The sequence below is a fragment of the Enterococcus sp. DIV1316a genome (genome assembly GCF_050536915.1).
Taxonomy (GTDB): Bacteria; Bacillota; Bacilli; order Lactobacillales; family Enterococcaceae; genus Enterococcus; species Enterococcus faecalis.
The window spans coordinates 1-57,671 of the sequence record NZ_CP172913.1 but is presented as its reverse complement, the minus strand read 5'-3'; the positions used below and the strand labels follow the sequence as shown (position 1 = coordinate 57,671).

50 protein-coding genes and 1 other annotated feature (1 of these 51 running past the window's edge) are annotated in these 57,671 nt (G+C 38.2%); of the genes, 7 read left to right on the top strand and 43 right to left on the bottom strand.

The genetic code is table 11. The annotated features are described in order from the left end of the window. The 16 genes from IGL56_RS00250 to IGL56_RS00175 form a co-directional block, all read right to left on the bottom strand. A protein-coding gene (locus IGL56_RS00250) for a metal ABC transporter permease (RefSeq protein ID WP_002383493.1) crosses the window boundary here: on the bottom strand, nucleotides 1-590 show its 5' portion. The gene continues 250 nt to the left of window position 1, outside the view; the window shows 590 of its 840 coding nt (coding positions 1-590); the start codon lies at nucleotides 588-590; its stop codon lies beyond the left edge, outside the window. 161 nt (nucleotides 591-751) lie between these two features. Continuing rightward, nucleotides 752-1,444 (bottom strand): metal ABC transporter ATP-binding protein, encoded by a 693-nt coding sequence (locus IGL56_RS00245; protein WP_002356064.1) that lies wholly within the window; start codon nucleotides 1,442-1,444, stop codon nucleotides 752-754. 25 nt (nucleotides 1,445-1,469) lie between these two features. Further along, the gene (locus IGL56_RS00240) at nucleotides 1,470-2,423 is read right to left on the bottom strand and encodes a metal ABC transporter substrate-binding protein (protein WP_002385462.1); all 954 of its coding nucleotides are present in this window, start codon (nucleotides 2,421-2,423) and stop codon (nucleotides 1,470-1,472) included. Between the two features lie 166 nt (nucleotides 2,424-2,589). After that, a complete protein-coding gene (gene ispE, locus IGL56_RS00235; RefSeq protein WP_002356061.1) occupies nucleotides 2,590-3,441 on the bottom strand; it encodes a 4-(cytidine 5'-diphospho)-2-C-methyl-D-erythritol kinase in 852 nt (283 codons plus the stop codon). 180 nt (nucleotides 3,442-3,621) lie between these two features. Further along, the gene (locus tag IGL56_RS00230; RefSeq protein ID WP_002383497.1) at nucleotides 3,622-3,924 is read right to left on the bottom strand and encodes a Veg family protein; all 303 of its coding nucleotides are present in this window, start codon (nucleotides 3,922-3,924) and stop codon (nucleotides 3,622-3,624) included. Nucleotides 3,925-3,981: 57 nt separating this feature from the next. Beyond that, nucleotides 3,982-4,548 (bottom strand): sigma-70 family RNA polymerase sigma factor, encoded by a 567-nt coding sequence (locus IGL56_RS00225; RefSeq protein WP_002356059.1) that lies wholly within the window; start codon nucleotides 4,546-4,548, stop codon nucleotides 3,982-3,984. An 85-nt stretch (nucleotides 4,549-4,633) separates the two neighbouring features. After that, on the bottom strand, nucleotides 4,634-5,164 hold the full coding sequence (locus tag IGL56_RS00220; protein WP_002356058.1) for an NYN domain-containing protein: 531 nt from the start codon (nucleotides 5,162-5,164) through the stop codon (nucleotides 4,634-4,636). 14 nt (nucleotides 5,165-5,178) lie between these two features. Continuing rightward, on the bottom strand, nucleotides 5,179-6,036 hold the full coding sequence (rlmB, locus tag IGL56_RS00215) for a 23S rRNA (guanosine(2251)-2'-O)-methyltransferase RlmB (RefSeq protein ID WP_002356057.1): 858 nt from the start codon (nucleotides 6,034-6,036) through the stop codon (nucleotides 5,179-5,181). Then, nucleotides 6,026-6,424 carry a Mini-ribonuclease 3 gene (locus IGL56_RS00210; RefSeq protein WP_002356056.1) on the bottom strand — a complete coding sequence of 133 codons (399 nt, stop codon included), beginning with the start codon at nucleotides 6,422-6,424 and terminating at the stop codon, nucleotides 6,026-6,028. Before IGL56_RS00210 ends, rlmB begins: the two co-directional genes overlap by 11 nt. Then, on the bottom strand, nucleotides 6,421-7,833 hold the full coding sequence (gene cysS / locus IGL56_RS00205) for a cysteine--tRNA ligase (protein WP_065813932.1): 1,413 nt from the start codon (nucleotides 7,831-7,833) through the stop codon (nucleotides 6,421-6,423). Before cysS ends, IGL56_RS00210 begins: the two co-directional genes overlap by 4 nt. Continuing rightward, complete coding sequence (gene epsC, locus IGL56_RS00200) at nucleotides 7,826-8,365, bottom strand: serine O-acetyltransferase EpsC (protein ID WP_002356054.1); 540 nt, start codon at nucleotides 8,363-8,365, stop codon at nucleotides 7,826-7,828. Before epsC ends, cysS begins: the two co-directional genes overlap by 8 nt. Nucleotides 8,366-8,429: 64 nt before the next feature. Next, nucleotides 8,430-8,636, bottom strand: a binding site (T-box leader). Further along, entirely contained in the window at nucleotides 8,635-10,092 is a 1,458-nt protein-coding gene (gene gltX, locus IGL56_RS00195; RefSeq protein WP_002381335.1) for a glutamate--tRNA ligase, read from the bottom strand. (Overlaps the previous feature by 2 nt.) Nucleotides 10,093-10,144: 52 nt before the next feature. Beyond that, the gene (gene ispF / locus IGL56_RS00190; RefSeq protein ID WP_002356052.1) at nucleotides 10,145-10,618 is read right to left on the bottom strand and encodes a 2-C-methyl-D-erythritol 2,4-cyclodiphosphate synthase; all 474 of its coding nucleotides are present in this window, start codon (nucleotides 10,616-10,618) and stop codon (nucleotides 10,145-10,147) included. A gap of 18 nt (nucleotides 10,619-10,636) precedes the next feature. Next, entirely contained in the window at nucleotides 10,637-11,782 is a 1,146-nt protein-coding gene (locus tag IGL56_RS00185) for a PIN/TRAM domain-containing protein (protein ID WP_002368622.1), read from the bottom strand. Between the two features lie 100 nt (nucleotides 11,783-11,882). Further along, nucleotides 11,883-13,253 carry a DNA repair protein RadA gene (gene radA, locus IGL56_RS00180; protein ID WP_002356050.1) on the bottom strand — a complete coding sequence of 457 codons (1,371 nt, stop codon included), beginning with the start codon at nucleotides 13,251-13,253 and terminating at the stop codon, nucleotides 11,883-11,885. A gap of 78 nt (nucleotides 13,254-13,331) precedes the next feature. Beyond that, nucleotides 13,332-13,817 carry a dUTP diphosphatase gene (locus IGL56_RS00175; RefSeq protein ID WP_002356049.1) on the bottom strand — a complete coding sequence of 162 codons (486 nt, stop codon included), beginning with the start codon at nucleotides 13,815-13,817 and terminating at the stop codon, nucleotides 13,332-13,334. A 319-nt stretch (nucleotides 13,818-14,136) separates the two neighbouring features. On the opposite strand from IGL56_RS00175, the gene proB reads away from it, so the two are divergent. Then, nucleotides 14,137-14,952 carry a glutamate 5-kinase gene (gene proB, locus IGL56_RS00170; RefSeq protein ID WP_002389550.1) on the top strand — a complete coding sequence of 272 codons (816 nt, stop codon included), beginning with the start codon at nucleotides 14,137-14,139 and terminating at the stop codon, nucleotides 14,950-14,952. Further along, entirely contained in the window at nucleotides 14,939-16,192 is a 1,254-nt protein-coding gene (locus tag IGL56_RS00165) for a glutamate-5-semialdehyde dehydrogenase (RefSeq protein WP_002385467.1), read from the top strand. Before proB ends, IGL56_RS00165 begins: the two co-directional genes overlap by 14 nt. 91 nt (nucleotides 16,193-16,283) lie before the next feature. Here the strand turns inward: IGL56_RS00165 and IGL56_RS00160 are convergent, their stop codons facing one another. Beyond that, nucleotides 16,284-17,231 carry a helix-turn-helix transcriptional regulator gene (locus IGL56_RS00160; protein WP_002385468.1) on the bottom strand — a complete coding sequence of 316 codons (948 nt, stop codon included), beginning with the start codon at nucleotides 17,229-17,231 and terminating at the stop codon, nucleotides 16,284-16,286. Between the two features lie 64 nt (nucleotides 17,232-17,295). Here IGL56_RS00160 and IGL56_RS00155 point away from each other — a divergent pair, with 64 nt between their 5' ends. The 3 genes from IGL56_RS00155 (at nucleotide 17,296) to IGL56_RS00145 (ending at nucleotide 21,439) form a co-directional block, all read left to right on the top strand. Next, on the top strand, nucleotides 17,296-17,763 hold the full coding sequence (locus tag IGL56_RS00155; RefSeq protein ID WP_002381334.1) for a VOC family protein: 468 nt from the start codon (nucleotides 17,296-17,298) through the stop codon (nucleotides 17,761-17,763). A gap of 7 nt (nucleotides 17,764-17,770) precedes the next feature. Further along, the gene (locus IGL56_RS00150) at nucleotides 17,771-18,280 is read left to right on the top strand and encodes a ClbS/DfsB family four-helix bundle protein (RefSeq protein ID WP_002356044.1); all 510 of its coding nucleotides are present in this window, start codon (nucleotides 17,771-17,773) and stop codon (nucleotides 18,278-18,280) included. 543 nt (nucleotides 18,281-18,823) lie between these two features. Beyond that, complete coding sequence (locus IGL56_RS00145) at nucleotides 18,824-21,439, top strand: YfhO family protein (RefSeq protein WP_002356042.1); 2,616 nt, start codon at nucleotides 18,824-18,826, stop codon at nucleotides 21,437-21,439. A 1,337-nt stretch (nucleotides 21,440-22,776) separates the two neighbouring features. Here IGL56_RS00145 and mprF read toward each other — a convergent pair. The 5 genes from mprF to IGL56_RS00120 form a co-directional block, all read right to left on the bottom strand. After that, on the bottom strand, nucleotides 22,777-25,368 hold the full coding sequence (gene mprF / locus IGL56_RS00140; RefSeq protein ID WP_002356040.1) for a bifunctional lysylphosphatidylglycerol flippase/synthetase MprF: 2,592 nt from the start codon (nucleotides 25,366-25,368) through the stop codon (nucleotides 22,777-22,779). Between the two features lie 192 nt (nucleotides 25,369-25,560). Beyond that, a complete protein-coding gene (locus IGL56_RS00135; RefSeq protein ID WP_002356039.1) occupies nucleotides 25,561-25,941 on the bottom strand; it encodes a RidA family protein in 381 nt (126 codons plus the stop codon). A gap of 99 nt (nucleotides 25,942-26,040) precedes the next feature. Further along, nucleotides 26,041-27,255: a MalY/PatB family protein gene (locus IGL56_RS00130; protein WP_002385471.1), complete on the bottom strand. Its 1,215-nt coding sequence runs from the start codon at nucleotides 27,253-27,255 to the stop codon at nucleotides 26,041-26,043. Between the two features lie 14 nt (nucleotides 27,256-27,269). Next, on the bottom strand, nucleotides 27,270-28,838 hold the full coding sequence (gene malX, locus IGL56_RS00125; RefSeq protein WP_002356037.1) for a maltose/glucose-specific PTS transporter subunit IIBC: 1,569 nt from the start codon (nucleotides 28,836-28,838) through the stop codon (nucleotides 27,270-27,272). Between the two features lie 148 nt (nucleotides 28,839-28,986). Continuing rightward, nucleotides 28,987-29,757, bottom strand: coding sequence for a MurR/RpiR family transcriptional regulator (locus IGL56_RS00120; protein WP_010773878.1), 771 nt, complete (start codon nucleotides 29,755-29,757; stop codon nucleotides 28,987-28,989). Nucleotides 29,758-29,954: 197 nt separating this feature from the next. On the opposite strand from IGL56_RS00120, the gene IGL56_RS00115 reads away from it, so the two are divergent. Then, the gene (locus IGL56_RS00115) at nucleotides 29,955-30,158 is read left to right on the top strand and encodes a hypothetical protein (protein WP_002381332.1); all 204 of its coding nucleotides are present in this window, start codon (nucleotides 29,955-29,957) and stop codon (nucleotides 30,156-30,158) included. A 46-nt stretch (nucleotides 30,159-30,204) separates the two neighbouring features. Here the strand turns inward: IGL56_RS00115 and IGL56_RS00110 are convergent, their stop codons facing one another. From IGL56_RS00110 to IGL56_RS00080, 7 genes are all read right to left on the bottom strand, one after another. Next, a complete protein-coding gene (locus IGL56_RS00110; protein WP_002356034.1) occupies nucleotides 30,205-30,732 on the bottom strand; it encodes an HdeD family acid-resistance protein in 528 nt (175 codons plus the stop codon). A gap of 247 nt (nucleotides 30,733-30,979) precedes the next feature. Further along, complete coding sequence (locus IGL56_RS00105) at nucleotides 30,980-31,357, bottom strand: DUF956 family protein (protein ID WP_002356033.1); 378 nt, start codon at nucleotides 31,355-31,357, stop codon at nucleotides 30,980-30,982. Nucleotides 31,358-31,518: 161 nt separating this feature from the next. Then, complete coding sequence (locus IGL56_RS00100; protein WP_002356032.1) at nucleotides 31,519-32,430, bottom strand: PTS system mannose/fructose/sorbose family transporter subunit IID; 912 nt, start codon at nucleotides 32,428-32,430, stop codon at nucleotides 31,519-31,521. Nucleotides 32,431-32,452: 22 nt separating this feature from the next. Further along, on the bottom strand, nucleotides 32,453-33,256 hold the full coding sequence (locus IGL56_RS00095) for a PTS mannose/fructose/sorbose transporter subunit IIC (RefSeq protein WP_002356031.1): 804 nt from the start codon (nucleotides 33,254-33,256) through the stop codon (nucleotides 32,453-32,455). A 34-nt stretch (nucleotides 33,257-33,290) separates the two neighbouring features. Further along, complete coding sequence (locus tag IGL56_RS00090; protein WP_002356030.1) at nucleotides 33,291-34,283, bottom strand: mannose/fructose/sorbose PTS transporter subunit IIA; 993 nt, start codon at nucleotides 34,281-34,283, stop codon at nucleotides 33,291-33,293. 234 nt (nucleotides 34,284-34,517) lie between these two features. Further along, nucleotides 34,518-35,030, bottom strand: coding sequence for a mannose/fructose/sorbose PTS transporter subunit IIB (locus IGL56_RS00085; protein ID WP_002385473.1), 513 nt, complete (start codon nucleotides 35,028-35,030; stop codon nucleotides 34,518-34,520). A gap of 202 nt (nucleotides 35,031-35,232) precedes the next feature. Next, nucleotides 35,233-38,118, bottom strand: a complete 2,886-nt coding sequence (locus IGL56_RS00080; RefSeq protein WP_002356028.1) for a sigma 54-interacting transcriptional regulator — start codon at nucleotides 38,116-38,118, stop codon at nucleotides 35,233-35,235. A 252-nt stretch (nucleotides 38,119-38,370) separates the two neighbouring features. Here IGL56_RS00080 and IGL56_RS00075 point away from each other — a divergent pair, with 252 nt between their 5' ends. After that, the gene (locus IGL56_RS00075; protein WP_002356027.1) at nucleotides 38,371-40,002 is read left to right on the top strand and encodes an ABC-F family ATP-binding cassette domain-containing protein; all 1,632 of its coding nucleotides are present in this window, start codon (nucleotides 38,371-38,373) and stop codon (nucleotides 40,000-40,002) included. Nucleotides 40,003-40,397: 395 nt separating this feature from the next. Here IGL56_RS00075 and IGL56_RS00070 read toward each other — a convergent pair whose 3' ends face one another. The 14 genes from IGL56_RS00070 to dnaA all read right to left on the bottom strand — a co-directional run bounded on the left by IGL56_RS00070 (nucleotide 40,398) and on the right by dnaA (nucleotide 57,671). After that, a complete protein-coding gene (locus IGL56_RS00070) occupies nucleotides 40,398-41,267 on the bottom strand; it encodes a DegV family protein (RefSeq protein WP_010815891.1) in 870 nt (289 codons plus the stop codon). A gap of 124 nt (nucleotides 41,268-41,391) precedes the next feature. Continuing rightward, nucleotides 41,392-42,684: an adenylosuccinate synthase gene (locus tag IGL56_RS00065; protein ID WP_002359213.1), complete on the bottom strand. Its 1,293-nt coding sequence runs from the start codon at nucleotides 42,682-42,684 to the stop codon at nucleotides 41,392-41,394. 236 nt (nucleotides 42,685-42,920) lie between these two features. Then, nucleotides 42,921-44,288 carry a replicative DNA helicase gene (gene dnaB, locus IGL56_RS00060; RefSeq protein WP_002381331.1) on the bottom strand — a complete coding sequence of 456 codons (1,368 nt, stop codon included), beginning with the start codon at nucleotides 44,286-44,288 and terminating at the stop codon, nucleotides 42,921-42,923. Nucleotides 44,289-44,560: 272 nt separating this feature from the next. After that, on the bottom strand, nucleotides 44,561-45,013 hold the full coding sequence (gene rplI / locus IGL56_RS00055) for a 50S ribosomal protein L9 (protein ID WP_002356023.1): 453 nt from the start codon (nucleotides 45,011-45,013) through the stop codon (nucleotides 44,561-44,563). 5 nt (nucleotides 45,014-45,018) lie between these two features. After that, nucleotides 45,019-47,043, bottom strand: coding sequence for a DHH family phosphoesterase (locus IGL56_RS00050; protein ID WP_002363542.1), 2,025 nt, complete (start codon nucleotides 47,041-47,043; stop codon nucleotides 45,019-45,021). Between the two features lie 156 nt (nucleotides 47,044-47,199). Beyond that, a complete protein-coding gene (gene rpsR / locus IGL56_RS00045) occupies nucleotides 47,200-47,439 on the bottom strand; it encodes a 30S ribosomal protein S18 (RefSeq protein ID WP_002356021.1) in 240 nt (79 codons plus the stop codon). Nucleotides 47,440-47,464: 25 nt separating this feature from the next. Next, the gene (gene ssb / locus IGL56_RS00040) at nucleotides 47,465-48,031 is read right to left on the bottom strand and encodes a single-stranded DNA-binding protein (RefSeq protein WP_002364599.1); all 567 of its coding nucleotides are present in this window, start codon (nucleotides 48,029-48,031) and stop codon (nucleotides 47,465-47,467) included. A gap of 44 nt (nucleotides 48,032-48,075) precedes the next feature. Beyond that, on the bottom strand, nucleotides 48,076-48,378 hold the full coding sequence (rpsF, locus tag IGL56_RS00035) for a 30S ribosomal protein S6 (protein ID WP_002356019.1): 303 nt from the start codon (nucleotides 48,376-48,378) through the stop codon (nucleotides 48,076-48,078). A gap of 174 nt (nucleotides 48,379-48,552) precedes the next feature. Next, entirely contained in the window at nucleotides 48,553-51,054 is a 2,502-nt protein-coding gene (gene gyrA / locus IGL56_RS00030; protein ID WP_002361457.1) for a DNA gyrase subunit A, read from the bottom strand. Nucleotides 51,055-51,109: 55 nt separating this feature from the next. Beyond that, nucleotides 51,110-53,059: a DNA topoisomerase (ATP-hydrolyzing) subunit B gene (gene gyrB / locus IGL56_RS00025; protein ID WP_002359210.1), complete on the bottom strand. Its 1,950-nt coding sequence runs from the start codon at nucleotides 53,057-53,059 to the stop codon at nucleotides 51,110-51,112. Beyond that, nucleotides 53,056-54,183 (bottom strand): DNA replication/repair protein RecF, encoded by a 1,128-nt coding sequence (gene recF / locus IGL56_RS00020; RefSeq protein ID WP_002356016.1) that lies wholly within the window; start codon nucleotides 54,181-54,183, stop codon nucleotides 53,056-53,058. Before recF ends, gyrB begins: the two co-directional genes overlap by 4 nt. Next, entirely contained in the window at nucleotides 54,170-54,415 is a 246-nt protein-coding gene (gene yaaA / locus IGL56_RS00015; protein WP_002356015.1) for a S4 domain-containing protein YaaA, read from the bottom strand. The genes recF and yaaA overlap by 14 nt, the downstream gene beginning before the upstream one ends. 580 nt (nucleotides 54,416-54,995) lie before the next feature. Next, the gene (gene dnaN, locus IGL56_RS00010; protein WP_002356014.1) at nucleotides 54,996-56,126 is read right to left on the bottom strand and encodes a DNA polymerase III subunit beta; all 1,131 of its coding nucleotides are present in this window, start codon (nucleotides 56,124-56,126) and stop codon (nucleotides 54,996-54,998) included. 201 nt (nucleotides 56,127-56,327) lie between these two features. Next, nucleotides 56,328-57,671, bottom strand: coding sequence for a chromosomal replication initiator protein DnaA (gene dnaA, locus IGL56_RS00005; protein ID WP_002356013.1), 1,344 nt, complete (start codon nucleotides 57,669-57,671; stop codon nucleotides 56,328-56,330).

The following is a 57,671-nucleotide window of genomic DNA, read 5'->3' as shown; positions in this document are numbered from 1 at the left end:
AACAAGGCTCCCGCGATCGGAATCATCACAGCAATCGCCACACCAGTAATTACATTAAAAAGCATCGACATCCAATGAATAGGTAGCCCATCAACATGAGCAGTATCTTCATCAAATGTTAAAACATACATTGGACGTTTAAATAACATAAACAATAGAACTAAAACTACGAATAAAATTGCCAACATAACCACTTGATCCCACGTAATCGTGACGATGGAACCAAATAAATACGATTGAATACTAGCAGCTGAATTGCCTCCTGTTAAATTCATCAAAACTAACGCCAAAGCCAAACCGCCTGACATTAAAATAGCAATCGAAATTTCTGAATAGGTGCTATAAATCATTCGTAAATATTCTAGAATGATTGCAGCCACAATCACGACAATTAAGGTCATTAAATTAGGATTCCAATTAAAAAAGAAGCCTAGTGCCACACCGGCTAATGACACATGTGAAAGGGTATCTGCCATTAAAGATTGTCGGCGAATAACTAGAAAGACGCCGAGCATTGGGGCAATCACTGAGATAAACAGTGCTGCTAAAAAGGCCTTTTGCATAAATGCATAAGAAAGCATTTCTGCCATACGATTCACTCCTTACCGCTAAAATGAACACTACCATTGTAGCGACGTTTAAGCGAATTATTTTTTTAATTCCTGCTTATTTTTTAAATTTTTCCCACATTTCTTTAAGCCGTTCCTAGGCTTTCGTTATGATCGAGCCAGATAACGTTTTATTGGAAAATTTACGTATACGATTCTTCACTCATATGGAAACAACGCCATTTCGAATCTTCTTTGCGGACAAGACGAATTTGACGATCCACATAGGTTTTGATATCTTCATGATCATGCGTAATCATCAAAATAGCTTTTCCATGTTCATGCGCACTGTGTTGCAACAATTGATAAAATTCGTTTCGCGATTGTTCATCCATACCTGTTGTTGGCTCATCTAAAATAAATAAATCTGGATCGGTCGCAAACACTCGTGCTAAACTAATTCGTTGCTTTTGCCCTCCAGAAAGCTCGCCAATTCGTTTGTGGCGCATTTCCCACATGTCCACTGATTTCAAAGCTTTTTCCACATGAAGATGATCTTTTTTCGTCAACGGTTTGAACCAACGATTTCTGGGAAAGCGACCTGAACGTACTAATTCAATGACGGTGCTAGGAAAGCCCGCATTGAAAGAAGCGACTTGTTGTGGAATGTAGCCAATACTGATTTTTTCACCAGCACTATTTTTTTTAGCGACCGTAATTTTGCCACTTGTTGGTTTTAATAACCCTAAGGTACTTTTGATCAGCGTTGACTTGGCAGCGCCATTTTCTCCTGTTAAAATAACGAATTCCCCTGGATCAACATAATAAGAAACATCTTCTAAAACAGGTTCATCATCATAATAGAAGGTTAAATTTTCGACTTCAATATAATGCATAAGTTGGCTCCTTTCTGTTGCCAGATTAATGAATGCTTTTTTGTAAAGCAGCGAGGTTTTCTTTCATGACAGACACGTAGTTCTCGCCTGCTTCTTGTTCTTTTTGAGTTAAACTCTCTAAAGGATTCAATACGGCTAATTCGACGCCTGTCTCGTCTGCCAATGTTTTGGCTACTTTTGTAGAAGCCGATGCTTCAAAATAGATCACAGAAACATTGTTTGTTTTAATATATTTTTTTAATTCGGCTAAACGACTTGGCGAAGGTTCTTGGTCTGGAGAAATCCCAGCAATCGGTTCTTGGGTCAAGCCATATTGTTTCGCCAAATAGCCAAATGCAGCATGTTGCGTCACAAAGGTCCGATTTTTAGCGCCTGCAAACGCAGCTTGGTATTCCTTATCTAACGCAGTCAATTTTTCCAAATAAGCAACGGTATTTTTTTCAAATACGGCTTTTTTCTCAGGATATTTTTTGATAAGCGCATCCCGAATCGCTGTTACTTCTTTTTGCGCTAACACGGGATCTAACCAGACATGCGGATCCAGTTCGTGGGAATGGTTATGGCCTTCATGACCTTCTTCGCCAGATTCTTCCTCTTCTGTTCCTTGCATCAATTGAATGGATTGACTGGCTTCCACGATTGAAACTTTTTTCGTGTCCAAGTTTTCAATAACATTCGGAACCCAAGTTTCTAGCTCTTTACTATTATAAACAAAGACATCCGCATCAGTAATTTTCGCTAAGTCTTTTGCGCTTGGTTCATAATCGTGTGGTTCCGTTCCAGCTGGAATCAACAGCTCAACCTCTCCCTCATCACCAACGACTTGTTTTGTGAAGTCGTACATCGGATAAAAAGTAGTCATTACCGTGAGCTCTTTCTTCTCTTTTGGCGATTGTGTGGTTTGCCCACAGCTAGCTAAAAGAAAAGCACTGATTGCTAAAGTAACGCCGATTATCAAACGGCGGTAGATTTTCGTCATGTTCTGTCCTCTTTTCGATTTACCTATTATAAACCGTAATATTTACGATTTGCCAGGAATAATGTACCAAATGGATCACGGGACGTCAAGGAATAAATTTAAAAAAACAACAGAGCGTGGGACAAAAATCACTTTGGGTTTTTGCTCCACGCTCTGTTGTTTTTATTTATTTCAATGTCCGAACCAAATAAACTTCTTCGCAAAAGCCTTTAAGTCCATTATAAATCCGTTGTGCTCGTGTTTTCTTTTCACATAAAGCAAAGACTGTCGGTCCACTGCCGCTCATCAACGCTGCATCAGCGCCGTACTTCAGCATGCGATCCTTGATTTGTTGCACGATTGGATGTCTGGCAATCGTGACACTTTCCAACGCATTGCCAACCGTTTGGGTCATCCCAGTATAATCACCATTTTCAATAGCTATTCTTAGTCCAGCAATATCTGGATGGTGCAATTCATCTACCGCTAAATCATTAAAAACGGTACTAGTGGATACACTAATTCTTGGTTTAACTAACACAATCCAACATTGAGGCATGGTCGGTAATGCTTCAATTTTCTCCCCACGTCCGTTTGCAAAGGCTGTTCCACCCCTTAAACAATAAGGAACATCCATACCAATTTGGCTACCAATTTCACAGAGTTCGTCCATCGTCAACCCCAGATTCCACAGTTTGTTCAAGCCTCGTAATGCTGCGGCACAGTCACTGCTACCCCCTGCTAAACCAGCTGCCACGGGGATACGTTTTTCAATATATATTTTAATTCCTTTATGAATATTATAGGTACGCTTTAATAAGTCAACTGCTTGATAGACATGATTCCGTCGATCCACGGGTAAAAAAGAGCTGTCCGTTTCAATACGAATGATGTCTTCTTCTAGATTTTCAAAAGTTAAATGATCGGCTAAATCTACACTTGCAAAAATAGATTCAACTTCATGATAGCCATCCACACGTTTATGCAGAACATCTAACCCAAGATTAATTTTCGCAGGAGCTCGTTCGATTATTTCCATCGGTTCCCTGATTCACCTTCCTTAATCTTTTGTCTACCAACATTTTAATCTTTTAGATTCTATCATATGTCCATGAAGAAGTACACCGAAGATTGCTCTTTCTCTGACGACAGATGGCTGAAATTAAAAAGAGCTTAGGAACGAAGGGCTCTTCCTTCACTCCTAAGCGGACTTTCTAAATTATACGGCTTGACCGATGAATTCGATTTCAACGGTGCGTGTTAAAACATCTGAATAGCTATAAGATACACGTTCAAATGAGTTCTCGTCTGGATCCAAGTCAACAACAAAAACAGATGGATAAGTCTCCGTTAAGATTCCTTTACGTTCTGTTTGGCGCTTTCTTCCAGTCTGAGCAACTAACATAATTTCACTGCCGATACGGCCTTCCAAATCTTTCTTAATTGACGATAACGTTGTTGGCATTGCATTCACCTCGAGAAACATTATATCACTTTTTTTAAAAAATTTCAAGTTTATCATACTAGAAGTCTGTTTGCAACTACTTTTGCTCGACAAACCGGCTGTTTTGTCGAATTTTTATTCATTTTCTAATGTATATTTCATTTTTGCTTTGGCACGATCATAGGCACTTCGGACAGCTGAAAAAGTTCCCCCACGCACTTTAGCGATTTCTTCTAACGTGTAGCCTTTTAAGTATGCGTTTAAAATTTGTTGTTCCAACGAGGAAAGACGTGTCGGAAAAGCTGCCAATTTTTCTTGAATCATTAATTGACCTAATGGGTCGGTAGCCGCTGTCCCTAAATAGTCCACTAACTCTTCACCAGCGCTTTCTAATCGTTGTTCCAGAGAAATAGACAAGGTATCTGTTCGCCGCTTATAGGCGCATTGATGGCGAATTAAGCTATGTACGTGATTTTCAAAATTTCGTTTAAAAAACTTTCCTAATGATGCTTGTTTTTCTGAATCAAATCGTTCTAACGTCCGAAAGAAGACAATTCGTCCTTCTTGAAGCCAGTCTTCAGTATCATAATCTTTTAAATAGTATTTTTTCATGCACTTATAAATCACTGGCTGATATTGCCCATATAAGGCTTGAAATTGTTCTTGGTCTCCTGCTAATGCTTGTTGAATCTGTTCTAACATAAAAAGCCCTCCTTTTCGATAAACGTATCGAATGATTTAGGAGAGCATAGCATGTTAGAAATTTATGACTTAAGCGAACATTTGTTTAATCTTTTTTTTGAGACAATTCTTCTAGCTTCTCAGAAAGTTTTGATAACTGCTCCACGTTCCATGGAGAATTTCGACGAAATTGCTGGAAATGGATATCCGTTGCATGAATGGCAATCGTCTTTTCTGTTTTCTGGACAGCTTTGTAAAGTTCATTGGCCGAAGTCCGCAATGCACCTTGTGAAAAGACCACCCATTGTTCAGCCAAATCACTCGTTGCGACTGTTACTTGCGTTAAACGATCATTTTTTTCACCAGCTAGACGTTCAATATAACTATCTGCTGTTTCATCTTCTTTGGTGAAAACCACGGTCAAAAGGTACTTTTTGTACGTTTGCTGAATACCTGGGACTAATTGGGCATCAAAGACCACAATGATTTCCAACCCTTCATATTTGGCATAATTGGACAGACGACTAAGAAGCAGTTCACGCGCATCCTCTAAACGCTCTTGCTTTTTCAACTGGACCAATTCTGGCCAAGCACCAATCATATTATAGCCATCAACGATTAACAATTGTTTTTTCATACAATCGCCTGCTTCTATAATGGGTTGCGGCCACGATAGACTTCATACATTAGCAAGCCTGCAGCCACACCAGCGTTTAAGCTTTGAACGTGTCCAGTCATTGGAATCGTTAATAATTCATCCACTTCTTTATGAAGACCTTGACTCATGCCACGGCCTTCATTTCCGATGATTAAGGCAATTGCGCCTTGTGTATTCCAGCGACGATAATCCGTCCCAGACATATCTGTACCAAAAATCCAAAATTGATTCTCTTTTAGCGTTGCAATACTTTGCGCTAGATTCGTTACACGAGCCACTGGAATATGTTCCACGGCCCCTGTTGATGCTTTGGTTACGGTTGGTGTAATTCCCACTGCACGATGTTTCGGAATGATAATACCGTCCACGCCTGTCGCATCAGCAGTTCGCAAAATTGAGCCAAAGTTATGTGGGTCCTCTAGACTGTCTAAAATTAGGAAGAATGGTGTTTCTGTCTTTTCTTTTGTTTGTTCCAATAATTCTTCTAAAGTTAAATATTGATACGCCGTGATTGCTAAAACCATGCCTTGATGCACGCCGTGATCACTCATCGTATCTAATTTTGCTTTAGGCACCCATTTGACTGGAACAGCCTGTTCTTTCGCTGCTTGTTTTAATTGCTCAATTTTCTCGCCACGAGCATCTTCTTGTAAAAACAATTTATTCCCGCGTCCTTGCTGCAACGCCTCAACAGTGGCATGGAAACCAAAGACAAAGTTATCTGCTAGCTCTTCTGAGGTTCCATCAGCACCTGCTGTCGCTGGTCGTGGGTTCCGTTCTTTTGAACGCTTATCTGAACGTTCTGGACGTTTCTTACCTTTTTTAAAAGGACGAGATTTTTCATTTTTCATTGGTTTCACCTACTTTCTTGATACACCAGTTAATTAATTCTTCTAAACGTTCTTTTTGTTGTGTCAAATGTAAATAACCCATCAAGGATTCGAAACCGGTCGCTACCCGATAGGTCGTCACATCAGCATTTTTGGCAAAGGTGTGACTTTTAGCATTCCGACCGCGTTTGTACATCACTTCTTCTTCCTCCGTTAGCATTTCTCCCGCTAACATCGCTTGCATTAAGCTTGCTTGGGCTTTTGCTGACACGTAATGTGTCGCCATGCGATGCAAAACATTCGGTTTCGTTTGTCCCAAGGAAACTAAATAATCACGAATGTAAATTTCATAAATCGCATCGCCAACATAGGCCAAAGCTAAACCGTTTAATTGTTTGTAATCTCTCATTCACTTCTTCTCCATCTCGTTCCTTGCGGAGTATCTTCTAAAACAATGCCTTGTTCTTTTAATAAATCGCGGATTTCATCACTTCGGGCAAAATCACGGTCTTTCCGTGCTTGGTTCCGTTCTTCAATTAACGCATCGACTTGTGCGTCCACTAATTCTTCGTTTTTAAAGAATAAACCAAAAATAGCTAACCAGCCACTGAAAAGCTTATCCATCGCCACTAGAACTGGTTCCGAAACTGTCGCGTGTTCACTGTACTGATTCATCATCTTCGCTAATTCATAAACGACCGTAATCCCGTTAGCTGCATTGAAATCATCGTCCATTTCCGTAATAAAACGTTGTTCTAATTCGTTTAATTGAGCCAAATAGTGTTCATCCTCTGGCAAACTTGCGACCGCATCTGCTTGTCTAAAACGTAAATTTTCAAACGCATTTTTCAATTTTTGATAATTGGCTGCTGCCTCTTTTAGAGTGCTTTCGCTATAACGAATCGGGCGACGGTACTGGGTGGTGGACATAAAGAAACGTAAAATTTGCGGATCCACTTTTTGAATCATTTCATGAACAGTAATGAAGTTACCTAGGGATTTGCTCATTTTTTCATCGTCTTCACCAATTGTGACATAGCCGTTATGCATCCAGTAATTGGCAAAGGTATGGCCTGTTTTGGCTTCGCTCTGTGCAATTTCATTCTCATGATGTGGAAATTCTAAATCTTGTCCACCACCGTGAATATCAATCGTCTCTCCCAAGTGTTTTGTCGCCATGACAGAGCATTCAATATGCCAGCCGGGACGTCCTTTCCCCCAAGGAGAATCCCAAGAAATTTCATCTTCTTTGGCACTTTTCCAAAGAGCAAAATCCAATGGGTCTTCTTTTAATTGTTGTTCAACGCCAGTTCGTTGACTTGCCCCCACTTCTAATTCATCAATCGATTGATGGCTTAATTTACCATAATTAGGGAATTTACGGGTGCGATAATACACATCACCTGCGACCTCATAAGCAAAACCTTTTTCAATTAAAACTTCGATGAAAGCTAAGATATCAGGCATGTGGTCCATCACCCGAGGATGTAACGTTGCTGGTTGAACATTCAATGCTTGCGTGTCTTCTTCAAAGGCTTTGATAAAACGATCCGCCACTTCCGGCGCAGTAATTTTCAATTCTTTGGCTGCCTTGATAATTTTATCATCGACATCTGTAAAATTCGAGACATAATTCACTTCATACCCACGATATTCAAAATAACGACGAATTGTATCAAAGGCGATCGCACTGCGCGCATTACCGATATGGATATAGTTATACACGGTTGGTCCGCAGACATACATCCGAACTTTATGCGCCTCAATTGGCGTAAATACTTCTTTTTCTCTGGTCAATGTATTATAAATTTTAATCATGTCCTTTTTCCACCTTTCTTCCATTTAGACGAACGACTTTCGCAGGAACACCCACAGCTGTGGCATCTGCTGGGATGTCTGAAATAACAACAGCACCCGCACCAATTTTTGAACGTTCACCAATCACAACTGGCCCTAAAATTTGAGCTCGTGCCGAAATCATCGCTCCTTTTTTCACTGTTGGATGGCGTTTACCCGTATCACGACCGGTCCCACCTAACGTCACTCCGTGAAACAAAACAACATCTTCTTCTATTTCCGCGGTTTCCCCAATCACAATGCCCATGCCGTGATCGATAAAAACTCCCGCTCCAATTGTGGCTCCGGGATGAATTTCTACGCCCGTTATGAAACGCCAAAATTGTGCATGAATCTTCGCCAACAAAAACAACTGATGCCTATATAAGAAATGAGACAAGCGATGCCAAAACAGGGCGTGCAAGCCAGGATACGTTAAAAGAACTTCTAGTGTGGTCCGCGCTGCAGGATCGTTTCTTTTAACAGCTGCGACGCTACGTTTCAACCAACTCATAGGGTGAACTCCTTTCTATTATACAAAAATAAAAAACGTCTTTTAAGCAACAAAAAAACGTTGCTTAAAAGACGCCCATGCGTGGTTCCACTTTTCTTCACAAGAACTAGCTCTTGCCTCGATACAGTTAACGCCTGCCGACGTCTTCGGTTACTTTTTTCACCAAAGCCACTCATAGATGCATTTCGACAAAAGATGCTCGCTGTTCTCACCACCCACAGCGTCTCTGAAATCCATCTGATTGTCTACTTCTTCTATTCTTTGTGTTTTTATAACACTTTATTTAAATGATCTAATGCTTTTTCTTTGCCTAATAATTCGATGGTTTCGCCTAATTCAGGACCATGCATTTGTCCAGAAACAGCAATTCGAATTGGCATAAACAAGTTTTTGCCTTTAACGCCGGTTTCTTTTTGGACGGCTTTAATCGCTGCTTTAATACTTGGGACATCGAAAACGTCCAAGGCTTCTAATTGTTCTTTAAACGCATGTAACACAGTTGGCACTGTTTCTCCTTGCAAGAATTCTTTCGCAGCATCATCTAAAACTGGATGTTCATTAAAGAACAAGTTTGATAGTTCCACAATTTCAGCTGCATAACTCATTTGTGGTTGATACAAGCTAACTAATTGTTTTAACCATTCGATTTTTTCAGGAGATGGATTTTCTTCAACACGACCGTCAGCGACTAAATAAGGAATACACATATCTGTTAGTTCACCTAAGTCCATTTGTTTCATGTATTGATTGTTAATCCATTCTAATTTTTTCGCATCAAAGGCCGCTGGTGACTTGCTTAAGCGTTGTTCATCAAACAATTTAATCAAGTCTTCTTGTGAGAAGATTTCTTCTTCGCCAACAGGAGACCATCCTAGTAAAGCAATAAAGTTGAACATGGCTTCTGGTAAGTAACCTAATTCACGGTATTGTTCAATAAATTGTAAAATTGTTTCATCACGTTTGCTCAATTTTTTGCCAGTTTCTGAATTAATGATTAAGGTCATATGGCCAAAGACAGGTGGTGTCCATTCAAACGCTTCGTAAATCATTAATTGTTTTGGTGTGTTCGCAATGTGATCATCGCCACGTAAAACATGAGAAATTTTCATTAAGTGATCATCTACTGCAACGGCAAAGTTATACGTTGGCATCCCATCGCGTTTTTGGATGACAAAATCGCCACCAATGTTATCTGACTCAAAAGTAATTTCACCTTTCACGATGTCATCAAATTTGTATTCTGTGTTACGTGGCACACGGAAACGAATCACTGGTTCTAGACCAGCCGCTTCTTTGGCTGCTTGTTCAGAAGGTGTTAAATTCGCACAAGTGCCTGCGTAGTGAGGCATTTCCCCACGAGCTTGTTGTGCTTCACGTTCTGCTTCTAATTCTTCTGGCGTACAATAACACTTATACGCACGATTGCTGCTTAATAATTGATCAATCAATGGTTGGTAAATTTCTTTACGTTCTGATTGACGATATGGACCATATTCTCCCGGATGAGCAGGTGATTCATCCCATTCCATCCCTAACCATGCTAAGTTTTCCAACTGACTTTTCTCGCCGTCTTCGATGTTCCGTTTTTGGTCGGTATCCTCGATACGAATGATAAATTCTCCGTCATTGTGGCGGGCAAATAAGTAGTTAAATAATGCTGTTCTTGCATTCCCAATATGCAAGTGTCCAGTTGGACTTGGTGCGTAACGCACACGAACTTTCGTCATGTTCATTCCTCTTTCCATTTTTTAAAAACAGACGGTTTAACGTCGTTTTCAGTTATTTTTCCAATAAAGCAACGGCAATTGCGCCGATTCCTTCTTTTTTACCAACAAAGCCCATCGCTTCCATGGTCGTTGCCTTAATGTTCACTTGTGTGACCGCTAAGTGGCAACTCGCGGCTAGATTCTTTTTCATCTCTGCCAAGTATGGGCTCATCTTTGGCTCTTCCGCTAAAATTGTACAATCAATATTGCCAATAGTAAAGCCCGACCGCCCAACTTTTTCATTTACTTTTTTTAATAAGTTTACAGAATTCGCATTTTTGAACTGTGGATCGGTTTCGGGAAACAGTTGCCCAATATCACCCAGACCAGCGGCACCAAGGATTGCATCAATAATTGCATGTGTTAAAACATCGGCATCTGAGTGACCTAACAGACCTTTTTCATAAGGAAGAGTAACCCCACCAATAATTAAAGGTCGTTGCGGAACTAATTGATGAACATCAAAACCTTGACCGATTCGAATCATACTAAGTCCTCACTTTGCTTAATTTTTATCGTTTTTAGGATGGTTATCCTTGCGATCATTAATCCCGCGACCCGCGTGCGCCGGTTTGGCAAAAATCATACGCCCAGCTGCGGTTTGTAAAGCACTTGTGACGACCACTTCGATTTGCTCATTCATGTAATGCTGGCCATCTTCTACCACAACCATTGTGCCATCATCTAAGTAAGCGACCCCTTGTTGACGCTCTGTTCCGGCTTTTACAACCATCACATTCATCGTTTCACCTGGAATCACCACTGGTTTCACAGCATTAGCTAAAGCATTAATGTTTAAAACAGGCACATTTTGAAATTCAGAGACTTTATTTAAGTTGTAGTCATTGGTCACAACCACGCCATCTAATAATTTTGCTAATTTGATTAATTTACTGTCTACTTCAGAAATATCCTCGAAATCTCCGTCATACATCTCAACGGAGATACCTTCTTCTTTTTGTAAAGCATTTAAAATATCTAAGCCACGACGACCTCTCACCCGTTTTAAACTGTCTCCAGAATCAGCAATGTATTGTAATTCATATAAAACAAAGTTAGGGATGAGCAAAACACCTTCTAAAAAGCCCGTTTTAGCGATATCGTAGATTCTGCCATCAATGATGACACTGGTGTCTAAAATTTTGTATTTATGGAAGTTGTCTTCCACTTTACGTTCCAACATTTGTCCTTCGGTGTCTTCCGTATTTGCTTTCTTTTGGCGAGGTGTAAAAACTTTTTTCCACTCCTCAATCCGTGTTGTTCCCATTCGGAAACCTAAGTAACCCAGAATAATCATAACTAGAATTGGCAGTAAACTATTCACGACAGGAATTTGTAAGTTGTACATTGGAATGGAAATAATGACACCAATTGTTAAACCAATGATGGCACCAATACTTCCAAATAATAAATAGGTTAAACTCATTTCATTTAAAGCTGCTTCGATTTTTTTGACAGCGGAAACAATATACTTTGCTAACCCTAAAGATAAAATAAAGAAAATAATTGCACCGATTAATCCGTTCGTAAAGTTATTGTTTAACCAACTGTTATTGCCTTGCTTAGCCATTTCCCAAGCCATTGGGAAAAGAGAAATTCCTAAACTTGCACCAGCAATGATCATCAGCAACGTGATGATTCGTTTTTGCATATAGCCATCCTCCTCGTTTATTTAATAAAGACGTCTAGTGTTGTGGGGCGTACAAAAATCATACGCCACCAAAAACCTAAACGGATTATTTCTACTTTCATTATTTAAAAACTTTTCTTAACGTTTCACCAATTGTTGAAACGCCAATAATTTCAATCCCTTCAGGCGCTTCCCAGCCACCAAGGTTATTTTTAGGGACATAGACTTTTGTAAAGCCTAGTTTTTGCGCTTCACGCACTCGTTGTTCAATACTATTCACGCGGCGGATTTCACCAGTTAAACCAATCTCACCAATGAAACATTCTGAAGATGAGGTTCCTTTTTCTTTATAGCTAGAAGCAATACTGATTGCTAACGCTAAATCAATAGCTGGTTCATTAATTTTGACTCCACCAGCCGCTTTTAGATACGCATCCTGGTTTTGTAATAAAAGGCCTGCCCGTTTTTCTAAAACCGCCATGATTAAAGAAACGCGATTAAAGTCCAACCCGGTGGTCGTTCGCTTGGCATTGCCAAACATCGTTGGGGTAACTAACGCTTGGATTTCCACCAAAATGGGGCGTGAACCTTCCATTGCTACCACAATCGAAGATCCGGTGGCTCCTTCTAAACGTTCTTCTAAAAAGACCTGAGAAGGATTCATAACTTCAACCAATCCATGTGTCTGCATTTCAAAAATACCAATCTCATTCGTTGAGCCAAACCGATTTTTGACAGCCCGTAAGATTCTAAAGGTGTGATGCTTATCTCCTTCAAAATAAAGAACCGTGTCTACCATATGTTCCAACATCCGTGGCCCTGCGATAGACCCTTCCTTCGTTACGTGTCCGACAATAAAAATGGCAATCCCATTCGTTTTTGCCAGTTTCAATAATTCGGCAGTTGTTTCTCGGACTTGACTGACACTACCAGCAACGCTGGTAACATCTGGCTGCGTCATTGTTTGAATCGAGTCAATAATGACATAGTCTGGTTCTAATTTTTCAATGGCTCGTGAAATTTCGTGCATATCTGTTTCTGCGTATAAGTAAAATGTCTCGTTGACGGTGCCTAAACGCTCCGCTCGCAATTTAATTTGCTCAGCACTTTCTTCACCAGAAACATATAAAACCGTGCCACCTGTGGCTGCTAATTGTTGCGATACTTGTAAGAGCAATGTTGACTTACCTATTCCGGGATCGCCACCGATTAAAACTAACGAACCTGGAACAACGCCACCACCTAAAACCCGATTCAGCTCCACTAATTCAGTTTTTACACGAGGCTCTTTTTTAGGTACGACTTCAGATAGCCGTTGTGGTTGTGTCTTTTTACCAGTCAAACTTACTCTAGCACGACGATCAGAAGTATCTTGAATAACCTCTTCCACCATCGAATTCCATTGTCCACAATTAGGACAGCGGCCGAGATATTTTGGAGACACATACCCACAGCTTTGACATTCAAATTGAACTTTTGCTTTTTTTGCCATGTAGAATCTCCTTATCTGTTGTTTATTTTAACATTTATTAAATGGTTTGAATAACGTTGCCTACTGAAAAAATGGGCTTTATTTTTGTCCAGACGAACCAAAACCGCCCGTTCTTTCTGCCTCGACTTGGTCATCATCCGCTAATAAAAACGGCTTAAAAATCCCTTGGCCAATTCGTTCACCTTTTTCAATGACAACATCTTCATATCCAAAGTTTAAAAATTGGAACATGATATGTCCTTCGTTATTCTCGTTATTATAATAATCTCTGTCAATGACTCCGACACCATTCGCTAAAAGTAGGAACCGTTTTAGCGGGTTCGAAGAACGACTCACCAATTCTAAATATTCAGAATCAGGCATATACGCCTTAATTCCTGTTTTAACTAAAATTGGTTTGGGATTTTCTCCAGCTTGTTGTAACTTCCAAAGACTTGGTACAACGACCGTTTCGGCTGCTTGAAAATCATACCCCGCGGCACCTTTTGTTGCTCGTTGTGGGACACTCAAGCCCTCTTCTTGATACTTAGAAATAATCTCAAAACCACGTTGTTTCATATTCATTCTCCCCTACTGTCTAAACTACTCCTATTTTACCATAATCTCTGATACTCTGGTTGTTTTTAGTAAGTTTCTCATTTCTAAAAGCCCAGTTAATCTAGACTACGCAAAAAAGAGGAGAATTTTTGTTTATTTTCCTTCTTTTAGTCTATCATCTTCTCTTAAAATAAACAGACCAAATCCCAAAAAGTCCCAAGATTCCCTCAAAAAGTTCACACTTTCATTAAACTTTCTTTACTATTCATTATTTAGCACTTTCTAGTAGCCGCTGATTTTGTTATAATGAGTGTCAAATTTTACTGTAAAAAGAAACGAGGCACTTATGAGAAACAAACTCCAACAGGCCAAACGAATTGTGATCAAAGTCGGAACCAGTTCTCTGATTTATCCCAATGGCAATATTAACTTAAAAGCAATTGATCAATTAGCCTTTACTTTGAGTGATTTAAGCAACCAAGGCAAAGAAATTATTTTAGTTTCTTCTGGCGCAATTGGTGTCGGACTGAATAAATTAAATCTATCTGTACGCCCAACGACAATTCCCGAACAACAGGCAGTCGCTGCAGTCGGCCAAGCAGAATTAATGAACATTTATAATCAGCGGTTTTCAACCTATAGCCAACAAATGGCACAAGTTTTATTAACTCGTGATGTTATTGAATATCCTGAAAGTCGCAATAATGTTACCAATACTTTTGAACAACTGTTAAAAATGAATATTATTCCTATCGTCAATGAAAATGATACTGTCGCAATTGAAGAATTGGATCACTTAACCAAGTTCGGGGATAACGATCAATTGTCAGCCATTGTCTGCCAAATTGTTCAAGCTGACTTGTTAGTTATGTTATCAGATATTGATGGTTTCTTTTCAGATAACCCTACTGTCAACAAAGAAGCCACGTTATTTTCTGAAATCAATGAAATTAATGAAGACTTGTTCCAATTAGCCGGTGGTAAGGGGAGCCGCTTTGGCACTGGTGGGATGTCTAGTAAATTAAAAGCTGCTGAACGTGTGTTAGCTAATCAACAGGCGATGATTTTAGCAAACGGAAAGCAGCCAAAAATCATCTTTGAAATTTTAGAAGGAAAAGATATCGGTACGTTATTTATTAAAGGAGGGCATGAAAGTGACTGATTTAAAGCAACTAGGGCAACAAGCTAAAGAAGCCTCTTATACGCTAGGCTTGATGGATACTCGTCAAAAAAATACTTTGTTAAACAAAATGGCCGCAGCCATTGAAGCCAATGCACCCCGCATTTTACAAGCAAATGCATTAGATTTAGAGCAAGCCGCTACCCACGGGATTTCTGAAACAATGCAAGACCGCTTACGTTTAACAGAAGAACGGATCACAGCGATGGCTGAGGGCATACGCCAAGTCGCTACTTTACCCGATCCAATTGGGGAAGTAGATAAAATGTGGCGCAATGAAGCGGGGCTGTTAATTGGGCAACAACGCGTGCCTTTAGGTGTTATTGGAATCATTTATGAATCGCGGCCGAACGTGACAACAGATGCCGCTAGCCTTTGTTTCAAATCGGGAAATGCTGTTATTCTTCGAGGCGGAAAAGAAGCGTTTCACTCCAATCAGATATTGGTGACAATTTTACAAGAAGCGCTAATCCAAGAAGCCGTTTCTCCCCATCTCATTCAATTTGTTGATGATACTTCTAGAGAAACAGCCCAACAACTTATGCGCTTAAATGACTACTTGGATGTCCTCATTCCGCGTGGCGGCGCCAACTTAATCAAAACTGTTTTGACAACAGCCACTGTTCCTGTTATTGAAACGGGCACAGGCAATTGTCATATTTACGTGGACAAAGACGCCCAGTTAACAATGGCAACTGAAATTATTGTCAATGCTAAATGTCAACGTCCTTCTGTCTGTAACGCCGCCGAAACGTTATTAATTCATCAAGAGGTGGCTGAAGCCTTTTTACCAACAATTGAAAAAGCCTTGAAGGAGTTTCACGTGGAACTTCGGGCAGATGAACGTGCGTTAGCAATTTTTGAAGAAGCCATTCCAGCGACTGAACAAGATTGGGAAACGGAATTTCTCGACTTTATCTTAGCAGTGAAAGTCGTTGATTCTTTAGACGAAGCCATCCAGCATATTAATCGCTACAATACAAAACATTCTGAAAGTATTATTAGTGATAATTACTTTGCCACACAACAATTTTTACAACAAGTGGATGCAGCCGCTGTTTATGCGAATGCTTCAACTCGTTTCACGGACGGTTTTGAATTTGGATTTGGCGCCGAAATCGGCATTAGTACGCAAAAATTACATGCCCGTGGACCTATGGGCTTAGCAGAGCTTACTTCGACAAAATATGTTATTTATGGAAATGGGCAAGCACGTTCTTAGAAAGAAAAACCCTTGATTTAAAAATCAAGGGTTTTTCTTTCTCTTCTCCAATGTGCATTTTTACACATGAGATTGTTCACAGTTCCACAATCTATTCTTGATATTTTTTTTGAATCCTCATTATACTTTCTACATATGCTTGTTTCACTTGGACTGGCTCTAAAATTGTCACTTCTTCACCAAAGCCCATAAAATAGTTGGCTAAAAATTGTGTTTCTGTTGGATGAATCTGTCCAACTAAAAAACACTGCGTGGGCGTTTCTTCCAACTGAATATTGTCAAAGCGATGTTTATAAAAAAATTCTTTGCCTTTTTCTGTAATGATTGCTTTAAATGGAATCGTACGTGCTGTCGTTTGTTGATGGCGATACGATTCTTTCAGTTCCTCAGTCGTAAAATCCAGTGTTTGGTTTAACTGCTGAATAGCCTCCATAAAATCACAGCGGTAAGTACGCCAAGCCTTTTTAGTCACATCATAGCCTGAACAATACCAATACCCTTCTAAAATAGTTAACCGGGTTGGTAAGATTTTTTTCGTTGTTGCTTCATATCTGGTATAGTTAAACTGAATTACTTGTTGCGCCAAAATACAATGAAACAGCTGCTCTAAATTGCCTGGTGCTTCTACTTGTTCAATTCCTTCGTAATAGACGACCTTACTCATTTGACTGATTTTAAATTGGGTTGGTTCATCTAAAGAATGCAATAATTTTTGCTGAATTTGCTGATAGGAATGACCAAACGGTGACTCTGCGACTAATTTCAGTAATTGTAACGAAAAAAAGATTGCTAACACTTCATTTTCGTTAAAATAAATCGGCGGCAACAACGGTTTGTTTAAAACTCGATAGCCACCATAACGACCATTCTCCACATATAGCGGCACGCCTAAATTTTCCAAAGCTTCAATATCCCGCAAAGCTGTGCTTTTAGAAATCCCAAAAGTTTTCATTAACTGATTTAAATTAAACTGAGGATGGGTTCTCAAGAAAAAAAGTTCCTGATTTAAACGTTCTGATTTTTTCATTTTTCCCTCCATCGGTGTCACTTTTTGACACCTTTTATTGTTATGCTTATCTTATCAATCTTAGGAGGTTCAAACAATGAAAAACACACAATTTGCCCTTTTTATGGTCTTAAACGGACGAGCAACGGAAGCCTTGACGTTTTACCAAGAAGCCTTTGCTGGTGATATTCTTTTTAAAATTACTAATCAAGAATTTAAAGAGCGTTTAAATCCTTCTTTGACAATTCCCGCTGGCGAAGAACACTGGCTTTCTCACTCGATTTTACAAATGGACACTTTTCAATTACAACTAGCTGATAATCCTTTGTTTGCAGGAATGAATACCACGCCCACAGAACAATTGACCCTCAGCTTAACCGTCGAGAGCCGTCACTCTGCCAAAACAATTTTTGAAAAACTCACGTGCCATCCCGAATCCTGTATTATCCAAGAACCAATTGAAAATGAATTTGCAACATTTTATGCGATTGTGAAAGATCCTTTTGGTTTAGTCACTCAAATTACTCAAGAAAAACAAGCAGATCCTACCAAGAAAGGAAGTTAGCCGAAGAATGCGAACCTATGAATCAAAAGAAGCCTTGATTGAGGCCATTCAAATAGCTTCACAAAAATATTTAGCTGAATTTGCAGAAATTCCTGAAACACTTAAAGATCACCGAATTGAAACAGTAGCTAAAACACCTTCAGAGAACTTAGCCTATCAATTAGGCTGGCTCAACTTGCTGCTTTCTTGGGAAGAACAAGAACAACGTGGCCTGACCGTTCAAACGCCAGCTGAAGGTTATAAATGGAATCAACTGGGTGCTCTCTATCAATCATTTTATCAAACCTATGGACAAATGAGTTTAGAAAGTCAGCTGATTGCGTTGCAAGACACCTTAGAAAAATTACTTCATTGGATTGACTCGCTTTCCGAAGACGAATTATTTTTACCTCAACAACGGGCTTGGGCGACCACCAAAGCACAATGGCCTCTTTGGAAATGGATTCACATTAATAGCGTTGCCCCTTTTACTAGTTTCCGAACGCAAATTCGCAAATGGAAAAAAGCGTGTCTTTAAAAAGTTATCCACATTTTTTCAAAAAAAGCTTGACAAGCATTTTTAAATTCTCTACAGAAAACTTTGTGGATGAAATTTCTTATTTTTTCCAAAAAACTTTTCCACAATGCTTATTTGTTCGACATTAAATCTTTGTAAATTCTAGAAAAAAGAAGATGAAAACGTTGTTTTAATAACGTTTTCATCTTCTTTCAACTTTAGGGGCTCCTTTACTTTTAGCAAGCAGCCCTTCTGAACTTGCGTTTATTTTTTTTAGCAACTCGAAAACTTATCCTTGTGGATAAACCGAGATAAAAAGCTTTTTTGTGGTTTTCAACAGAGTTATGCACAAAGTTATCCACAGGGCGTTTTCAGCAATTTTTCGGAGAATATTCGTTGTTTAATCTGGTGATTTAGCATTTGAATGTCAATCCCTTACTACTAATTCTTCTTCACTCCACCCTTAGGATCCTAATAAAATTTTAAAGTTTTTCTTCTATTGGTACATCAAATAAAGAGTATGATAAACTATAGGTACTTTCGAAAAATCAGGTGAGGTTATTTATGAAAAATAAAAGTAGGCAGTTTTTAAAAAACAACTGGCCTTATATGTTAGCCAGTTTCTTCATTCCATTTTTAATTATGGCAATTATCTATTTGAGTATTGGGATTTATCCAGGAAGTAGTCGCAGTGTTTTAGCCAGCGATGCCTTTTCTCAATTTTCAAATTTTCACGCAAGCTTTAACAATGTTCTTCATGGAAAACAAAGTCTTTTCTATACGTGGAATGCTTCTTTGGGACTAAACTACTTGTCCTTAATTTCCTATTATCTTGGTGGCTTATTTACGCCGCTCGTCTTTTTCTTTAACAATCAAAACATGCCTGATGCGCTCTATTTCCTAACGTTGTTGAAAATTGGGAGTGCTGGCTTGAGTTTTTGGTTCTTGGCAAAACAAACCTTTAAGATTCCTAAATGGTCCCATGTGACTTTAAGTGTGTCTTATGCGCTAATGTCCTTCATTGTGGCCCATTCAGAATTAATTATGTGGCTGGATGCCTTTATTTATCTGCCACTCGTAATTTTAGGAATTCATCGTTTAATGGACCAACGAAAACCGACATTATTGTTTGTCAGTTATTTCTTGCTTTTCATTACAAATTATTATTTTGGCTTTATGATTGGGTTGTTTTCCTTCCTGTACTATTTTGCACGAACGTTTACAGACTGGCAACGATATAAATCTCGAATCGTTGCGTATTTTACTACTTCTCTTTTAGCTGGTGGAGCATCCATGATTATGGTCTTACCTGCTGTCTTAGATTTACGAACCAATGGTGAAACTCTTTCTGAAATTACAACCTTTAAAACAGAAGCGACTGCCTTTTTAGATATTATTATGAAAAATATGATTGGCGTTTACGATACAACCAAATATGGGTCCATTCCTTTTATTTACATTGGGTTGTTGCCTTTGATTTTTTGTCTCTTCTATTTCGTTACGAAAGAAATTCCATTGAAAAACAAACTACTTTTTGGCAGTTTGTTTGTCCTATTGATTGCTAGCTTTTACATCACGCCCTTAAATTTATTCTGGCACGGTATGCATGCGCCGAACATGTTTCTTTTCCGCTATAGTTTCCTCTTTTCATTCCTAGTTATTTTGCTTGCTGGTTATGGTTGGGAAAAATTTGAAAAGGATGATCTCGGCGTCTTAAGCGGCTTGATTTTGATTCTTTTAGCAATTTTTGCTCTTGCAATGGGCACAAAAGGTGCTACTAGTTATACGTATGTGACTTTAACCTCTTTCGTATTAACGGCAACTTTTTTACTATTATACTTTTTCGGGATTGCTTTTTATCAATTGAAAAAAGCGCCTATGCAATACTTAGTGATTTTACTATTGCTGCTCGTTTCTGGTGAAGCAATCATTAATACACGAGCGATGGTCACTGGTATTTTAGATGATTGGAACTACGCATCACGCAGCTTGTATTCTGAGCCTTACCCTGACTTAAAAAATCTAGTCGATCAAACAAAAAAAGAAAATGATACCTTTTATCGCTTGGAAAATTTAAATGGTGTTTCGGCCAATGACGGCATTAACTATGGCTACAGTGGCATTAGCATGTTTTCTTCCGTACGGAACCGACATTCTTCAACATACCTAAACGCCTTAGGTTTCCGCTCGCGAGGCACGAATTTAAATATTCGTTACCAAAATAATACCTTGTTAATGGATGCTTTGATGGGCATTAAATACAATATTGCTGAAAACAATCCAATGAAATTCGGCTTTGAGCGACAAGCAGCTGCTGGTAAATATCAGCTTTATCGTAACGAAAATGCTTTGCCGTTAGGATTTTTAGCAGACAAAGAGATTTACAATGTCCGGCAACCTATCAATGATAATTTAGGTAGTCAAACAAATTTACTAAATGCTTTAGCCAATACCAATGAACGGTATTTTACCTTTTATCAACCAACGATGACGCTTCAAAATAACGTGACAATTACGCAAAATACAGCTGGCGTAACTTTTACGGAGAAACAACATAACGTAGCCAAAGAGATTTCTTATACAGTCAATGTGCCCGCCAATACGCAAGCTTATTTGAGTTTATTCCCAACGGATTTTGCTCAATTGGAAAGTTCCACTGCGACGGTCACCGTGAACGGCTCGAGTCAGCAATCACAAATTGGCATTACTGGCCAATATTATAATTTAGGCTACTATCCAAAAGATACAACTGTTAACTTCAAAGTAAGTTTTTATGGAACCAAAGCAGTAAGTTTTGTTCAGCCGCAAGTAGTTGGCTTAAATACCAATGCATTTGAAAAAGCCATTTCCGCCGTGCAAGAAAAAGGCGTTGATTTAACCACTGGCAAACGCTCTGCTTCAGGTACCTTTACCGCCGACAAAGATCAAGTACTCGTCACTACAATTCCTTATGACAAAGGTTGGCGTGTCAAAATTGATGGCAAAAAAGTTACCCCAAAAGCCTTTAAAGATGCCTTTCTAAGCGTTCCTGTCAGCGCTGGAACCCATACTATTCAGTTCTCTTATTTACCAGAAGGATTGATTCCTGGCATCGTGTTATTCGTTCTATGTACTGGTGGTTTCGTTGCATACGTAACCTTGATTCCTGCTAGACGAAACCGTAAAAAAGAAGACAAATAAAAAATCTTTCACAAAAAACTAAGGTTGATTTTAAGGGTTATTATTAAAATGACTCTTTATCAATAAGGTCTGATGAGTTGTGAAAAACAAAATCTGAGACAGAATGGGATTCATTCTGTCTCAGATTTTTTTGTTATAAATGATTTAGGCAGTTAAAATAGATATTCGTTTATTCTATGAAATATCTATGCTTCCTCAACCTTTTAATTTCAAATTGCTAATTTTATCCAACAAGACAAACATTAATTTGATTTTTTTATGTAATTCCTATGATTTCCATTTAAACTACTAATGACACTATATTAAATAAAAGCAACCATAATTTACCAAAAAACAACAATTTAGTTGCTTTTACATCTTTGGTATTACTGTAAAATAGCAATAAAAAGATTATCACTTCAATAGAAGAAGTACTAATTGATAACGGTAATCTATCAATTGTTACTATTTCAGATATAAAAAGAACAAGAAGATTAACTACGCTTACTGACAATAGCAGACTTATAAATATATCTTGATTATAATTTTTTTTAAACCCAAAAATAAGTAAAACAATTTTCAAAATTATGAACGTAACAAAAAAGATACACAAATTAGCGATTATAACAATAACTATCATAAAAAAATTAAATTCTCCGTTTGAAATATTTAATAGTTTTGACGACTCTTCAATCATTTTTAATAGCTTATTATCTTTTTCTGTAAGAGTAAAAAATAAAAAAATATTTGAAACAAGGTACGGTATAAAAAATGCAAGTATCGACCAGTTCCACTTCTTCGTATTCAATTGGCTCACCTACCTCATCTAAGTTTATAGCAAAATAGTTATATTCTGATTCGTTATGTAAAACTAAAATAATTAAATGCACCTACTGCTTCCAATCGCATTCCTAGTGAGGCATTTTCTACCAAAATGGCTAATTATTTATAATCATTGTAAAACATCTTGATTAATTCTAATTTTGATTTAGTTAACCCTAGTCCATGAATTTGAATAAAACAGCTCGACATTTTTACATTACAGGCCATTCTGATAGTGTTCTAAACAATATTCAATTACATACTTAGCCAAATTATTCACTTGAATACTTAACTTCTGGTCTTATAAAATTATGTTCTTTCTGTTTATCGGCCTTACTAATCTCAAAATTTTACGTTAAATATCGACATAACGAGATTCCATATTAAAAGATAAACAACTGTCATTCTAATTAAATTCTAATAATACACAAACTTAATGTCAACCATTCTTTAATAAAAAAATATATTCTTTGATTAATAATTTGTGATAAATAAAAAAGTTAGACCAAAGTCTAACTTTTTTATTTATATTAGAGTTAAATTTCAGTCATTGCTTCTTCCACAAGCGAAACACTTTGATGTCTCCCTTTCGTAATCAACAAGGAAAGTTGCACAAAAGCAAAGAGTACACTGGTCCGCTTAGGATAAGCAAAATAACGTGGTTGCCAACTAGTGACATATTGTTCTTTGCGCTTGCGTGTATCTTGAAACGCATAAATTTGATAACTATACTTGTAAAAAATATTAACAAAGCGTTCTTTTAAGAAAGAGTACTTGCTCTCCCCTACGTTAGCCAACGGCGCCATCCCAATATCAATTAATTGATAGCCCTGCTGTTGATAGGTTTCAATAAAATGAGTGAACAAATATTCTCTAGTAAAAGCAGGTGCTTCTGAACGAATACGTAACAAATCATACGAAATACTTTTGCCTTTTTCCATTTCTTTTCCAGTAATGAAACCGATGACCGTTTGTTTCTGTCTCACCAAGCCCACGCTACTGCATTTCAAGTACTCGGGATCCAACCGTCCACCAATAAAGTAGCGCTCTTTTTGATTCCGTGACCAGTCCGCAGAAACTCGTTCTAACTCTTGATATAAGGCATCACTAATCGTTTCGGGATAAAATTCAAACTGAAAATCCGCTGCTTCTGCTGCTATTTTTTCAGTCACTGTTTCCGTCCAGGCTGTTTGATTCACTGTTGACGGCTCATCAAATTGAATCAAGCCTTCTTCCCCAACTTTCATAAATTCAAAGCCGCAATCGTGAAGATTCATAACATATTCTTCCGAAATACGATAAAAAACTAATTGATAGCCTAACAAATCAGCTTGATCCATAAACGCCAGTGTCGCCGCTGTCCATTTCTCTCGTTGCCCAATCGGATCCGCCAAGACAAAGCATTTATTAAACTTCATTTGAAACCCAAAAAGTACTTGATCTTCGCCTTCTTCTTGGTAATAAAAATGACCATAATCCTTTAAATACAAAAATTGACTGCCTTCGTTGCCACCAAATTTTTCCAAAAAGCGTGTCAACCGCGCTTCCTCAAACCCCTCACCTAAAGTAACAGTTGTTTCGGCTAAATATTGATACAAAAAGAATAAACCAATCAAGGAAATACTTAAACCAATCAATCCGTTAAACCAAACATCATCTGACGGAAACAACAAAAAGTGATTGATAACTTGATTGCCACCAGCTGGTCGTGCGGCGTAATAGCCAGCAACCGCATAACCGATAAACAAGCAGCCAAACAAAATACTATCTACCGTTAAAGCGCCCCATGAATAAACAAACTTTTCACGATAAAATTCTTTACGAGCCAAAATAACCGCCAATAAAATAACAGCATAAACAGCAATCAACTGCCACGAAGTCGTTCGTGCCACCGTATTTACAATACAAAATCCTAGTAAAATAATTGTAGGCCAATAAGCTTTTTTCACTTTCATAGAAATGCCTCGAGCTAAACCTAATAACAAGAATCCTACAAATAAATTCAATGTTTGATCTAAAAAATTAAAAGAAAAGGGAAGTAACACTTGGAATAAACGACTGACATTCGACAAATTCGTCACAGTCGACAATAGAACCATCATAATCCCTGCAAAATATAACGCCGCCACCAAAATAAAATGCGCCACTTTTTGTGAAAATAACCGAGGTAAATTATCAAAAAATTGATTGACTTTCATGCCTGCTTGTTGCAAGAACAAAATAACTCCTGTCATAAAAGGCGTCACATAATAGAACAAACGATAATACAACAACCAGACGACCGCTTGTGATCGATCAATCCCTAATTGTGATAAACCCAAAATCATTAAGACATCAAACGTTCCCATACCACCAGGAACCATAGTTAACATCCCGATTAACGTAGCGATAACAAACATTGGGTAAACAGAAACCATCGAAACTGGCACCTGCATCAAGCGACCTATCATTAAGAAAGCAAACATCCCACCTAGCCATTGACCTAATGAAGCGCCGAATAATAGGAGCACCGCTTTTGGAAAAAATGTTTTAAACAATGTTCGCTGTTTTAAATACGTGAAAAACCAGAGCGCTGGCGCAATCAGGCTGCCCAGTAATAACCAAACCCAATATTCACGAAAAACATTTTGGGTTCGAATAAAAAATAAATCAACAAACGCCACAAAAGATAAAATAGATAACCCTGAAATCAAGAACAGAGCAACTTTTGAGACCGTTGCTACAACCTTGCCCCGTGGTACATCTTTTCCGTAAAAATTAATCCGTAGCGTTGCACCAACCACGCCGCCAAAACCCGCTAAGTTATTAATGGTATTGGTGACCCAAGCCGAAGTTAACCAATCCATTCGTTTCATTGGTGGCTTACCTTCTTTTTCCAATAACTTAACGACTACATAGTCATAAAGGAGCATCGGAATAACCCCTAATAGTCCTGCCAAGACCATACCAATTAAACGCCCCGTACTTTGTTGTTCCATCGTGGAAAAAATATCCGCCCAGGTCATGCCTTGAGCGATATGTGTCACTTGGTTAGCCACGAAAACTAATACAGAACCAAGAAAAATTAGTTTCAATAATAAACTGTGTTCTTTCAACCACTGCGTTAGTTGGCTAATATTTTTTTTCATCTTATAGCCTCTTTCATATCTCTTTTCTATTCATTTAACTTTCGTTTTATCGATTTTCTTCCATGGTAGCCTATTTGCTGAAAATTTTCCAGCACGGCTAGACATTTTGGCTGAATCGTATTGTTTTATTGAAAAAAAAGAGTGAGAAAAAAATCTAAGACGATTTTTTTCTCACTCTTTTAACTGTATTTTTTACGCCACTACTTCTGCGATAATCTCAATCTCCACCAACACATCCATCGGTAATTTAGAGATTTCAATCGTTGTGCGTGCAGGATATTCCGCACTAAAATACTCAGCATAGACTTCATTGAATGCCGTGAAATCTGCCATATTTTGTAAATAGCATGTCGTTTTGACTACATGAGCAAAATCACTACCAGCTTCTGTTAAAATCCCTTGAATATTTTTCAGTACCTGATTGGTTTGTTCTTTAATCGTTGTACCAACCACCTTGCCTGTTTCAGGATCCAGTGGAATCTGACCAGAAGTAATCAATAAACCATTCACAATTTTTGCTTGTGAATATGGCCCAATTGCTTGTGGTGCTTGCTTTGTTTTAATTGTTTTCATTTCTTTTCCCCCAGTAAATGACAAGTTGTTACTTTTTGTTATTTTATTTGTTTCTATTTTTCCATTGTACTGCAACCATTTTCGGAATGCTATCTTTTCTCAATTATTCCCAAGCGCTGATGCTGTGCCATCCTTTTGTAAAACAGCTTCAAAACCTTGACGCATCCTTTCAAGTCCTTCGTGTAGTTTTGCTTGCGAACAGCCAATATTTAACCGTAAAAATCGTTGCCCATTACCACCATATATCGAGCCGTCCATAATAGCGACTTTCCCCACAGAAACTAAAGCCTCTTGTAAGCGGGCCACATCTGGAACTGCCGCTGATACATCCAACCACATTAAGTAAGTGGCTTCCAGCTTCGTCACTTTAATTTTTGGCAAATATGTCTGTAAAAAATCTTTCACGTAACGTTGGTTCTCCGCTAAATAATCATTCAACTCGTCAACCCAAGTACCACATTTTTGATAGGCCGTCATGGTTGCTAGCATTCCCAAAATACTTGTTGATGATAGACCATCGGCGTTTTTTAATTTGAGCTGAAAAGCGTCACACAATTCGTTATCTGGAATTAAGGCGTAAGCAAAAATCAGTCCTGGAAAATTAAAGGTTTTCGTGCCACTGGTAATAATGGCAGATTTTTTATAATCAAATTGCGTAATTGGTCGATGAACTTGGCCTTTATTAACGATATCCATATGAATTTCATCAGAAAGTAAAAACACATCATACTGTTGGCACAATGAAACCATTCGCTCTAATTCCCATTGCTCCCAAACACGTCCTGTTGGATTATGCGGGGAACATAAAAGCAAACAGCGATTTTCTGGTTGCGCTAGTTTTTTTTCTAAATCAATAAAATCAATGCTGTAGCGCTTCTCTTGATAAAGCAGTTCATTTGCCACTACTTGCCGCTTATTTTCCTGAATAACTTTAAAAAATGCATCATAGGCAGGTGTTTGTAAAATAATGCCCTCCCCTTCGTTAGTCAATAATTGAATCAAAGCAGAAATACCATAGATAACGGTCGGGGTATACATAATCCAGTGTTCTTCAATCTTCGTCTGGAATCTTGTCTGGTACCACGTTTGAATTGCTTCTTTTAATTGCGGATGGTTCCACCTCGTGTAGCCAAATACTGGATGTTTCAAACGCTCCTGTAATGTTGCCAGAACTGCCTCTGGCACAGCAAAATCCGTATCGGAAATAGTGAAGGGAAGCAAGTCCGCTTCCCCAAATCGGTCTTCTACAAAATCCCACTGTGTACAATACGTTCCTCGTCGATCAATTGCTTTATCAAACGACACACTCTTCACCTTCTGTCTTTTTTCTAACCTAAAATCATCTCTAATTGATTACGGACCGTTGTCACTTTGGTTCCGATAATCACTTGTACATTCTGCGCATCTAAATGTACAACGCCTAAAGCCCCTAATTGCTTTAATTTGTCATCATCTACTTTATTAGCATCTGCTAACACTAAACGTAAACGCGTAATGCAATTATCAATAGCTTGAATATTCTCTTGCCCACCCAAAGCCGCTAAAATCCCAGGCGCATCATAGCCACTCGTTTTCTTATATTGAACTTCTTGATCGGTATATTCAGTCTCATCTAAGACCTTGTCTCGTCCAGGTGTTTTTAAATCAAAGGTTACAATGACTGTTTTAAAGACGAAATAATAAACAACAAACCAGATAGCGCCGACAATGAGAACCCACCACCATTTTGTATAAGTTCCTTGTAACAAGCCAAAAATAACAAAGTCCAGTAGCCCGCCATCAGTGTTCCCAATCACAACACCTAATAAAGCCATTACCATGAAACCTAGACCAGTCATAATGACATGAAACAGCCATAATAATGGACTAATAAATAAGAATAAAAATTCAATTGGTTCTGTAATGCCAGTGATAGCCGTAGCAATTACACCCGAAAGGAGTAAGCCTTTAATCTTATGTCGATTCGCCGGAGCTGCAGTATGATACATCGCAAGTGCCGCCGCTGGTAAGCCAAAAATAAAGGTCGGCATTTTCCCTTGTGACAAGAAAGCTGTTGCGCTTGGTGAAATCGGTAAATTATTTTGCAATTCTGCATAGAAAATATTTAACGCACCAAACACTTCTTTGCCAGCCACCACCGCTGAACCCCCTGCTTCAGTAAAACGAATCATGGAAACCAAAATATGATGCAACCCAAACGGTAACAGTAGACGTTCCCCTGAACCAAACAGAAAAGGCCCAAAAATACCAGAACGTTGGATAAGTTGGCCAATCGCCATAATCATTAGCGCGAAAAGTGGCCAAACTAACGGAATTACTAAGCCCACGAAGGCCATCACTAATGAAGTAATAATTGGTACAAACCGTGCGCCAGAAAAAAAGGCAAAACTATCTGGTAGTTGCACCGTATAAAATCGATTATGCAACTTATATACAATAAGCCCAGCGATAATTCCACCAAGAACGCCCATTTCAATCGTTTGAATCCCAAAAACCATTCCTTGGCCGGCTTCCCGCAACTGCTCAGGATCCACGAGGCGATTCGTCTGCACTAAATAGAAATTAATCGCTAAATTCATCACCGTATAGCCTACGAAACCTGAAAACGCAGCAATTCCTTTTTCTTTCCGAACTAACCCCAACGGAATGGCCATTGCAAACATGACAGGTAAATAGGCAAACGCAAAACCACCAATTGTCGACATAAATTGGAAAATAATTTTCACTGCGGGCTTTCCTAAAAACGGGACCGTTTCAATCATTGATTCACTGGAAAAAGAACTTCCTAATCCCAACAAAATCCCCATAAAAGCTAATAAAGCCACTGGCAACATAAACGTTTTGCCTAATCCTTGGAAAAACTCCCAGAAAGTCGCTTTCTTTTTCTTTACTGCCATTTCTTAACTCCTCCATTCATTCTTTACAAAGCTAAAAATGATTACGTTTACATTCATTGCCCTCATTATAACTAGCCCAAAACAAAGAAAAAAGAGGCTACACTCTTTCTGTATCCCCTTACATCATTTAGTATGGTGTTGCATAAAATTACCGCGGCTGCTTTGCCTCTGCATACATTAATAAAACCGTATCGAACAAACAAATGACAGCAATTCTTGAACTTAAATCTACGCGCTGATGATAACGTGTCGTCCCTTTGGCAAATAACGTCGTCGTCGACAATTTTTCCAAGGTGCTTCCTTTAGTCGAAATCAAACTAATCATCGGCACTTGCTGTTCCTGCGCTACACGTGCATACGCTAAAATCCCTTTAGTTTCTCCTGTATAACTGACAAAAATGGCTAAATCCTGTCCGTCCAGATTCTTAACTGCTGCCGCTTGTTCATCCCAATCAGATCGTGCATAGGCTTTTTTTCCTAAAAATGTTAGCTTTCGTGCAAAATCAGTACAAATAGGAAAACTGCCACCAACACCGAACACTTCAATCGTATTCGCACGCTCAATCATTTTAAGCATTTCCGCGACTTTGGCTTCATCCATTTGTTGAAAACTGTCTTGCACATTGGCGATCAACTGTTGCGTAATAGCTTGAAAACTACGACTATCGCTTTCTGTGCTCTCGCTCTGCACCGATTGGACGATCGCGTATTTTAATTCTTGGAAGCCTCGATAACCTAAGTGTTTTGCTGTCCGAGAAATAGTGGCTGTTGAGACAAACAACGCCTGCGCCACCTCATAAATGGTTTGTGAACTAATTTCCGTCATATGCGTCAAAATATAATCCAGTACTTGATTTTCAATTTTACTTAAATGATTTCGTTTCTTTTCTAACAAAGCGATTAATCCCTCAGTCGTCATCCAATCCCTCACTTTAAATCCTTTTTTATAATTATACACCAGAATATTCTGATTATTTCAATAAGAAAGTCCAAAATAACCAACAGCGGCTCCATCATTCGCCAGAGAAAAAAATCAGCCTTCCGATGGAGGTGCTTGTTGCGCGTTCTTGCTATACTCTGTATATAGAAAACAGGAAAAATTTGGAGGTAGTACGTATGAATAATCAACGACCAATGTTTATAAATATTCTTTTAGTGGTCCTTTTATTTTTAGTTGTCGGTTCACTCTTTAGTGCCGTTGTCGGTATCGTGGGAAGCTTATTGTGGCTAGCAGTAAAAATTTTAGTTCCCGTAGCGATTATCGTGTGGCTTGTTCGAACAATTTCGGGAAATAATGGCAACTGCCGCCGTCGTTATTAAAAAAAACCAGGTTTTCCTTTTCGGAAAACCTGTTTTTTTACTTCTTTTATCTAAAAGCATATACAATATTGCTAATACCAAACATCATAAAGTAGAAGCCAACTAAGAAGCTTAGAGTTAATGCTGAAGACAATGGATTAAATAATAACATTACACCTAAGATAATCCCTAAAACGTCAACAATTAATGTGAACCAGAAGTAACCTGTGCTTACTCGTTTAGCAAAATCTAAAGTAAATAAGCCGAAAATTGAGTCGAATAAAAACCAAATTGCAAAAACAAATGGTAACACAGCGACACCAATATTTAAGTTAAACAATAAGTAAACACCAATTAGGATATCAATAATCCCTAAGATGATTGGTGCATAAGCTTTGTAGCCTAGCAATTCTTTCATACGATTACGTACAAAAATTTCGAAAATCCCTTTAATAATAGCAAAAATCGCAAAAACCATCACAATGGCAATTAAATTACCGGCAGGATTTTGGAAAGAAATTAATGCAGTCAGAACAAATAGAATTCCTAATACTAATGAACCCCAGTCCATTCCATGATGTTGTCGTTGTTCCATGACACTCACTCCTCTATAAAATAATTTATTACACTTATTATGTTACTACTATTTTACAAGGTGTCAAATATTTTCATCGTGCTTTCTGAAAACCATTTCAATGATAACTCCATTAAAAACAACGTATCACTTGATTGTCTCTTTTTTGGTGCAAAATTGTGCCTTTTTTGTATAAATAAGTCCCTCGTTTTCCCACAAAAAAACCGCTACTTTTTCATCTAGTTTATAAAAAAGTAACAGTTATAAATTATTTTTTCTTTTTCCCAATCGAGAGAATCCCTCTTTTTATGACATCAAAGAAACTCAAAGATTGGACCATATGATCTGGGTCAACATATTCACGAATAGCTCGTAACACTCGCTTCGGCTCTTTTGAAGCAAACGTATACGTCCCATTTTTCTTGGTTTGAATCGCATAACGAGGAATCCATTTTCCTTTGAACATTACTGAAGCCAACACGTAATCGACTTCTTCCCACGGAATTTGGATAAACTTACGTGGATCTTTGGCATGGTAAAATTCAAACCCGCGGTCACCTATCATAATTTGTCCATAATCTGTTAATCCTGTAAATGCCGTCGCATCTATAACTAAATCAACTTTTGTGTTTAATGATTGTACCATGTTATCTGCTCCATTTCATTCGACTAATTCCTCTTTATTATACGTTTCTTTCCTGATCGAAACAAACAAAATTACATCTTTGTTTAAAAAAGCGGAAGAAAAGTTTCTCGACTTCTCTTCCGCTTTTTTTGATTAGAAGTAATGAACTTACTTCGTCATTCTTATAATAAGCCGATTAAGTGGCCGACAACGCCGACTACGAATAAACCAAGAATGATAACGATTGGGCTAACTTTTTTCTTCAATAACCACATACATAAGAATGTAAGTAGTAATGGTGCTAGACCTGGAATCAATTGATCTAAGTTATCTTGTAAAGTAGTAACTTTCGTTGGTGAAAGCGCCAAGCCTTGGTTCACTTGTTCAAAGGCTTTATGCATTCCTTCACCGCCAGCAGGAAGTTTATCCCACTCGATATAAGCACCTTTGTCTAACTTAACTTGTGAAACAATTGGTAAGAACTTAATCGATACCCAACGTTGAACCAATGCGGCCAGTACGAACATCCCTAAAATAGAAGCACCTTTTGTAATATCTTGTAGTAAACCACCTGAAAGGTCATCAGTAATTTTAGAACCTGCTTTGTAACCAAACTCTTGTGTATACCACATGAATGACCAACGAATTAAGTTCCAAGCAACGAAGAATAAGATTGGGCCTAAGATGTTACCACCCATTGCTAAGGAAGCACCTAAAGCGCCTAACATTGGACGAACAGTAAACCAGAAAACTGGGTCACCGACACCGGCTAAAGGACCCATCATCCCAACTTTAACCCCTTGAATCGCTACGTCATCAACTGGTGCGCCATTGGCACGTTCTTCTTCCAAAGCTAATGTTACACCAAGAATTGGTGAGGCAATGTATGGGTGTGTATTAAAGAACTCTAAGTGACGTTTTAACGCCGCTGAACGTTCTTCTTTCGTTTTATATAATTTTTTGATTGCTGGAATCATTGAGAATGCCCAGCCGCCGTTTTGCATACGTTCATAGTTCCAAGAACCTTGGATAAATGTTGAACGCCAAGCTACAGCTAAACGATCTTTTTTAGTTAATTGAATTTTTTCTGCCATTTTCTTTGCTCCTCCTTCAGAATTAGTAGTCGTTTAAAATATCGCCTAATGGGTCGCCAGAGTTGCCTCCGCCATTTGAGTTAGAAGAACCGCCCATTTTAGATAAGTTCAAGTAAATAAGAGCTAAAGCGACACCTAAAGCACCTAATGCGATTAATGTTAATTGAGAAATCGCTGCGACTACGAAACCGATAATGAAGAATGGCCATACTTCTTTTGTTGCCATCATGTTGATTACTAATGCATAACCTACGGCAACGACCATACCACCACCGATAGCCATACCATCAGTTAACCAAGCTGGCATTGATTCTAAGAAATTACGAACAGTGTCAGCAGGAATGAATAGTAAAGCACCTGCTGGAATCGCAATACGAATACCTTGTAAACATACAGCGAAAATGTGTAACATTTCAACTTGTTTAATGTTGCCTTTTTCAGCAGCCGCATCCATCATGTGAACGATTGGAACCGCAACTGTCCGAACGATCATTGTTAAGAACAAACCTGCAACCGCTAAAGGAACTGCGATGGCAATCGCTGAAGGAACACCTTTAACACCTTGGCCACCTAAAACTAAAATAATTGCTGAGGCAACAGATGCTAAAGCGGCATCCGGTGCAACGGCAGCCCCGATGTTCGCCCAACCTAACGCGATCATTTGTAAAGTACCACCTAAAACAATTCCGGCTTCTAAATTACCAGTAACTAATCCGATTAATGTACATGCTACTAACGGTTGGTGGAATTGGAACTCATCCAAAATCCCTTCCATACCAGCTAGAAAGGCAACGAGTAAAACTAAAATAATTGATATAACAGACATGATAAGCCTCCTATTTTGATTTGTATTTGGCGAGTTACGCGTTTGCTAACTCATTTTTTGCTTTTTTCAAAATTTCGTCCATATTCGCTTTTGAATCATTTGGCACTTTACGCACATCAAATTTGATGCCTTTAGCTTTTAATTCATCAAACGTATCAACGTCTTCTTGACCCATTGATAATACTTTGCTTACAACGACTTTTCCAACAGAGTGAGCCATTGAACCAACGTTTACTTCTGGGATTTCTACGCCGCCTTCAACCACTTTTAAGACGTCTTCAGGATTTTCAAATAATAATAATGCTTTTGTATTGCCAAAACGTGGATCTTTCGCTACTTCAATCATTTTACTGATTGGAATAACATTGGCTTTTACTCCTGGAGGAGCTGCTTGTTCGATTAATTTCTTACGTAAGTCATCTTTTGCAACGGCATCAGAAACAACAATAATTCTGTTTGGTTGTGTTGCTTTTGTCCAAGCTGTTGCTACTTGACCATGTAATAAACGTGAATCAATACGTGCTAGCACAAATTTAATTTTGCCATCGCCAACAACTGTACCTGGTGGTAACGAACCTTTTGGCTGTGCATCTTCTGTCGCAGCAGCTTTTGGTGCTTCTGCTGGTTGTAACTCTTCTGGTTTAACTTTGACACCATCTTTTGCTGTTTCAAGAATGTGTGTCGCAATTTCTTGTGCTGATTCCATAGAGAAACGAGAAGCATATGCTTCAATAACCATTGGTAAGTTCATACCTGCAACGATTGCCCATTTGTCTTTATGATCTTCTAACAATGAGTTCGCTTGGTTAAATGGTGTTCCTCCCCATAGGTCAACTAAAAATAGTACTTCGTCTTGATTGTCAAACGATGCAATGGCTTCTTGCATTTTTGCTTTTACATCATCGGGACCTTCGCTAGGCATTAACGTAACTGCTTTTACATTTTCTTGTTCGCCAAAGATCATTGCACCAGATTGCAAGATCCCTTCAGCAAATTCACCGTGACTTGCTAGGATAATTCCTACCATTTTTATACCTCCTGTATAATTGATGTTTTTTTTCATGGTTGTACTGCTAAACGCTTTCACTTTTTGAAAAAAATCAGATAAATCAGATTCTGACAAAAATAAATGAAAAAATTTCAATAGTTCTTGATTTTTTTCAACATCAGCACTTGCCTTTATCAATACAGTTCATGAAGCAATGATGTTGGTCCTAGGCCACCACATCCTTTCAATGTCTTTCGTCTGTAAAAATGAACGTCAGCTGGCGTTATTTTCTTTGCTACGCTCTTTTTTCAGTAAATCCATCAAATTCACTTGGCTGTCTGCTGCGACTTTTCGAATTTCCAATTCAATACCTTGTTCATTTAAAAACAGAAATGCTTTTAAATCGTTGGCATCCACTGCGACTGCATTCGTAATCATTCGCTTGCCTGTACTGAAACTCATTCCGCCAATATTCACAGAAGTTAGTTGTACACCGCCTTCGACCACTCGTTTCACGTCCAAAGGATTAGTGAATAACAACATGGCTCGAAACGAATCAAAACGAGGATCAGGGTAAACATCAATCATTTTTTGAACAGTGATGACATTTACTTTGACACCAGGTGGAGCAGCTTGAACCAACAAGGCTTTTCTCAAATTGTCATGAGCAACGGAATCACTAACCACTAAAATGCGATTAATGTTCGTCAATTTTGCCCAAACAGTTGCTACTTGGCCATGAATTAATCGATCATCAATTCGAGCTAAACGAATATCCATTACCATCGGGAATGCTCCTTTAAATTCATTTTTAAAGGTTAGGACCTTTGTCTTTTTACCTAAAAATTTTAGGTAAAAAGGGACACCTTATTATAAGCAAGTTTCGTGCCAACTTTAGTGTATCGGTTCGAAACCTAGAAAATTATAGGTTTTTTTAAGAAAATAAAAAAAACGATACACTAATAAATAGTGTATCGTTTTTTCTGTATTAATCTAGTGTATCAATTTCGGTGATTTTATCTTCGATACACTGAGCATTTTTGACTAACTGTGCGATAAAATAAACTTCTTCTGCTGGAACATCCATATTAAGAGCTTCTTCCATAGTCTCAATTGAGGCCACAATCACTGGATAAATTGGCTCTTGAACCAATCGACCAAGTTCTTTTTCTGAAACCGTCAGTGTATCATTCCGTAAAATACGCTCCAACATGCCCGATGTGTGCATAATCAAATTGATGTAAAATGTGTACTCTTCTGGCATCGCTAATTGGGTTTGGATATTTTTAGCGAATGACCACAACAGATCAATGATTTTTTTTCCATTAATGAAAGTGAAACTTTGCTCCATATATTTTAGACAAATTTCTTTTGCTGCCGCTTCGTCCAACGGCTTATTCATTACTTCTTCTTTCCGCTCTGCTAGTAATTGCTGAATAATTTTTTCTGCTTCACCGGAAAAGAAATTTTCCATGGAAATATAAGGAACTCCAATTTTGGGATTGGTAATCCCAGTTGTCGCAATAATTTCATAGTCTTCTTGAATTTTAGGCAAGACTTCTTTCATATTTACAATGGACAAAGGAATCACTTCTAAATGCCAATCTATTTGTGGCAAGACAGCTTCCTCAATAAGCTCTTTCATTCGGCGCGCAGTTCCTTCTCCAGAAGCGCAGATAGCAATAATTGCTCTTGTTTTCCAATTTTCAATGATTTGTTTCGTTTCACTTTGGCGAATATCGGCATAGCCATGAAAGTTTTTTAAGGACTCGTGAAGTGTTTCCAATTGTGTATCAATTAATGCGGTTTTGCGGGCCGCTTCAAGAACAATTGGCGTGGTCACCATGTCTACTGTCCGCACATCAATGCCTGTCTGGCGTACAATTTCTTCTGAAAACGTACTTAATGAACCCATGTCCACTAATAATAGTACGCCATTTTCTTCATTCACTTCACCAACTGCTTCAACGATTTTACGCAAAGCTTCTTTCGGTGGCATATCTAAAGGCATATCCACAGCCTTCAAATTATCAACATTTAACAATTGAGAAACCACTTGTACCATACTGCTAGCGGTACTATTTCCGTGCGCAGCCACGACAATGCCAATCCGGCCAGCCTCAGGATTTTCTCTTAAAGAAATGAGCAAAACAGCTAAATAGTAACTTTCAGATTCAGGAATCTCCATCTGATAACTACTTTCAATAATATTTTTAATTTCTTTTGCTGTTTCAAACTCTGTTGGATAATCTAAAACCATATTTCGAATACTTTCATTTAAAGGATGCTTAGGATCTTTGCCTAATTGGATGCGTTTCAAGAAAGAACTAATGTGTAAACTCATTGCATAAATAAAATTGGGTTGAAACGAATACGATAACCGCTTCGCTGCAAAATTATAAATTTTCTTAGTGACATCAATAATTCGTTGGTCAACAATTTCAGCCAATTTATTTTCTGTATCAAAGGTGAATCCATAATCTTTGTAGAAAGATTTTAAATGAACATTGATATCCGTTGTAATAAAATTATTAATTAGTTCTTGGTCCAAGCCGTCTGCTTTTAAGAGAGCCGCTTTATCTCCAATAATCTCATATAGATTGTAAGGCAATTCATAGGCATCTGACTGAATAGCTACTAAAGATTCATTTGGTGATACCACTAATTGCGGTTCCAGATATTTCGATAACTCCGACAATACTTCTCGATTACTGGCAAGTTGCATAATGCCTTCTTTAATATTGTCCGTTAATTCGTCCATCGTAATCATTAATTCCTCTTGTTCCATCTGATTAAGGAACCCTCGCGCAGTCACAAGTTGCACATTCGATTTTAGCTGACCGACATTTCCATAAGAAACACTTCCGATTAACGCTTTGACCACATCTTCTGACAAAGAGATTCGCCGTTGAATCCGCGCTGCTTCCATTGAAACCATCACTTTTAGGAGGTCAATTTTTTCTTTCGCAGGACGGTCACTAAAGTTCGGTAATTGAATGATAATCGGAATGCGTCGCACAAAAGTATTCAATAAAGAAGAAGTAGGATTCTCCGTCGTAGCACAAATAATCCGAACATCCGCATGATGTGATTTCACTGTTTCACCTAAACGCGCGTACACGCCGTGATCCATAAAATAAAAAATCATTTCTTGTCCTTCGGGTGGTAACCGATGTACTTCATCTAAAAACAGAATGCTGCCATCTGCTTCATCAATAATCCCTTCTTTCGCTTTCGTAGCGCCTGTGAAGGCCCCTTCTACATACCCAAATAAATGCGACATCAAAAGTTCTGGATTATGCGCATAGTCTGCACAGTTAAATACCACAAACTCTTTTTCTTTGGCCACAATTTGGTTCAGCTTCGCAAATTGAAACATGGCATGAGCAAAATAAGTTTTCCCAGAACCTGTTGGTCCAGTAATTAAACAATTCAAGCCTTTTGGCGGATATAAAATCGCTGCTTTGGCTTGTTCCACCGGCGTTTTCATGCTTCCAGCTGAACCGATAATTTTTTTGAAAATATCTTCAACTTCTGGGGTTTTGCTGGTCGTGACTACTGGTTCAACCAATGGTTCGATAAAAGTTTTTGTGGAGTGATCCATTGATTTTTCCCGATAACTTTTAACTGGCTTGGTTAATGGTCGATGCTGAAACGCCACCTGCGCGACATATTTTACTGGTCGACCAGATAATTTTTTCAAGCGCCCTTCACGAACGAGTTGATTCAAATCTTTACTAGCATTGGTCCGCTGAATGTTTAAACGTTCTGAAATTTCTTGTGTCGTGACTCCCGCATCACTTGTTAAGGTCATTGGCGTTAAATTCTTCGTTTGCTCTTTAACATATTGATAGATTTTTTCAATCCGCTTCATTTTTGATGGCTCCTTTAATCGATACACTAATTAATTTACATGATACAGTGTATCATTAAAAAAATACACTAAAAACCCTTTCATGAAAAAAATTTCTGTTTCACATGAAACATTTTAAAAAAGCGCCTTTTTTCTATAAAAAACCCACCTTTTTATTCGTTTCTGTAAAAAGATTGAAACTCCTTGAAAAAAGGTTCTGTAGCCGATATAATGCAGAGAGGTTCAAGAATATATTAAAAGCGAGGAAAACAATTGATTACTGTTAATGATGTAAGTTTACAATTTCCAGATCGTAAACTTTTTGAAGAAGTGAATATTAAATTTACTCCTGGCAACTGTTACGGCTTAATCGGCGCAAACGGTGCAGGAAAATCAACGTTTCTTAAAATTTTATCAGGTGAGATTCAACCGACAACTGGCGTGGTTTCAATGGGTCCTAATGAGCGACTAGCAACGCTGAAACAAAATCACTTTGACTACGAAGACTACACTGTTTTAGAAACTGTAATTATGGGACATAAACGTCTTTACGAAGTAATGAAAGAAAAAGATGCTATCTATATGAAAGAAGATTTTTCAGATGAAGATGGGATTCGTGCCGCAGAACTAGAAGGCGAATTTGCTGAACTTGACGGTTGGGAAGCAGAACCTGAAGCAGCTGTTTTACTCCAAGGGCTAAACATTCCAGAAGAATTACATGATCAAAAAATGAGCGAATTAACAGCTGGTCAAAAAGTCAAAGTATTATTAGCTCAATCTCTTTTTGGTAAACCAGATGTCTTACTATTAGACGAGCCGACAAATGGTTTAGATACCCGCTCAATCAATTGGTTAGAAGAATTTTTAATCAACTTTGAAAATACCGTTATCGTGGTTTCCCATGACCGTCATTTCCTAAACAAAGTCTGCACTCACATGGCAGATTTAGACTTTAGTAAAATCAAACTTTACGTTGGTAACTATGATTTCTGGTTGGAATCAAGCCAACTAGCGACAAAATTGCAAGCACAATCTAATGCCAAAAAAGAAGAACAAATCAAAGAATTACAAGACTTTATCGCTCGTTTTAGCGCCAATGCCTCAAAATCAAAACAAGCAACGTCTCGTAAAAAAATGTTAGATAAAATTACCTTAGATGACATTCAACCTTCCTCTCGTCGTTATCCATTCGTTGGTTTTACACCAGAACGTGAAATCGGCAATGACTTATTACAAGTTGAAAATGTCTCTGTAACGATTGATGGCAAAAAAATCTTAGATAATATCTCGTTCAACTTAACAAAAGATGATAAAGTGGCATTCATCGCTGACTCAGATATTACAACGACTACGTTATTCAAAGTGATTATGGGCGAAATTACTCCCGATACAGGTTCTGTTCGTTGGGGCGTTACAACTAGCCAAGCTTATTTACCAAAAGACAACAGCAAAGACTTTGAAGAGCCATTAACCATTTTAGATTGGTTACGTCAATTTGCTGGTAAAGAAGAAGATGACAATACGTTCTTACGTAGTTTCTTAGGTCGGATGTTATTCTCTGGTGAAGAGGTACTAAAACCAGTCAATGTTCTTTCCGGAGGCGAAAAAGTGCGTGTCATGCTTTCAAAATTAATGCTTTCCAAAGCCAATGTCTTAGTTTTAGATGATCCAACGAATCACTTAGACTTAGAATCAATCACTGCGTTAAATGATGGGTTGATGGCTTTCACTGGTTCAATTCTTTTTGCTTCACATGACCACCAATTTATCCAAACATTAGCGAACCGAATTATTGCTGTTTCTGATAAAGGGGTCATTGATCGGGCAGAAACAACCTATGACGAATTCTTGGAAAACCCAGAAATTCAAAAACAAATGGACATTTTATTCAGTTCAGATTATTAAAAAATGAGGTCGGGACAGAAGCGTTTAACTCCGAGAACCAAGTAGGTACTGTTCAACATCTATTTACTTTGCAAATAGTGTTTCTCAGCAATAAGAAGGAATTTCCGAAAATTGTCATAAAACACAACGAGGAACGAGTTGATGTTGCATGATACCTACCCGGTGTTCTATAATTTTTGGAGACCAAGTAGGTATTGTTCATCATCGAATCACTACGTTCTTCGTGATTCTCAACAATTTCGGCTTATTTCCGAAGGACCTTCAACTCTTAGAGCTTTAGCTCTTAGAAGTTGTTGAGATCGGAGCAACGCGTAGTGTTGCTTCTGTTCCCGCCGTTTATCAATTTTTAAGCCTGGGACAAAAATCCAAAGTGATTTTTGTCCCAGGCTCATTTTTTATTTTCTTTTTTCACCAAAAGAAAACACAGCAATACAACCTATTCCGGTATGACTAGTAATGGTGGGTCCTAGAGGATAAATCAGTATCTCATTAACTTCTATTTCTTTTTCAATTAATTCTTTGACTTTTTCCGCGTCATCTTTCGTTCCCGCATATGCAATCAATAGTGTTTGTTTCATTGGCTCTATAATGCCTTGAATCGTTTCTTGCGCAATCTTTTGCAAGGACTTGTTTCGTCCACGAGTTTTACCAACGGATGCTAGTTTGCCTGCCGCATCCACGCGAATAATTGGTTTAATGTTCATTAAGCCACCAAGTGCTGCCGCTGTTTTAGAAATCCGTCCGCCACGTTCTAAATGTTTTAAATCATCTACCGTTACCCACGAGTGAAGTTTCATTTTTTGCTCTTCAAGATAGGCAACAACTTCTCCTAATGAATGACCATCTGTTTGTAATCGAATGGCTTCTCGGACTAACATCCCTTGACCTAAGCTAGCTGCTTTTGTGTCAATAATATGAATTTCTACATTATCATACTCTTCTTTTAACATCTCTACTGATTGCAACGCACTTTGATAAGAGCCACTTAACCCAGATGAAAAAGCTAAATAAATCACCGGTAACCCTTGCTCCACAAAAGGACGGAAAAATTCATTGTAGCGTCCTACATTAACTTGAGAGGTAGTGGGTATACTTCCATTTTTAATAGCCGTTAAGAAGTTCTGATAATCAAACGTTTCACCTAAATCATCGCGATATTCTTTCCCGTCAATTTGAATATTCATGCTAATAAAAGGTACTTGGTTTTCTTTTAAGTATGTATACGGCAAGTCACAACAAGAATCTGTCACTAATTGATAATTCACGGACAATTGCCCCCTTCATGTTTTCTTTTATTTTACCATAGTTTTTCATTTTTATATAAAATTAAAAAAGAACGTAAAGGCTGAATTGGCATAAGCCATCCTTTACGTTCCCTTAAAAATCTGCTTAAATTTGTGCCCAAACGCTTTCTAAAACGTTCGTTTGGTTACGGTCTGGACCTACAGAGAATGTTGAAATGCGCACACCAACTAATTCTGAAATCCGATGCACATAGTTACGAGCATTAGCTGGTAAATCGGCTAAAGTTTTGCAACCAGTGATATCTTCAGACCAACCTGGTAATTCTTCATAAACTGGTTTACAGCGGCTTAATTCTTTCAAGCTTGCTGGATAATGATAAATTAATTCACCATCAAGTTCATAAGCTGTACAAATTTTCACCGTTTCTAAACCACTTAACACGTCAATCGAGTTTAATGACAAGTTTGTAATCCCTGATACACGTTTTGAATGACGCATAACTACTGAATCAAACCAACCGACACGACGCGGACGTCCTGTTGTTGTTCCGTATTCTTTACCGACACGACGAATGGTTTCTCCTGTTTCATCAAATAATTCTGTTGGGAATGGGCCGTCACCGACACGTGAAGTGTACGCTTTGCAGACACCAACCACTTTATTAATTTTTGATGGACCAACGCCACTACCGATAGTTACGCCACCAGCTACTGGATTAGAGGAAGTAACAAATGGATAGGTTCCTTGATCGATATCCAACATGACACCTTGTGCCCCTTCAAATAAAACCCGTTTTCCAGCATCTAATGCATCGTTTAAAATAACCGAAGTATCTGTAACATATTGTTTAATTTGTTGTCCGTATTCATAGTATTCTTCAAAAATATCATCAAATTCAATGGCTTCGCTATCAAACATTTTAACGAATTGACGATTTTTTTCTTCTAAGTTAATTTGCAAACGTTCCGCAAAAATTTCTTTATCCAATAAATCAGCGATACGGATTCCCACCCGTGCTGCTTTATCCATGTAGGCTGGGCCAATTCCTTTAATCGTTGTCCCAATCTTGTTTTCACCTTTCGCATCTTCTTGCAATTGATCCAATTTAATATGATACGGCAAGATGACATGGGCACGATCTGAAATACGTAAATTATCAGTGGCAACATTATTTTCTTTTAAATAAGCTAATTCTTTTACTAAAGATTTTGGATTCACAACTACGCCGTTACCAATTACACTAATTTTTTCTTTATAGAAAATCCCTGAAGGAATTAAATGTAATTTATACGTTACGCCGTCGAATTTAATGGTATGTCCGGCGTTATCTCCGCCTTGGTAACGAGCGATCACTTCTGCGTTTTCACTTAGAAAGTCTGTAATTTTTCCTTTACCTTCGTCGCCCCATTGCGTTCCAACAACTACTACTGATGACATTCGAACACCTCGTTCATAATTTTTTTGTCCTGAATCATTGTACCAGTAAAACCAGTCCCTTTCAAGGGTAAAAATCGAATATTCTTTCACAATCAAAAGCGTTTCTGTCAAAAATACGAACATTTTTAGCTATGTTTTTGTAAAACAATAAAATATACGAATATTGTTCGTGTTTTACTCTCTGATTTTAATCCCTTAATAAGCAAAAAAACGAACTCAAAAAATGAGTTCGTTTTTTAAAATTCTGTCCTCGGCGAAAGCGAAGAAAATTTATTATATTCTTTAATGAAAAGTAATTCGACCGTTCCACGCGCACCACTACGGTTTTTCTCAATGATGACTTCTACAACATTGTCAACTTCTGGTGGCTCATGATCGCCGTCTTCTCCTTCACCACGATCATAGTAATCATCACGATAAAGAAAGGCAACGATATCGGCATCTTGCTCAATGGAACCTGACTCACGAATATCACTTAACACAGGACGTTTATCTTGACGTTGTTCCACGCCACGAGAAAGCTGTGACAAAGCAATAACCGGGACTTTTAATTCTTTCGCTAATTTTTTTAATTGACGTGAAATATCAGAAACCTCCTGTTGGCGGTTCTCTTTTCCAGTTCCTTCAATCAATTGTAGGTAGTCGATCAAAATTAGACCTAGGTTGCCTTTTTCTTGTGCTAATTTACGACATTTCGCACGAATTTCGGTAATTTTAATCCCTGGTGTGTCATCAATATAGATATTCGCACGAGACAAACTACCCATCGCAATAATTAAGTTTTGCCATTCTTCTTCAGATAATTGCCCTGTTCTTAAATGGCTGGCCTCAATGGATCCTTCTGCACAAAGCATCCGGTTCACTAATGATTCTGCCCCCATTTCTAAACTAAAAATAGCGACAGCTTTATCTGTTTTGGTGCCGACATTTTGGGCAATATTTAATGCAAAAGCGGTTTTCCCTACCGCTGGACGGGCCGCTAAAATAATTAGCTCTTCCGCTTGCAAGCCGGCAGTCATTTTATCCAATGCTTGATAGCCTGTAGGTAAACCAGTAATCTCTTCATCATTTTGGTATAATTGGTCAATATTCGCAATAGTTGTATTTAGAACATCTGAAATTGATAAAAAGCCACTACGATTCCGCTTTTCGGAGACTTCTAAAATGCTTCGTTCTGCATCATCCAAAATAGATTCAACATCTTCACCTTGCTCAAAGCCTTTAGTTACAATCTCTGTAGCGGTTTGGATTAAGTTGCGCAGCAACGATTTTTGTTCAACAATTTTTGCATAATAAATGACATTGGCAGCTGTCGGCACAGCTAAAGCTAAATCTGACAGATAACTTAGTCCACCAACATCTTCTAACAAATTCTCTTGTTCTAGGCGATCTTTGATTGTTACCACATCAATCGCTTCATTTCGGTCGCTTAAGGTCATCATCGTTTGGAAAATCAACTGATGACTACGACGATAGAAATCTTTAGGTTCCACATATTCCATCGCTTCTATTAGCACATCTGCATCTAAGAAAATAGAACCTAAAACGGCTTGTTCCGCTTCAATATTTTGTGGCGGTACCCTATCTTGCAATAATTCATTCATTTTGTTCTCTCCCACGATGTCTTACTTTCTGGTTCATTTAGTCTATCCATTTTAACACAATTTCATTAAAAAAAGTACATTTTTTCTCTGCTGATTTCTCTATTTTTAGTTCACTTTCCAATTTTTAAAAATATACAATTAATAAAAATATAATATTTTTATTAATTTAAAATGTTGTACATTTGATTTCTAAACGTCATAAAAATAATTACAGTAATTTATTTTGTATAAAAAAGAAGCCGGAGAAATCGGCTTCTTTTTTATCGATTGTATTATTCCGCTACGACATGAACCTTAATTTTCGCTGTAACTTCATGATGTAGTTTGACTGGTACGTTAGTGTAGCCTAGAGAACGAATTGGGTTGGCTAATTCGATTTTGCGTTTATCCAATTTTACATTGTATTGTTTGTTTAAGGCTTCTGCAATTTGTTTTGAAGGAATTGAGCCAAATAAACGGCTGTCTTCTCCAGCTTTTGCCTTGATCTCTACAACAGTCTTTTCATCTTCTAAAAAGGCTTGCATTTCTTTTGCTTGTGCTAAAACTTCTGCTTCATGTTTTTCTTGGGCTTTCTTTTGACCCGCTAACGCACTCATGCTCCCTTTATTGGCTTCTTTCGCATAACCATTTTTAATTAAAAAGTTTTGGGCGTAACCAGTTGGCACTTCTTTTACGTCCCCTTTTTTTCCTTTTCCTTTAACGTCTTGTAAAAAAATGACTTTCATTTCCTTCACTCCTGTTCATACATTTCATTAATATTTTGACGAATTACATCAAGTAGTTGCTCTTTTACTTCTGCTACTGTTACGTTTGATAATTGTACTGCCGCATTAGTAAAGTGACCGCCACCACCTAAATTTTCCATAATAATTTGGACATTAATTGAACCATTACTCCGAGCACTAATGCCAATCTGTTGATCCGTCCGCTTGGTAATGACAAATGCTGCATTAATCCCTGCCATAGAAAGTAATGTGTCCGCTGTTTTGGCAGCTGTGACACTATCATATTCTTTGTCTTCACTCCCTGCAACAACGACGGTATCTTTTGTGACATATTCGCTTTTAGAGATTAAGTTGTTCATTTCCAGATAGCTTGTAAGATCAGAACTTAATAGATATTGTACTAAAGATGAGTCTGCTCCACAAGTTCGTAAATAACTAGCCACATCAAATGTTCGCGCCGTCGTTCGTGTATTGAAACTTTTCGTATCAACCACAATTCCCGCCAACATCATGGTTGCTTCAAAGGCCTGCAGTTTATTTGCGCTATTACTTTGGTATTCGATCAATTCTGTGACTAATTCTGAAGCAGAAGAGGCAGAAGATTCAATATAAGAAAGCAAGGGTTTTGCTGGAAATTCGTCTCCTCGTCGATGGTGATCAATGATTACTACTTTATCAAAACGCTCATAGAGCTCTTGTGAGATCGATAGAGACGGTTTATGGTAATCTACCATAACTAATAAGCTACTTTCTTTCTTGCGCTTCATGGCCTCTTTAGGACTAATAATGCGCTCTTCTAATTCTGGGTACTCTTTAATCGCCTCTAACACTCTTTTGACATCGGGAATGATTTCATTTTCATCTAAAACAATCCACGCTTTTCGATTATTAAACGAGGCTAAACGAGCAACACCAAATGCTGAACCTAACGCATCCATATCTGGATAACGATGGCCCATAATATAGATGTCAGCAGATTCCGCAATAATTCCCTTAATTGCCATGCTCATTGCGCGAGAACGTACTTGGGAACGTTTCGTCGTTACTGCCGTTTTTCCACCAAAAAATAACGGCTTCGCTTCATCTTTGGCTTCTTTTACAACCACTTGATCGCCGCCACGTACTAAAGCTGTATCTAGGTTTGTTTGAGCCGTGGTCCCGGTTTGATCTAAGGTTGGCCCCCCATAAGCAATCCCCATACTTAACGTAATGGCTACTTCATGGTTAGCTGATTCCTTACGGATCGTATCCAAAATAGAAAATTTTTCGTCCATCATTTTTTGAATATCTTCCCATTGGGCAATGAAAAAATAACGTTCTGCGTTGATTCGCTTATAAAAAACTTTGTATTGGTCCATCCAATCAGAAACCATCGTCGTAATGAAACTATTCAAATAAGAAATTTCTTTCTCATCCATTGTATCGGTGACATCATCATAATTATCGACAGACACAATGCCAATAGCCGTTTGCATTTCGACTTTTTCTTGATACAAATTACTTTCTTTAGTGATATCTTCAAAAGTAATTGTATGTTGTTCTTTATTGACGCTAAAGCGATAGGTATTTTCGTCAATCGTAAAAATATCTTGGTTTCGTTCTGCTAATTCTAAATAAGACGTAACTTGGCTAGCGGTTAACGTTAGCTGATTGTCTTTATTAAAAATAGAAGCAGCATAAGGATTAAGCCATTCTACCGCGCGTGTTTCCCCGTTATACGTAATAATCCCCACAGGTACTTCATTCACAACATAATCCAACGATTGTTCAGCAATGGAACTTGCTTCTTGAATCTTTTCTACGTTTGTAATTTCTACATCTCTAATCAACAGCCGAATAACCACTAAGAGAAAGATATCTAATGCGATAATTACCGCCAATAGCAGCCATTTATTTGTTAGTAAGAAATAGAGGAGAAATTCTACTAAGAGAAGACCCACAACAATTAAGAAACCGTTTTTTTGAATTCTCTTCTTTTGCATTTTTTTGCCTCCAATCTTTCTGCAGACCTTTGAGGCGACTTGTTCCAACGAGCGTATTGCTCTGGTGATTCACTAGTTATTTCATCCCTTATTTTATCACAAAACACTTCATTCTGCGAACCTTGTTATGTTTCACGTGAAACACTAGTCAAGATAAAAAAGAACCAAAGAGCAAGCTCTTTGGTTCTGGAAATTGTCATAAAATTATTGTTCGTCACTAACGAATGGTAATAATCCCATGATACGTGCGCGTTTAATAGCAATCGTTAATTTACGTTGGTTTTTAGCGCCAGTACCTGTAACACGACGTGGTAAAATTTTGCCACGTTCTGAAATGAATCGTTTTAACAATTCAGTATCTTTATAATCGATGTATTCGATGTGGTTTGCTGCGATGTAGTCGACTTTCCGACGTTTACGTCCGCCTCTTCTTTGTTGTGCCATTCTTGTTCCCTCCTATCAAATTCGTTTAGAATGGTAAATCATCATCTGAAATGTCGATAGATGAACCTGAGCCACCAAATGGATCAGAATCTTTATCGAAATCAGGCATACCGTTATTGTTTTGCGACTGAGAAGATGATGGATTGAAACTATTGTTGTTGTTATTAAATCCAGAACCGGCATTGTTATTACCAAAGCTACGATTTTGTGATTGATAACCATTTTCGTTGTTATTAAAGCTACCGCCGCCAGTTCCTCTTTGTTCTGAAGCAGAACGAGATTCTAACAATTGGAAGTTTTCACAAACCACTTCAGTTACGTAGACACGTTGACCTTGTTGGTTCTCGTAGTTACGAGTTTGAATTCTTCCGACAACACCTAATAATGTACCTTTACGGGCATAATTAGCCATTGTTTCTGCGGGTTTACGCCAAATCACACAGTTGATAAAGTCTGCTTCACGGTCACCATTTTGATTCGTAAAGTTACGGTTTACAGCAAGTGTAAAGGTCGCAACAGCTGAACCACTAGCGGTGTAACGTAAGTCAGGATCTTTTGTCAATCTTCCGACTAATACAACGTTATTAATCATTCAAAACATCTCCTTTCGTCAATAAATGTTTCATGTGAAACAAATTATGCTTCTACCTTCACGATCATATGACGGATAATATCGTCATTGATTTTTGCTAAACGATCAAACTCGTTGATTGCGCCAGCTGTTGATGGAGAAGTAACATTAACGATATGATAGATGCCTTCACGGAATCCGTTCATTTCATATGCTAAGCGGCGTTTTTCCCAATCTTTAGATTCGATAACTTCTGCTCCGTTATCTTTTAAGATTGTGTCGAAACGTTCTACTAAAGCAGTTTTTGCTTCTTCATCAATGTTCGGACGAATAATGTACATGATTTCGTACTTCGTATCTTGACTCATTGATTTTCACCTCCCTATGGACTTCAAGGCTCTTAGTTGGCTAAGAGCAAGGAGAACATACCTAAAAAGGTAGTTCACAATCTCTAATTATATGCTAATTGATGGACAAAAGCAAGAAATAGTTTTGAAAAGCCCCAATAAAAAAGTTTCGCCAACTGGCGAAACTTTTTTATGTTATTCTTCTGTTTCTGATGTTGTTTCGTTTTCTGTTGTTTCTACAACTTCAACGATTTCTTCTTCCACTTCTTCTGGTTCTACAACAGCCATTGTTACCACTTTGGCACCATCTTCCATTCTCATTAAACGAACCCCTAATGTTGCGCGTCCTGTTTGAGAAACAGAATCAACGTTAAAGCGGATAATGACGCCTTTGTTCGTAATCAATAAGATATCTTCATCCCCATTGACCGTGGTTAAACCAGCTAATGGACCATTTTTCTCAGTGATATTTGCTGTCTTAATCCCTTTACCGCCACGTCCTTTAACTGGATATTCAGAAGCTTTTGTACGCTTACCATAACCATTTTCAGTAATGACTAGGACTTCTTTGTTTTCATCCAGAATCGCTGCACCGACCACATAATCATTTTCGCGGAGACGGATTCCCCGAACACCTGATGCTGTCCGGCCCATATCACGTACAGTATTTTCATCAAATGTGACAGAGTATCCTGCATGTGTTCCGATAATCATCTTCTGATTGCCATTAGTCGTTACCACGTTAACTAACTCATCATCTTCTTTTAAGCTAATGGCGATTAATCCATTACTACGGATATTAGAAAAGGCTGTTACGGCTGTCCGTTTGACGGTTCCTTTTAAGGTTGTGAAGAACAAGTATTTACCTGCTTCCGCTTTGCCCTCAACAGAAATAATCGCTTGAATTTTTTCTGCAGAATCAATTCCCAGTAAGTTAATCACTGGAATTCCTTTTGCTGTTCTACCGTATTCAGGGATTTCGTAACCTTTTGCTCGGTAAACTTTCCCAGTGTTCGTAAAGAATAATAACGTGTCGTGTGTTGAACAAGAAACTAGGTTTTTCACGAAATCATCATCATGAACGCCCATCCCTTGGACACCACGTCCACCGCGGCGTTGCGCCCGGAATTCGGAGTTTGCCATCCGCTTAATGTAGCCGTTATTGGTTAACGTAATCACGACTTCTTCTTCTTCGATTAAATCTTCATCTTCAAGACTTAAGACTTCACCTACTAATAATTCTGTGCGTCGTGCATCACCAAATTTTGTGCGAACGTCATTTAACTCTGTTTTAATGATTTCAATGACGCGTTCTGGGCGGGCTAAAATGTCCTCTAAGTCCGCAATGAATTTCAATAGCTCTTGATATTCATTTTCAATTTTGTCGCGTTCTAAGCCTGTTAAACGGCGTAAACGCATATCTAAAATTGCTTGCGCTTGACGATCTGAAAATTCAAAGCGTTCAATTAACGTTGCTTTTGCTTCGTCATCTGATTGTGACCCACGGATAATGGCAATGATTTCATCGATATGATCTAAGGCAATTCGTAGACCTTCTAAAATATGCGCCCGTGCTTCTGCCTTGTTTTTGTCAAAAATCGTCCGGCGAGTAATGACTTCTTTTTGGTGCTCGACGTAGTTTTCTAAAATACGTTTCAAGCTTAAAATTTTCGGTACGCCTTTTTCGATGGCTAACATGTTAAAACCAAAAGATGTTTGTAAGGCAGTCATTTTGTACAAGTTGTTTAACACAACAGAGGCACTCACATCTCGACGAACATCGATGACAATCCGCATGCCTTCACGAGAAGATTCATCCCGCAAATCAGTAATTCCTTCAATTCGTTTATCTCTGTGTAATTCAGAAATTCGTTCGATTAATTTGGCTTTATTCACCATATAAGGCAATTCAGTTACTAAAATACGTTCTTTTCCATTCGGCATTTCAGTCAATTCAACTTTTGCACGAACAGTAATCGAACCTTTCCCTGTTTCATATGCTCGGCGAATCCCTGATTTCCCCATCACTAAACCGCCTGTTGGAAAATCTGGTCCAGGTAACACTTCCATCAATTCATTCGTCGTTACATCAGGATTGTCCATCAATAAACTTGTTGCATCAATCACTTCACTTAAATTGTGTGGTGGAATATTTGTTGCCATCCCCACCGCAATCCCCGTTGTTCCGTTAACTAGTAAGTTTGGAAAACGAGCAGGTAAAACTACTGGTTCTTGTTCTGAATCATCATAGTTTCCTTGGAAATCGACTGTATTTTTGTTAATATCTCGTAGCATTTCTAAAGCAATTTTACTCATACGTGCTTCGGTATAACGCATAGCGGCAGCGCCGTCACCATCGACAGAACCGAAGTTTCCGTGGCCGTCAACTAGCATAGCCCGATAACTAAAAGGTTGTGCCATCCGCACCATTGATTCGTAAATCGCACTGTCCCCATGGGGGTGATATTTACCCATAACATCCCCAACAATCCGGGCTGATTTTTTGTGTGGTTTATCAGGGGTTACCCCTAATTCGTTCATTCCATATAAGATTCGGCGATGAACAGGTTTTAAACCGTCACGAACGTCAGGTAACGCGCGGGCTACGATAACACTCATTGCGTAGTCAATGAAAGATTCTTTCATTTCGCTGGTCAGATTGACGTCTTGAATGTTTTCTTTAATTTCTTCACTCATGAATTTTTTCCCCTCTAAATATATGTTCTAGCGTCTCTTACAACGTTGCGACACATTAAATATCCAAGTTTTTCACGTAATGGGCATTTTCTTCGATAAACGCACGACGTGGTTCCACACGATCGCCCATTAGCATTTCAAAAATTTGGTCAGCTTCAATGGCATCATCGACACTCACTCGCGCCATTAATCGTTTTTCTGGGTCCATTGTTGTTTCCCAAAGTTGGTGATCATCCATTTCACCCAAACCTTTGTAACGTTGAACACTTGGTTTTGGTGAAGCAGGTAATTCTTCTAACACTTTTGCTAGTTCCTCTTCAGCATGTTTGCCTGGTTGAACGTAGGTGATGTTTTTCCCTTGTTTCACACCATATAGTGGTGGTTGGGCAATATACACATAACCAGCTTCAACAATTGGCCGCATGAAGCGATAGAACAAGGTTAATAACAACGTTCGAATATGCGCACCATCGACATCGGCATCGGTCATAATCACTAGTTTGTGATAACGTGCTTTAGAAACATCGAAATCTTCGCCGAAGCCTGTTCCCATAGCTGTAAATAATGACCGAATTTCTTCATTGGCTAAAATTTTATCCATGCTGGCTTTCTCAACATTCAAGATTTTCCCACGAATTGGTAAAATGGCTTGGAATTCACGGCTACGGCCTTGTTTTGCTGAACCGCCGGCCGAGTCTCCTTCGACGATAAATAATTCGCATTTTTCCGGATCTTTACTTGAGCAATCAGCCAGCTTCCCTGGCAAGTTGCTAATTTCTAACGCGCCTTTACGACGGGTGACTTCACGGGCTCTTTTAGCGGCTAAACGAGCTTTTGAGGCCAACATACCTTTTTCGACAATTTGTTTGCCGACTGTTGGATTTTCCATTAAGAATTTTGTAAAGTATTCTGAGAATAAACGATCCGTAACGGTCCGTACTTCTGAGTTCCCTAATTTCGTTTTCGTTTGTCCTTCAAATTGAGGATCTGGATGTTTGATGGAAACCACTGCGGTTAAACCTTCACGAACATCTTCCCCAGTTAATTTTTCATCGTTTTCTTTCATCAATTTTTGTTTACGTGCATAGTCATTAATCACACGTGTTAAAGAAGTTTTAAAACCAGATTCATGCGTTCCGCCTTCATAAGTATGAATATTGTTGGCAAAACTTAAAATATTTGAGTGGTAGCCATCTGTATACTGCATTGACACTTCCACTGTAATATCTTGTTGCTCTCCTTCAATGAAGATTGGCTCTGGGAAAATAACGTCTTTATTGGCATTTAAATGCTCAACATAACTCTTAATCCCGCCTTCATAGTGATACTCTTTTTTATCTTCTTGTCCTTCACGACGGTCTTCAATTGAAATGTGTAAGCCTCGATTTAAAAAGGCTAATTCACGAACCCGTGTTGCTAATTTATCAAAATCATAAACGGTTGTTTCTGTAAAAATTTCAGGATCTGGAATAAAGTGAACAGTAGTTCCGTGACGATCCGTTTCTTCGATAACTTTTAGGTCATCAACAACCGCACCACGACGATATTCTTGGTAATACACTTTGCCATCTTTATAAACACGAACATCTAAACTGGTCGATAAAGCATTAACAACAGAGGAACCAACACCGTGCAAGCCACCTGATACTTTATAGCCGCCACCGCCAAATTTCCCGCCGGCATGTAGCACTGTAAACACTGTTTCCACAGCTGGGCGACCTGTTTTGGCTTGAATCCCGACTGGAATTCCACGACCATCATCGATAACAGTAATACTATCGTCTGGTTCGATAATTACTTGAATTGATTTAGCAAATCCTGCTAAGGCTTCGTCGATAGAGTTGTCAACGATTTCCCATACTAAGTGGTGTAACCCTTCGCCACTAGTAGAACCTATGTACATACCAGGACGTTTCCGGACAGCTTCTAAGCCCTCCAAAACTTGAATCTGACTAGCGTCATATTCTTGCGCACGTTCTCTCATGTTTTTTTCTTCTTCTGTCATGTCGCTGAATTCCTTTCTATCTTGCCTTGTTGAACATAGAAAATATCTGGTTCAACTGTTAGCTTGTCTTTTATGTGATCTAAACTAGTTGTCGTTAAGAACGTTTGAACTTTGCCTTCAATCGTTTCTAACAAGTGAATTTGACGTTCATTATCTAATTCACTCATGACATCATCTAGTAATAACACAGGATATTCTCCTGTTTCTGAATGCATCAAATCAATCTCTGCCAATTTAATACTTAAAGCTGTCGTTCGCTGTTGGCCTTGTGAGCCATACGTTTGAACATTTTGACCATTGACAATAAATAGCAAATCGTCACGATGAGGGCCTAAAAAAGTATTCGCTTTAAACAATTCACGCTTACGATTGTTCATTAATTGTTGGAGCAATTGATTTTGAAGTGCTTCTAAGGAAAGATCCGTGTTGTCAATTGGGATGCTTGATGCGTAGTCAATGGTGAGCGTTTCGCGTCCATGACTAATTTTTTGATGGAGTAAGTTTGCCCAGTGTTCTAATTTTTTAAGAAAACCTAACCGAGCGTATAGAACTTTCCCGCCAAATTCAGCTAGCTGCTCTGTCAAAATATCCAGATAAACAGTATCTGTTTGTTTTTTTTCAGCTAGTTGTTTTAGGTATTGGTTCCGTTGCTTTAAAACAGACTGATATTGGACAAGATCATAAAGATAAATAGGACTCACTTGTCCGAGTTCCATGTCAATAAATTTCCGGCGGACTTGAGGTGAGCCTTTCACCAAAGATAAATCTTCTGGGGCAAATAAAATAACATTCAGTTGCCCAATGTACGCACTGAGCCTTTTTTGCTCAATGTGGTTAACCTTGGTTTTACGTCCTTTGTTGGAAATTAAAATTTCCAACGGCACGGTGCCTGTCTTTTTTTCAACCACACCGCTAATTTTAGCTGCTGCTTGTTCCCAGCCAATTAATTCTTTTTCATTGCTGGTTCGATGACTTCGTGTCATTGCTAGAACATAAATGCTTTCTAACAAGTTGGTTTTTCCTTGGGCGTTTTCGCCTAAAAAAAGATTTAACGTTTTTGGAAAATCTAAGCTGACTGTTTCATAATTACGATAATGCTGAAGTGTCAGCTCATTCAGCCGCATCGTCGGACTCGTTTCCGTTTTTCACCATAAAAAAAGTACCTTCTTCAGGTATCTCAATCATCATGCCCGCATAAAGTTTCCGTCCGCGACGATTTTCCAACTCGCCATCAACAAACACGCTATTATCTGCCAAATACCATTTGGCTTGGCCGCCACTACCAATGACGTTGATTTCTTTAAGAAACTGACCAAGCGTTATATACTCAGTTGCTAAAACAAACGTTTTTTTCAATGTGCATCCCTCTTTTTTCTAATACGTTCTCATATATATTATACCCTTTTTCATAAGAGAAAACAAATTTATCTGTCTAATTTTCATTCTAAGCAATTTTAATTCTAAATGACCGAAAATATTATTAGGATAAAAAAACTCTTAAAAAGCATTTTAAAACGGAAATTGATATTTTCTTGAGAAAAAAGGGGCCTGATTTGGCAGAAATGACGAGTAGCGTTTAACTAAAAAACAATTTGGGGTAACTCAAAGACAAACGAAGAGGGCATGCATTGAAGAAAAGTAGCTTGTAGAGGTCTGAGCGTCGTTTTAAGCAACGTAAACTTCTTTCACTAGGAAATGTTCATAAAAAAATGAACAGCTCTTAAACGAAAAATTAAAGGGCTTTTTTTCTTTATCCACGAAAAAAAAGGCAGAATTTATTCGTCAAACGATAGTTCAAACATTCACAATCATATTAGCGTAAAAGCTATTCTAGTTTTAAAAAGCTTATCTAGCAGCGTTTATCGGCTTTAAACAGACGACAAAAAAGAACCTTCGGCGATCATAGTGATTTTCCGAAGGTCTTTTTTAAACATGATTAATTTGTACGAACCGGTGTAATTAGTTGAATGAAATCTAGTTCTGTTTCGGTTGGCTCCAATGTAAACGGACGAATTGGAGAAAGGAATTTCACGGTAATATTCATATCGCCAAACGCTCGCAACGCATCTTTCATATAATCTGGGTTGAAAGAAATATCCAACGCTTCACCAGAAACATTTTCATAGTTTAACGCTTCTTCGACTTTTCCAATTTCAGGTGAATTTCCATATAAAACAACAGAATCTGGTGAAATTGAAAGGCGAACAATATTGTTACGTCCTTCATGAGAAAGTAAAGAGGCACGTTCGATTGCTGAAAGCAATTCTGGTACATAAAATTCAATTTGCGTGTTATGGCTAGTTGGAATTAAACGGTTGGTATCAGGATAATTTCCTTCTAACAAACGAGAATAGAAGTACATTGTTTCTGTTTTAAATAGCACTTGGTTTTCCATAATGCTGATTTCAACCATTTCTTCTTCATTGGTTAATGAACGAGAAAGTTCAGTTAAACTTTTTCCTGGAATTACAATGTTAAAGTCTTCTACTGCTTGTTCTGTCGGGATCACACGTTGACTTAAACGATGTGAATCTGTCGCAACGGCAAGTAATTTTTGATTTTCTAAAATAAAGTGAACCCCAGTTAAAATTGGACGACTTTCGTGCATCGATACAGCAAAACCTGTTTCACTAATAATTTTTGTCAATAAATGAACAGGTAATTTCATTTGGTTTTGAGTATCAATTACTGGTAAGTGCGGATAATTGTCAGCATCTAATCCATTAACCGTAAAATCAGCTTTTCCTGAAGTAATTGCAACTTGATTGTTATCTAGAACTTCCATTGTGAACATATCTTCTGGTAATTTACGAATAATTTCGCCAAAGAAACGAGATTGTAAAACGATGCTACCTGTGCGTTCAATGGTCATTTGAGCTTTTTCATCATCTTTACTTAAAAAACTTTCAATTGAAATATCCGCGTTACTCCCAGTAAGTGATAAGCCATCTTCTGATAACACAATTTTAACACCTGTTAAGATTGGAATCGTTGTTTTAGAAGAAATTGCTCGTTGAACAGTTTGTAATTCTTGTAAAAAGACACTTCGTTTGACCGTTAATTTCATAATGTAAACTCCTTTTTAAGTATTTTCAATACGTTCTAATTTTGTACGCCACTGTTTTGTATATTATATATAAATAAATAATAAAAGTAATAGGGCATGTTGATTCTGTGGAAAAGTCAAAAAAGCATTGATTTTACTAAGTTATCCACTTGTGTATAAGTTGTGGATAACTTTGTTCTTTTTTGTTTAGTTTTCCACATCCTAAGAGTTCAATAAATTTTTAATTTCACTGACTTCTTTTTGAATCGCTGGATCTTTTTCCAATAATTGCTGAATCTTTTCGTGCGCATGAATCACCGTTGTATGATCTTTGCCGCCAAATTCGGCACCAATTTTTGGCAAGGAATTGTCGGTCATTTCTCTAGCAAGATACATTGAGATTTGACGAGGAACCACAATTGTTTTCACCCGTTTTTTCCCTTTTAAATCTTTAAGAGGCACATGATAATATTTGGATACTTCTTCTTGAATTTGTAAAATGGACAATTGATTTTTACTACCAACTGATTTTAGAGATTTCAAGGCGTCCGCCGCTAAACTAGTGGTAATATCTTCTCCATTAATAGTTGCAAAGGCTTGAACACGGACCAAAGCACCCTCTAATTCACGGATGTTGGAATCAATTTGACCAGCGATATAACTTAGTGTATCATCCGGAATTTCTAAACGCTCGGCATCTGCTTTTTTGCGCAAAATTGCAATCCGTGTTTCTAAATCAGGCGGGGTGATATCGACAGACAAACCCCAAGCAAAGCGAGAAACTAATCGTTCAGGTAATTTTGGAATATCATTCGGCGGGCGATCACTTGTTAAAACAATTTGTTTATTTTCATTGTAAAGATCGTTGAAGGTATGGAAAAATTCTTCCAATGTTGCTTCTTTTTCCGCCAAAAATTGAATATCATCGACTAATAATAAGTCAACATTGCGATATTCTTTCCGAAATTGTTCGGATGTCTTTGTTTGAATTGAGTTGATAAATTCATTCGTAAACGTTTCGCTACTAACATATTTGACTTTGGCATCTGGTTGATTCACTAACATTTGATGACCAATAGCATGCATCAAATGGGTTTTCCCTAACCCTACACCACCATAGAAGAAAAGGGGATTGTAAATCGAACCTGGATCCTCGGCAACAACAAGCGCTGCAGCGTGAGCCATTTGGTTTCCTTTACCAATAACGAAGGTGTCGAAAGTGTACTTAGGATTAAGCATCGCTTTTTTACTTTGTTCACTAAAAACAACTTCTTCTTCGGCAGGTTCTTCGAGTTCTTGTGCCAGTGCTGCGTCTTTTTCATCGGCAACAACAAAATGGGGCATCACTTCTGCACCGGTCAATTTAAATCCAGTTTCGACAATTTTTGCCGAAAGATTTTTTTCCCAGTAATCACGATGAACTGCAGAAGGGACTTCTAGCCACAATTGATTGTTGTCTAATTTCAAAGGGCGTGTGGTTTTAATCCAAGCATCAAAACTTGGCGCCGACAAAATCGCTTGATAGGCTTCTTCAAGGCTATGCCAAAAACTTTCCACGTCGGGCAT

Coding starts and splice junctions, on each gene's coding strand:
- IGL56_RS00095 (WP_002356031.1), bottom strand. CDS start 33,256: ATGTCTGTTATATCAATTATTTTAGTTTTACTCGTTGCCTTTCTAGCT.
- IGL56_RS00100 (WP_002356032.1), bottom strand. CDS start 32,430: ATGGCAGAAAAAATTCAATTAACTAAAAAAGATCGTTTAGCTGTAGCT.
- rlmB (WP_002356057.1), bottom strand. CDS start 6,036: ATGAAAAATGAAAAATCTCGTCCTTTTAAAAAAGGTAAGAAACGTCCA.
- gltX (WP_002381335.1), bottom strand. CDS start 10,092: ATGACGAAAGTTCGTGTGCGTTACGCACCAAGTCCAACTGGACACTTG.
- IGL56_RS00165 (WP_002385467.1), top strand. CDS start 14,939: ATGAAAGTGACTGATTTAAAGCAACTAGGGCAACAAGCTAAAGAAGCC.
- cysS (WP_065813932.1), bottom strand. CDS start 7,833: ATGATTAAAATTTATAATACATTGACCAGAGAAAAAGAAGTATTTACG.
- proB (WP_002389550.1), top strand. CDS start 14,137: ATGAGAAACAAACTCCAACAGGCCAAACGAATTGTGATCAAAGTCGGA.
- IGL56_RS00115 (WP_002381332.1), top strand. CDS start 29,955: ATGAATAATCAACGACCAATGTTTATAAATATTCTTTTAGTGGTCCTT.
- ssb (WP_002364599.1), bottom strand. CDS start 48,031: ATGATTAATAACGTTGTATTAGTCGGAAGATTGACAAAAGATCCTGAC.
- IGL56_RS00240 (WP_002385462.1), bottom strand. CDS start 2,423: ATGACGAAAATCTACCGCCGTTTGATAATCGGCGTTACTTTAGCAATC.
- IGL56_RS00145 (WP_002356042.1), top strand. CDS start 18,824: ATGAAAAATAAAAGTAGGCAGTTTTTAAAAAACAACTGGCCTTATATG.
- dnaB (WP_002381331.1), bottom strand. CDS start 44,288: ATGAATGAATTATTGCAAGATAGGGTACCGCCACAAAATATTGAAGCG.
- dnaA (WP_002356013.1), bottom strand. CDS start 57,671: ATGCCCGACGTGGAAAGTTTTTGGCATAGCCTTGAAGAAGCCTATCAA.
- gyrA (WP_002361457.1), bottom strand. CDS start 51,054: ATGAGTGAAGAAATTAAAGAAAACATTCAAGACGTCAATCTGACCAGC.
- radA (WP_002356050.1), bottom strand. CDS start 13,253: ATGGCAAAAAAAGCAAAAGTTCAATTTGAATGTCAAAGCTGTGGGTAT.
- mprF (WP_002356040.1), bottom strand. CDS start 25,368: ATGAAAAAAAATATTAGCCAACTAACGCAGTGGTTGAAAGAACACAGT.
- IGL56_RS00150 (WP_002356044.1), top strand. CDS start 17,771: ATGCGAACCTATGAATCAAAAGAAGCCTTGATTGAGGCCATTCAAATA.
- malX (WP_002356037.1), bottom strand. CDS start 28,838: ATGGCAGTAAAGAAAAAGAAAGCGACTTTCTGGGAGTTTTTCCAAGGA.
- rpsR (WP_002356021.1), bottom strand. CDS start 47,439: ATGGCACAACAAAGAAGAGGCGGACGTAAACGTCGGAAAGTCGACTAC.
- IGL56_RS00220 (WP_002356058.1), bottom strand. CDS start 5,164: ATGAAAAAACAATTGTTAATCGTTGATGGCTATAATATGATTGGTGCT.
- IGL56_RS00120 (WP_010773878.1), bottom strand. CDS start 29,757: ATGACGACTGAGGGATTAATCGCTTTGTTAGAAAAGAAACGAAATCAT.
- recF (WP_002356016.1), bottom strand. CDS start 54,183: ATGCGGCTGAATGAGCTGACACTTCAGCATTATCGTAATTATGAAACA.
- IGL56_RS00175 (WP_002356049.1), bottom strand. CDS start 13,817: ATGAATATGAAACAACGTGGTTTTGAGATTATTTCTAAGTATCAAGAA.
- IGL56_RS00085 (WP_002385473.1), bottom strand. CDS start 35,030: ATGGTAATGGATATTCGTTTAGCTCGAATTGATGATCGATTAATTCAT.
- IGL56_RS00230 (WP_002383497.1), bottom strand. CDS start 3,924: ATGATAAACTTGAAATTTTTTAAAAAAAGTGATATAATGTTTCTCGAG.
- IGL56_RS00155 (WP_002381334.1), top strand. CDS start 17,296: ATGAAAAACACACAATTTGCCCTTTTTATGGTCTTAAACGGACGAGCA.
- dnaN (WP_002356014.1), bottom strand. CDS start 56,126: ATGAAATTAACGGTCAAACGAAGTGTCTTTTTACAAGAATTACAAACT.
- IGL56_RS00135 (WP_002356039.1), bottom strand. CDS start 25,941: ATGAAAACAATTAAAACAAAGCAAGCACCACAAGCAATTGGGCCATAT.
- rplI (WP_002356023.1), bottom strand. CDS start 45,013: ATGAAAGTCATTTTTTTACAAGACGTTAAAGGAAAAGGAAAAAAAGGG.
- IGL56_RS00080 (WP_002356028.1), bottom strand. CDS start 38,118: ATGAAGCGGATTGAAAAAATCTATCAATATGTTAAAGAGCAAACGAAG.
- IGL56_RS00210 (WP_002356056.1), bottom strand. CDS start 6,424: ATGAGAGATTACAAACAATTAAACGGTTTAGCTTTGGCCTATGTTGGC.
- IGL56_RS00225 (WP_002356059.1), bottom strand. CDS start 4,548: ATGTTAGAACAGATTCAACAAGCATTAGCAGGAGACCAAGAACAATTT.
- IGL56_RS00110 (WP_002356034.1), bottom strand. CDS start 30,732: ATGGAACAACGACAACATCATGGAATGGACTGGGGTTCATTAGTATTA.
- IGL56_RS00105 (WP_002356033.1), bottom strand. CDS start 31,357: ATGGTACAATCATTAAACACAAAAGTTGATTTAGTTATAGATGCGACG.
- IGL56_RS00185 (WP_002368622.1), bottom strand. CDS start 11,782: ATGCAAAAACGAATCATCACGTTGCTGATGATCATTGCTGGTGCAAGT.
- IGL56_RS00090 (WP_002356030.1), bottom strand. CDS start 34,283: ATGGTAGGAATTATCCTAGCAAGTCACGGTGAATTTGCTGAAGGGATC.
- IGL56_RS00160 (WP_002385468.1), bottom strand. CDS start 17,231: ATGGAGGGAAAAATGAAAAAATCAGAACGTTTAAATCAGGAACTTTTT.
- ispF (WP_002356052.1), bottom strand. CDS start 10,618: ATGATTCGAATCGGTCAAGGTTTTGATGTTCATCAATTAGTTCCGCAA.
- IGL56_RS00245 (WP_002356064.1), bottom strand. CDS start 1,444: ATGCATTATATTGAAGTCGAAAATTTAACCTTCTATTATGATGATGAA.
- gyrB (WP_002359210.1), bottom strand. CDS start 53,059: ATGACAGAAGAAGAAAAAAACATGAGAGAACGTGCGCAAGAATATGAC.
- IGL56_RS00065 (WP_002359213.1), bottom strand. CDS start 42,684: ATGTCATCAGTAGTAGTTGTTGGAACGCAATGGGGCGACGAAGGTAAA.
- epsC (WP_002356054.1), bottom strand. CDS start 8,365: ATGAGTTGGTTGAAACGTAGCGTCGCAGCTGTTAAAAGAAACGATCCT.
- ispE (WP_002356061.1), bottom strand. CDS start 3,441: ATGGAAATAATCGAACGAGCTCCTGCGAAAATTAATCTTGGGTTAGAT.
- rpsF (WP_002356019.1), bottom strand. CDS start 48,378: ATGAGTCAAGATACGAAGTACGAAATCATGTACATTATTCGTCCGAAC.